Source organism: Ruegeria sp. HKCCD6119 (genome assembly GCF_013110585.1).
Lineage (GTDB): Bacteria > Pseudomonadota > Alphaproteobacteria > Rhodobacterales > Rhodobacteraceae > Ruegeria.
Genome location: NZ_WVQV01000003.1, coordinates 1 through 57671 on the forward strand (window position 1 = coordinate 1; position 57671 = coordinate 57671).

The window sequence follows — 57671 nt, forward strand, 5'->3', positions numbered from 1 at the left end:
AGCGTAACCGCCGCTTCCGCCGCGTCCCAGCGCCTCAGCAGCGCCGGTGAAGGGGTATTTACGGATTAGGCCTGAGACCTGCAACCCCCATTTTCAAAAAACTTTGCATTTCGCATCGATTTCTTGTGTTTGTTAATTAAAACAGTAAGTTACATTAACAAATCAAGATCTTCAGACCGCCTGGAACGTGCGGATATCCCAGGAAGGAACCCCAAAACTTGCCCTTGCGGGGGAATCGAGGGGTTCGGCAGACAGAAACGATCTGCAAAACCTTTCTGCACCTTGCGTACAGCCCGGATCTGACCATCAAGAAAAGGCTGGGTTACGCAAATACTGACTTTGGGTCACAGTTGTTTTTTTGCTCCATTAACGCACTCTCACCGGGAAGGTGGTAACCCTGCCCGACCAGTCAAAGAAACGAAAACGCCGCAAGAGGTGCGCAAGACAGCATGGATTTCGATTATATCATCGTAGGCGGCGGTTCGGCCGGATCGGTTCTGGCCAACCGCCTGAGCGAAGATCCATCCACAAGTGTTTGCCTGCTTGAAGCAGGTGGCGGTGGGAAAAGCCTTTTCGTCAGAATGCCTGCGGCTGTTGTTACCGCACTTCCGGGGCGTCCCAGAATCAACAACTGGGCCTTTGAAACGGTCCCGCAGCCCGGTCTGAAGGGGCGCAGAGGATATCAACCGCGCGGCAAGGCACTCGGCGGCTCGAGCGCGATCAACGCCATGTTGTATGTAAGAGGTCAGCGGCAGGACTATGATGGCTGGGCCGATCTGGGCTGCGACGGCTGGGACTGGGACAGTGTATTGCCTTACTTCAAACGGGCCGAGAACAATGAGCTTGGCGCCGACAGCGTGCATGGTGACAGCGGGCCGTTGCAGGTTTCACGGCAAAAAGAGCCTCGTCCAATCACCCATGCGTTCATTCAAGCCGCACAGCAGTTGCAACACCGCCATACCGAAGACTTCAACCGGGGCGACAACGAAGGCGTCGGTCTATATCAGGTTACCCAGTTTCACGACCCGGCAAAGAATGGGGAACGGTGTTCCGCGGCAGCTGGTTATCTTTTCCCGGTTTCCGGCCGACCGAACCTGACGGTCATCACGCATGCACATGCCAGAAGGCTGTGCTTTGAGGGCAAGCGCGCAACGGGCGTTGTATACCGGGTGAGAGGCAAGGGCGCAGACATCACAATTCGGGCGAAACGCGAAGTCCTGCTGTGCGCAGGGGCCTTGAAAACGCCGCAACTGCTTCAGGTTTCAGGTGTTGGCGCAAAAAGCGACCTTGATCCGCACGGAATCGCGGTTCACCACGAGCTGCCTGGCGTGGGACGAAACTTGCAGGATCATCTGGATTTCGCGTTGATCTTCAAAACCACAGACACCGACAATTTTGGTATCGGCCCGGCAGGGGCAGCGCGGTTGTTGCGACATATTCAACGGTGGAGCAAGACGGGCGTCTCGATGGCGGCTACGCCATTTGCCGAAGGCGCAGCGTTTCTGAAAACCACCCCCGATCTGGAGCGTCCCGACATTCAGCTGCATTTCACCATCGCTATGGTCGATGACCATGCCCGCAAACTGCATTACGGGTACGGGTATAGTTGCCATGTTTGCAAGCTGCGGCCGGAAAGTCGGGGGGCCGTAGGCCTGAACAGCGCAGACCCCACGGCGGCGCCCGCCATCGATCCGGCGTTTCTGTCGGACAAACGCGATCTGGAAACCATGATCAAAGGAGCGCGAATGGCGCGGGATATCCTCAACGCGCCGGCTTTGGCCAAGTACCGGCACAAAGAGCTTTTCGGCACTGATACCGCCCAGACCGATCAGGATTGGGAGGAGCACATCCGCGCCCGCGCCGACACGATCTATCACCCCGTGGGCACCTGCAAAATGGGCGCGGACGAAATGGCGGTCGTCGACCCCCAGCTTCGCGTGCGCGGGCTTGAAGGCCTGCGGGTCGTCGATGCCTCGGTGATGCCGACATTGGTGTCGGGCAATACAAACGCACCCACCATCATGATTGCCGAAAAAGCGGCGGACATGATCAAAGCGGCGGCGATGTAAAGACGTTACTTGCCTTTCATCAGGGCTTCCAGCCCGACACGGTAATTGGGATAGATCAGATCAATACCCAGTTCTTCCTTGATCCGGTCGTTTCGAACCCGCTTGTTTTCGTTGTAGAAACTGCGCGCCATCGGCGTCAGATCGGCGTCGTCGAACCGGACCGCAGGAGGCAGGGGCAAACCCTGCAACTCGGCTGCGTATCCTATGACATCCTGCGGCGGGACCGGTTCATCGTCACATACATTGTAGATGCTTCCCGGATTCGGCTTCATCATCGAGGCTTCGAGGATCTGCGCGATGTCTTCCACATGAATGCGCGAAAACACCTGCCCCGGTTTGATAATGCGCCGCAATCCACCACGCTTGAGCTTGGAAAACGGACCGCGCCCCGGCCCATAGATACCCGCCAGACGGAAGATATGAACAGGCAGGCCCGGAATGGCCGACCATTGCTCCTCGGCCAGCATACGCCATCTTCCGCGCTTGGCGGTCGGTGTGGGCGGCGTGTCCTCATCCACCCAGCCACCCTGATGGTCGCCATAGACGGCCGTTGTCGACAAGTAGCCCACCCAATCGAACTGACCGGACCGCTTGGCGATTTCATCGCCCAGCACCGCCAACACTGGATCACCCGCTTCATCTGGCGCCGTCGAGATCAGCAAATGGGTCACCCCATCAAGGTTCGGTGCCTCACCCGGCCAGATCAGCGACTCGGCGCCAGAGGCCCGGATTGCATCCGTCCCTTCACGGTCTCGCGTCGTGCCAAAAATTTTCCAGCCCTTCGGGGCAAGGTTTCGGGACAGGGCTTGGGCAGAATAGCCATGGCCGAATGAAAAGAGTGTCTTGGTCATGCCCCTTTGATGATCTGCGTCGTACCGGGATGCAAGCGCCGCATGGACGCACTTGAATCGAATCTTCGATTGCGCCTTTCTGTTGGCCATGAGCAAAAAGACACCTGACCTGCATTCGGCCTATGCGCTGAGTTCTCCGGACGAGAACAGGCAGCTCTATGCGGAATGGGCAGGAGATTATGATGACGGTTTCGCCGCGCGCGAAGATTATCAGCTTCACACCCACACGGCGCGGGCATTTGTCGGCGCGGGTGGTCAGGGGCCCGTTCTGGATGTCGGAGCAGGAACCGGCCTGTGCGGCGCGGTGCTGTCGGCGCTTGGCGTCGGACCCATTGATGCAACCGACATCAGCGCAGAGATGCTGGATCAGGCGATGCGCAAGGATATTTACCGGGACGCGATCGAGGCTGATCTGACACAGGGCATCCCCGTTCCGCGCCACAGCTATTCCGGCATAGTTTCATCCGGCACGTTCACACATGGTCATTTGGGCCCCGAGGTGTTGCCCGCGCTGTTACGCGTGGCCCGGCACGGGGCGCAGTTTGCCCTTTCGATCAATGCGCGCCATTTCAAGGAACTGGGTTTTGCTGACGCTTTCCGTGAATTGGAACAGGATCAGATTCGCAACCTGACCCTGCCCGAAGTCCGCATATACGGAGATCTCGCGGCTGGCCCCAACAAGGATGACACCGCTTTGATCGCTTTGTTTGAACGGGTTTGAATCCGGTTATTCGGATACAATCAGGCCACCCGCCTCGACCATGCGCATCGCTTTGCCTCAGGTCGCGTAGTCCGAACTTTCAGAATCAAGGATCGCTTTGATCTCACGCAGGTGCGCTTCGGCCTGATCGGGATAGTCGTCCAGCTCTTGCGCTGTTTTTTCGGCAATCCCATCCGACAAGACGCGCAGAGGCAGCCCGGTCTGCAAGGCACGAATGTAGGTTTCAGCCGCGCGTTCGAAATAATACAGCCTGTTGAAGGTATCCGCAGGGTCGCTGCCGATGACCAGAACACCGTGATTGCCCATGATCATGACCTTCTTCCTGGGATCGGACAGCATCCCGGCGCAGCGCTCACCCTCGCTTTCAAAGGCCAGACCTCCAAATTCTTCATCTACCACGTAACGGTTGTAAAAGGTCGCCGTGTTCTGATCGATCGGCGGCAATGAACTGTCGGCCAAAGAGGCCAGAACAGTCGCAAAGATCGAATGCACATGCATGACGCAACGCGCATGCGGGCAGTGGCGGTGGATTGAACCGTGCAGCCCCCAGGCCGTCGGGTCCGGCGCGCCAGATTGTTCCATCACGTTCGGGTCATTGGCATCCAGCAACAATAGATCCGAGGCACGAATGCGCGCAAAGTGCACCTGATTGGGGTTCATCAGAAATTGCGTGCCGTCATCGTTGACCGCCAGGCTGAAATGGTTGGCAACCGCCTCATGCATGTTCAGCCGGGCAGTCCAGCGGAAGGTGGCGGCCATATCCACGCGCTCGGACCAATGGTCGATATTGGGACGAAGACTGGTGAGGCTCATGCTTGGCTCCTTTCGCGGCTGGTCGTGGCCAAACCTGCATGGGGCCTGGCAGTTTGACCAACGAAAAAAACGCAACTATCCCATTAGCTGAACTTATGCCGAGGTTATGTAGATGCAGAACTCGCTTCCTCCGCTGGGCTGGTTGCGCACTTTCGAAGCCGCCGCGCGCCATCTCTCGTTTACCGGCGCGGCACGAGACCTGAACATGACGCAAAGCGCCGTCAGCCAGCAGATTAAATCTCTGGAAGGGCATCTGGGGCAGCCACTGTTTCTGCGCCGCCCCAAAGCTCTGGAACTGACCGAGGCCGGAATCACCTATCTGCCAGTTGTGCGAGAGGCATTCCGGACACTGATGCGCGGAACCCGGGCGGTTACCGGTGCGCAACCAAACGCGGTTCAAGTGCAATGCAACATCAGCTTTGCCGTCAACTGGCTGGCCCCGCGCCTGCCGGCATTTCGGGCGGAACATCCACATGTTCAATTGAACGTCTTCACCGAGCTTTGGGAACCGCGCGAAATGGCTGAAGGCGCAGCGGTCGAGATTCGGTTCTCGCTTCGTCCGTCCGACACGGTCCGAACCGAAATTCTGCGCACCGAACACTATTATCCGGTCTGCGCACCAGACTATCCGGTATGCTTGGAAAACCTCCAGGAACAGCCACTTTTCGACTGCTCCAACTTGCTGTCCAACTGGCCAAGCTGGGCGGAAGATCAGGGTCTGAATTGGGAAAATCCGACGATAACCTACGCGACGACCTATCTGGTTTGCCTGTCAGCGGTCATGGCTGGCGGTGGCCTTTGCCTGGCACATGACACGATCGCCAGTCATCTGATCAAGCGCGGTCAGCTGGTCGCGCCGTTCAAGCACCGTGCGCGAATGCCCGAGTCCTACTATCTGCTGCTGTCCCCGCAGGCCGAGGACACACCCGGCGCCGTGGCCTTTGCCAACTGGGTGCGGCGTGAGATCGGGTCTGAGGTGTAATGGGAAACGCACGCGCCAGAACCAAAAGACGTGCCCAACATGTATGAGGAATCCCCAACATCGAAGAACCGGGGTTGCACCCGCTGACGCATTCGTGAAAGTTGAGCCATGGAATACACACCTTTCCCAAGCTGGCCCGATGTCGCCCCCAAATTGATCGCAGTTGCAGCCGGACGCGAGGCGGCGGACATGGTCATTCAGGGCGGAACCTGGGTGAACGTACACAGCCGCGAATTGCTGCCGGATCATTCTGTGGCGATTGTTGCCGGGCGCATAGCATTCGTCGGACCGGATGCCTCGCATTGCGTGGGGCCGGATACGGAAATCATCGAAGCACAAGGGCGCTACATTCTGCCCGGCTTGTGTGATGCGCATATGCATATCGAATCCGGGATGCTCACCCCAGCCGAATTCGCCCGTGCCGTCATCCCGCATGGAACGACCAGCATGTTCACCGATCCTCATGAGATCGCTAATGTGCTGGGTCTGGACGGCGTGCGCATGATGCATGACGAAGCCATGATGCAACCGGTCAATATTTTCACTCAGATGCCATCCTGCGCGCCTTCCGCACCGGGGTTGGAGACGACGGGCTATGAGATCACGCCCGAAGACGTGGCCGAGGCGATGAACTGGCCGGGTATCATCGGGCTGGGCGAGATGATGAATTTCCCGGGCGTGATCCATGGTGATCCCAAGATGCTGGCCGAGATTGCAGCCACTCAACGGGCCGGGAAAACGGTCGGAGGGCACTATGCTTCTCCTGATTTAGGGCCTGATTTTGCGGCTTACGTGGCGGGTGGCCCGGCGGATGATCACGAAGGCACATGCGAGGCCGACGCCATTGCACGGGTTCGGCAGGGGATGCGCTCGATGATGCGTCTGGGATCGGCCTGGTATGATGTGGAAAGCCAGATTACGGCCGTGACAGAAAAAGGGCTGGATCCGCGCAACTTCATTCTTTGTACAGATGACTGTCATTCCGGCACATTGGTGAATGACGGGCATATGAACCGCGTCGTGCGCCATGCCATTGCTTGCGGATGCGACCCCCTGGTCGCGCTGCAAATGGCCACGATCAACACGGCAACGCATTTTGGGCTGGAACGCGAGATCGGTTCCGTTACTCCGGGGCGGCGGGCGGATATCATCCTCAGCTCGGATCTAGCCGAACTGCCGGTTGAGATGGTGATAGCCCGCGGGCAGGTTGTCGCGGAAAACGGTGCAATCAAAGTGGATTGTTCACATCTGAACTGGCCCGAAAAATCGCGCCATACCGTTCATCTGGGGCATGCGCTGACGTCGGCCGATTTTGAGATCAAGGCACCGGAAGGGGCCAACAAAGTTCAGGCCAACGTCATCGGCGTGGTGGAAAACCAGGCCCCGACCAAGGCGTTGAAGGCCGAATTGCCGATCATAGGCGGGCTGGTCGAGGGCGAAGGCAAGGTGTGCCAGATCGCGCTGGTCGAGCGGCACCGGGCCACCGGGGGCGTCACCAACGCTTTTGTTTCGGGCTTTGGCTATCAGGGAAAAATGGCCATGGCCTCGACCGTGGCGCATGACAGTCATCACATGATCGTCGTCGGTACGAACCGCGATCAGATGGCGCTGGCCGCCAACCGTCTGGCCGAAGTGGGCGGTGGCATCACCTTGTTCCGGGACGGGCAGGAACTGGCGCTGGTCGAACTGCCGATCGCAGGCCTGATGTCCGACAGTCCCGCCGCCGAAGTCGCGGCCAAGGCCGACAGGATGGTGCAGGCGATGCAGGACTGCGGCTGTCATCTGAACAACGCGTACATGCAGCATTCATTGCTGGCGCTGGTCGTGATTCCCGAGCTTCGAATATCGGATCTCGGGTTGGTCGACGTACGCACGTTCGAAAAAATAGAACTTCTGGAACCATTGGCATGACGACACTCCTGACACCACAAGCACCCGCGCCAGAACAGTTTACCGATCCCGCCGCCGCTGTCGCCCGGTTGGAAGAGCTGTACGTGCAGGCGACCAATTTCCTGTGCGACAGCTTTGCGGACGCCATGGAAAATGGGGCACCTGCCGCACGATTCAGAGCCTATTATCCGGAAATTCGCATCAGAACCTCGACCTATTCCCAAGTCGACAGCCGCCTGAGCTTTGGCCATGTGTCTGAACCTGGTGTTCATGCCACGACGGTGACGCGCCCGGATCTGTTCAGATCCTACCTGACCCAACAGATTGCCCTGTTAATCAAGAACCATGGTCAGCCTGTGACAATTGCGGCGTCGGACACACCGATTCCGGTGCATTTTGCCGTGGCAAACAATCCCGATCTGGTCGTGCCTCATCAGGGCGCAGCCGACTTCACCCTGCGCGATGTGTTTGATGTTCCGGACCTGACAACCACCAATGATGACATCGTCAATGGCGTGCATGTCCATGAGGATGCTGTTGGGCCCTTGTCCCTTTTCACCGCCCAGCGCGTGGATTATTCGCTTGCCAGATTGGCGCACTACACCGCCACCGATGCAGGTCACTTTCAGAATCACGTGTTGTTTACGAACTACCAGTTCTATGTCTCGGAATTCGAAAACTACGCTCGAGAACAATTGGCGGACCCTGCCAGCGGCTATACCAGCTTTGTTTCAACCGGCAATGCCGAAATCACGGACCCCAAAGCACCTATCGAACAACCGTTGAAACTGCCGCAAATGCCGACCTATCACCTGAAGCGCAAAGATGGTTCGGGGATTACTTTGGTGAACATCGGTGTTGGCCCATCCAATGCAAAAACCGCCACCGACCATATCGCCGTTCTGCGCCCGCACGCGTGGCTGATGGTTGGCCATTGCGCCGGGTTGCGCAATACGCAGGCATTGGGCGATTTCGTTCTGGCCCACGCCTATCTGCGCGAAGACAAGGTTCTGGATGACGATCTGCCCGTCTGGGTGCCGATCCCGCCTCTGGCCGAAGTTCAGGTGGCGCTGGAACACGCCGTGGCCGAGGTGACGGAACTGGAAGGGTATGAGCTTAAACGGATCATGCGGACGGGCACTGTGGCCTCGGTCGACAACCGAAACTGGGAATTGCGCGATCAGTCCGGCCCGGTCCAGCGACTCAGCCAATCCCGGGCAATCGCGCTGGATATGGAAAGTGCCACCATTGCCGCGAACGGCTATCGGTTCCGCGTTCCGTATGGCACTTTGCTGTGCGTGTCGGACAAACCCCTGCACGGAGAATTGAAGCTGCCGGGCATGGCGTCTTCGTTCTATACCACTCAGGTCAGCCGACATCTGGCCATCGGCATCAAAGCGATGGAGCATCTGCGCGGCATGCCGTTGGAGCGTTTGCACAGCCGGAAACTGCGCTCCTTCGACGAAACGGCCTTCCTCTGACGCAAAAAAGCAACGTTTTCCCCATATTTTTAGGGGTTTCAGCGCTACTATTCGTTGTGTTTGGCCACAATATCCCGTTACAGTTACGCGGTGAGGCCCTATAGATCGGGCACGTTAAGGAGACCAAGAAATGGCAAAGCCTATGACAAAGACTCAGCTGGTTGCTGCTCTCGCTGAGGAAATGGGAACCGACAAGAAATCCGCAAACTCTGCGCTGGAGGCCATCACCGGCCTGATTACCCGCGAAGTTTCGGCCGGTGGCGCAGTGACCCTGCCCGGCGTCGGCAAAATCTACTGCCGCGAGCGGCCCGAGCGTCAGGTCCGCAACCCGGCCACTGGTGAAACCTTCACCAAGGAAGCCGACAAGGTTGTGAAAATGACCATCGCCAAGGCACTGAAAGACAGCGTAAACGGCTGATTTCAACTTTTTAGCCAACGATAAAGGGCCGCCTTTGGGGGGCTCTTTTTTCTATCGTCTTGAATATTCTGTGCCTGCGGGTTTTGAACCCGTTTCGCACAACATATTTCGGCCCGGTATTCGCCACCAAGGTGAGAATGCGCCTTCAAGGGCAGCCATTGACCTGAACCTGGGTCAGAGAACTGGCAAAATCTTGCCATGGTGTTTGCGGGCCTCTTTTCAAGACTTGTCTGATCACCTTACAACTTCGTCAGTCTTCGAACCGGCAATGAAATATCTTGCAAAACAGCGTCTGTAAAAAGAAAACAACTTGGCCGCGCTTGTCCGGCAGCGCCCGTTCCGCGATTGCGGTGGGTCTTATCACTCTTGTCTCTGCCTGCGCGCAAAACACCACCAATGCGAATCTCGACCCTGAACGCCAGTTGATGGCGCTGCAAGAGGTCTCGAAAAAGCGGGCCAGAGGTCAAAGAGTATGGTGCGTGCCCTACGCCCGAGACCTCAGCGGTATTGAAATTCGCGGCAATGCGAAAGACTGGTGGGGACGGGCGCAGCAAGTGTTTGAGCGCGGCAAGGAACCGGTTGTTGGTGCGGTTATGTCGTTTCGGGCGACCCGAGGAATGCCCCTGGGCCATGTGGCTGTCGTATCCGATATCGTCACCGACCGGGAAGTCATCGTGAATCATGCCAACTGGCACCGAAACAAGGTGTCGTTGAAGATGGGCGTCAGGGACGTCTCCAAAAACAATGACTGGACGTTGGTTCGGGTTGAAAGCCAACCGGGCCACTACGGCAATCCCTACCCGGTAAACGGGTTCATCTATCCGGCGGTTGACGAATAGCCTTGCCCAACTTCATTTCACGGGCGAGTTGATCGCAGCGCGGGCAACATTCCTTTTGATCGTACCGTAAAGGCAGCCGCCGCCCGGGTTGGGATGTCGCGCGGTTGAAAAGCCCGCAGATTGTCCAAAGCTGCGATATTGTCGGTAAAAATAGAAACGGGCACCAGAGGTGCCCGTTTCTGTTCCGTGTCTCTGGTCCGGTCAGTGGACCGTTTCAACCTTGTGGAAGTCCAGATCACGATCTTCTGGCATCGAGTCGATGCTCAATACCTCTTGGCGTTTGGTGATCAGGATATAGACGACGCAAGCCAGATACAGTCCAACCACGACTGCTCCAATCCACTGGATTTGCAGCCATTGGCTTTGGAACAACAGGGTCAGGACAAACAGCAGTGCGACGTTGCCCGCCACGTAGATCGCCTTTCCGAACCGCTCGACGGTCAGGTTCAGGTTGTCTGTGTACAGACGGATCAGCGAGTCCAATGAGTTGATCACGAACGTCACACCCACGATCACCATCGCAATGTTGGTGATGCCAGCGGTACTGATGTCGTTCAGGTGGTAATAGTAAAGAACGGTGAACCAGATCCCCAGCGGGATCGACGGGAAGATCAACAGCGCCGCCAGCAACTGCCACGTGGTCAGGCCACCCACAAAGCGCGACGTAAACTGTCCGATCATGATCGACCATGCAAACCACCAGAACAGGTAGAACGCGTGATAGTCGGTCAATGGCAGGACGAACTTGTGCAGGTTGGCGAAATAGGCGCCGATATTTCTGCCGGTTTCCACAAACCCGGTCACGCCCATACCTGCGGCTGCCCACATGCCCAGAATCAGGGCAAGGAACAAAAAGGTCGAACCGACGGACAGGATGCGAACGTATTTCAGATCGGTCGAGGAATAGGCCGCCGCCAGAATGACGACAAACACGATGATGTAGAAGGTGGTAACGACGGATTCACCATCGCCGACCTCGGGCAGATAGCCGGGCAGGTAGATCAGGAACAGGCTGGCGGTGAAGGCACAGGTGCCAATGATCACCACGTTGTTGATCAGCTTGACCAGCGGGATCTCAAAGAACTTCACGCGGGGTTCGATCACGCAGAAGTAGAAGGCCGTCAGGAAATAGAAGGCCCAGATCAGAAAACCCCAGAATCCGAACTCGATCGCCAGCGGGTTGGCAAAGGCATAGGCCGGGTCATCGGCGTATCCTCCGAATTCGGTCAGTGGAAACATGATCAGGCCGACATCCAGGCCGGATGTGAACAGAATCGCGATGAACGTGAACAGATGAACCGGTGTCACGCCGACACAGCGCAGGTTCCACCATTTCACGACGAAGAAAGCGACCAGCCCCAATGCCAGCAGGACGCCGAACGATAGAATGTACTCCAGAAGCACCGACAAACCTCCCTTGATATGTCAGGTCCTGCCGCCGATATCTTTAATTGGCTGGTCAATCAATATAAACATGCACAAGACTTTTCTTGCATCACGCATGTGTCTTTTTTGACGCGCACCGCTTGCGACCGATCCCAAAATCAGGAACAGTCCGCGCAAAGTGACAGGGGGTCTCCATGGATCTGCGCGCCATAACCATGGGGCTGACATTTGCCCTGATCTGGTCATCTGCCTTTACCTCGGCGCGTATTATCGTGGCGGATGCGTCCCCCCTGTTTTCGCTGGCCTTGAGGTTTCTGATCTCTGGTGTTCTGGGGGTCATGATTGCCCGCGCGATGGGGCAAAGCTGGCACCTGACCCGAAACCAGTGGCGCGCAACGATATTGTTCGGGATCTGCCAAAATGCCCTGTATTTGGGTCTAAATTTTTATGCGATGCAAACGGTCGAGGCTTCGGTCGCGGCCATAATCGCATCCACCATGCCCTTGTTGGTGGCGCTGGCGGGGTGGTTGATTTTCGGCGAAAAGCTGCGGCCACTGGGTGTTTTGGGTCTGTTCGCCGGTTTCGCCGGAGTCGCCCTTATCATGAGCAGCCGGATCAGCGCGGGCGTTGATATGTTCGGCGTCGCGCTTTGCGGTGTGGGTGCTCTTGCCTTGACCTTCGCAACGTTGGCCGTTCGCGGTGCAACATCCGGCGGGAATTTCATGATGGTCGTTGGCCTGCAGATGCTGGTTGGTTCAGCCGCGCTGTTTGCGGCTGCTCCGGTCTTTGAAACCATTTACATCCACCCGACGTTGCCACTGGCGCTGGCCTTTACCTACACAACCCTTTTCCCCGGTTTGCTGGCGACATTGATCTGGTTCCTGCTGTTGGACCGGATCGGAGCCGTACGAGCCGCCACCTTCCACTTTTTGAACCCCGTGTTCGGGGTCACCATCGCGGCGATCCTGCTGGGTGAGAAACTCGGCGCCATGGATGCGGTTGGCGTCACCGTTACAACCCTTGGCATTCTTGCGGTTCAGCTTTCACGCCAACCCGTTCAAGGCAGCAAAGCCTCGACCTGAGACAGCAGTTTGCGGGAATCGGGTTTGACATTTGACCCGAAGGTCGCTGCGACCTCACCCTCAGAATTGATCAGGATCTTGTTGAAGTTCCACTTGGGCGTGAACCCGGTCTGCGCGGCAACGGCCTTGTAGAACGGGTGAGCGTCAGCCCCTTTGACCGGAGTGATATCCGTCATCGGCAGGGTCAGCCCATAGTTCATCTCGCAGAACTGTTTCACCTCTTCCGCGGACCCAAGTTCCTGATTGAACGAATCCGACGGAACCGCAAGAACGACCAGCCCTTTGCCGGAATAGTCCTCATGCACCCTTTGCAGAGCCTTGTATTGCCCGGTAAACCCACACTGGGACGCGGTGTTGACCACCAGGATGGGTTGGCCGCGCCACTCTTCGATGGCCAATGTGCCTCCGTCGATCGAGTCGAACTCACCGGTCAGCGGCGCCGCCTGAACGGCGCGGCCCAGCAAGATCAGGGCAGTCAAAAGCAGCAATCTCATCATGTCTTGTCCTCCCTTTTATTCAGATACGCGTGACTTTGCTGTTCAGATCACTTGCACGACTGCGAGAGCGGTTTGAAATATCGCTTTGCTTTCCACCCCGCAGCCCCCAGATAATGGCGCAAACACTACTTCAGCCGGAGGATCCATGACTCGCTATACCAAAGACCCCACGGCCATTGCTGCGCTTTCGCCCGAAGAGTTTCACGTCACCCAGCGCAGTGGTACGGAACGTCCGGGCACCGGGAAATACCTGAACAACAAGGAACCCGGCATTTATGTGGATATCGTATCGGGTGAACCGCTGTTTGCCTCGACCCACAAATACGAATCCGGATGTGGCTGGCCCAGTTTCACCAAGCCGATCGTGCACGAACATGTCGAAGAGTTCCGCGATACCACGCATGGCATGATCCGGACCGAGGTTCGTTCGAAACACGGCGACAGCCATCTGGGGCATGTCTTCCCGGACGGTCCGCGTGAACATGGCGGTTTGCGGTACTGCATCAACTCTGCCTCGCTTCGGTTCATTCATCGGGATGAGATGGAAGCCGAAGGTTATGGCGAATACCTGATTCATGTGGAGGATATCTGATGACCGAGCAACGCGCTGTACTGGCCGGGGGCTGCTTCTGGGGGATGCAGGACCTTATCCGCAAACTGCCGGGCGTGTCGCGTACGCGTGTCGGCTATACCGGCGGTGACGTGCCCAACGCGACCTATCGCAATCACGGCACCCACGCGGAAGGGATCGAGATCTGGTTCGATCCGTCTCGGATCAGCTATCGCGACCTGCTGGAATTCTTCTTTCAGATCCATGACCCGACCACGGTCAACCGTCAGGGCAACGATATCGGCATGAGCTATCGATCCGCGATCTACTACGTGGATGACACCCAGAAACAGGTGGCCTTGGACACCATCGCCGACGTAAATGCCAGCGGCTTGTGGCCCGGAAAAGTCGTGACCGAGGTCGAACCTGTCGGAGACTTCTGGGAAGCCGAGCCAGAGCATCAGGATTATCTGGAGCGGATTCCGAACGGCTATACCTGCCACTTCCCGCGTCAGGATTGGGTCCTGCCCAAACGCTCAAGCGCAGCAGAATAAAGCACCACCTGACCGGCCCCTCTGAAGCTTTCAGGGGGGCTAGCCTGCGGCCACCCTCGGGCGCCCGCTTGCCTCGACCGTGATCAGGGCCTCGACAAAAACGTCCTTTGCCTCGACTCGCGCGGTTTTGATGTCACGATCCACGATCACGCGAATGTCTTCTGCGCCGGCTTCTCGTACTGCGCCCTCTGCTTCGGACATCAAAACCTTTTCCAACAGGGCCAAGGCGTCCTCTGACGCGGCGAAGTCCTTCGGGCCATCCTCCAGATGCACACGATATCGCCCTTCCGCCGGGGATGTGACCGTGCCCGAGCGACGCAGGGTCAGCCGCCCCACGACAGCACCAATCGCATTGGCCACGCCCGCATGTTCCGGCAAGATCATTCGGCAGTGCAGCCGTTCACCCACCGCAGGGTAATAGCTGGGGGCCGACGCCCCAAGGCCAACCACATCCACATTCAAAGCAGCGCTCAGCGACAGCAACCCACGGTGTTGTGCCAACCCGCGCTGTGTCAGCACATGACACGCCAAGTCTTGCGAAGGCAGACCAAAACCAACCTGCTCTTCGTCAAAAGCAGCCTCTAACAAGGTCAAACTGGTCTGTTCCGTCAATTGATCCACGATCATCTGTGCCAACGCTTCGGGAGAGTTTGCCAACATATCCCCTGACCCGACCCGTTTGCGTGCCATCAGTTCCAATGCCTTGCGCGCCGCATCGACATCCCAGGCACGAACCCGCCCCAACACGTGGCTGGCATCAGATGGCGTAACCCCAGACACCTGGATGATTCCGCGATCGACCAGGCGCATCAGCGCCCCGTTCTCCATCCGCGACCGCAGCAAGGCGCTCAGGGGCAGAACGCGATCTCCCAGCCTCTCCAGCAGGCTTTCTTCCCGCGCACCGACTCCTTCGGCATGGATGCCGGGCACGCGGCGGGCAAAACGCGTATCATGCTCGCCCACAGTCGTGGCCCGCAATTGTTCATCCAGTACTGAATGCACAACGTCGGGCGCTTCTGACGCGATCAGCGAAACGGGCAACACGCGACGCGGGCCCAGGAACACACCGCCCCGCAACCCTTCGGCCACAACATGCACCTGGCTGTCACCGCCCAGACCGTGGGTTCGCATCGCCACGGCTTCGACCATGGTGCGAAACCCACCTACCTGCGCCCCGGCCGGATCGATCGCGGGCTTTCCGTCCCGGATAAGCGCCACATCAGTGGTCGTTCCCCCGATGTCCGAGACCAGCGCATTGTCCGCTCCGGTAAGCCATCGCGCCCCGACGATAGAAGCCGCAGGCCCGCTCAGAATAGTCTCGATCGGCCGTTCCCGGGCCTGTTCCGCGCTCATCAGGGCGCCATCGCCACGCACCACCATCATCGGCGCCGAAATTCCCAGCGCATGCAGTTGATCCTGTGCACGCCCGATCAATCGGTCGATCATCCCGATCAGCCGCGCATTCAGCACAGCCGTCACCGCGCGTTTCGGACCATTGAGCTTGGCGGACAAGTGATGCGAACAGGTCACCGGCGCCCCGGTCCTTTCCGAGATTATGCGCGCCGCTTCCAACTCATGCACCGGGTTGCGGGTGGCGAACTGAGCAGCAACCGCAAAGCCGGAAATTCCCTTATGCGAATCCAAAAAGGCCTCAAGCGCTGCGACATCCAAAGCGGCAGCTTGCCCACCGGAATGGGTATGCCCACCGGCAATCACCAGGGCCGGATCGCCCTTCAGCGCCTCTTTCAGCCCGTGTTTTTCAAGATCACTGTCCTTGAACCCGATATAGATCAACGCGACACGGCCACCCTGCCCCTCGACCAGAGCATTCGTGGCCAGCGTCGTCGACAATGACGCCATCGAGATCTGATCCGGTGTGACCTGCGCCTCTGCCAACACAGACGAGATCGCCTTGCCCACACCAATCGCCAGATCCGCGCGAGTGGTCAGCGACTTGGCCGAGGCGATGACCTCTTTCTCATCCCTGATCAACACCGCGTCGGTATAGGTCCCGCCCGTATCTACCCCCAAAGACAACGTCATCGGGTCCTCCTGTCTGTTCGCTGTGGATGGGTTTAGCGGTTATGCACGACACGTCCAGCCTGTTTGCGGCAATTATGACAGTTGTTCCACCGCCCAGCGCGCCGCCTCTGCCACGGTCTCATCCGGGTCCTCCAACAGACGCTGAGCCACTGTTTTCAGTTTTGGCTGTCCCGAGTTTCCAATGGCATACAGAACATTGCGCACGAACCGGTCCCGGCCGATACGTTTGATCGGCGAGCCCGAAAACTTTGCGCGAAAAGCGGCATCGTCCAGCGCCGCCAGTTCTTCCAAGCCGGGCGCTTTCAGATCGTCACGGGCGGCATAGCGCATATCGCTCGCTGCGACGGCAAACTTGTTCCATGGACAGGCCGCCAGACAATCGTCGCAGCCATAGATCCGATTGCCCAACTTACCGCGCAGCTCATGGTCCACCGGGCCCTTATGTTCAATGGTCAGATATGAAATGCACCGCCGTGCATCCAGTTGATACGGGGCCGGAAACGCATCGGTCGGGCAGCTGTCCAGACAGGCGCGGCACGACCCGCAATGATCGATCTCTGAATTGTCTGTCGGCAGGTCCAGAGTAGTGAAAACAGACCCTATAAAGGCCCAATTTCCCCATTCGCGGCTTACAAGATTGGTGTGCTTGCCCTGCCACCCCAATCCGGCGGCATATCCCAGCGCCTTCTCGGGAACTGGCGCGGTATCGACAAATACTTTCACCTCGCCTCCGGCTTCGGCAATCAGCCATCGCGCCAACCGCTTCAGCCGCTTCTTGACAAGATCATGATAGTCCTTGTTCTGCGCATAGACGGAAATTGCACCACGATCCGGGTGATTCAAGATCTCCGTCGGGTCATGTTCCGGCGTATAGCTTTCGGCCAACATGACCACCGATTGCGCCGCGGGCCAAAGGGCGGCAGGATCGCCACGCCAATGCGTGCGCTCGGCCATCCATCCCATTTGCCCGTGGTACCCGGCGTCCAGATAGGCCCGCAAGCGTTTCGGCACCTGTGGAACATCCCAAGGGCGGCACACGCGACAGGCAACAAACCCCTCTGCCTGGGCTTGTTGCACAAGCTTTTCCTTAAGATCCGATCCGCTCTTCATCTGGCCAAAAATATCCTCGGGGGGAATCGCGCCCATGGCGCGATGGGGGGCAGACAGCCCCCCTTGCGCACCCTATCAGAAATCCAGATCAGCGTAATGGGGCGGCGGTCGGAACCCTGGCACCTGATCCGCCAGTATTGACCGAAATGCCGGTCGAGACTTGATCTTGGCATACCAGTCCTTGACCACCTGGCTGCGGTTCCAGTCCACGTCCGAGATGTAATCCAGCGAAGACAGATGTGCCGCGGCCGCAAAATCCGCCAATGTCATCTGATCCCCCGCCAACCAACGGCGGTGATCCAGCAGCCACGCCATGTAATCCAGATGGTATTTGATCGCCTTGGCACCCTGTTTGACATTCTTGCTGTCCGGATACCCCTGTCCTGTCACCTTTTTGTTCACTCGCTCATACAACAGCTTCGATGTCACCTCGTGGTGAAATTTGTCGTCGAACCACCCGACAAGGCGTCTTACTTCGAATCTGGCTTCGGGGGTTTTCGGCATCAAAGGTGGCTCTGGGCGGGTTTCTTCGATGTATTCGCAGATAGCCGCGCTTTCCGACATGATCTGCCCGTCCAGACGCAATACGGGCACTTTTCCCGCCGGGTTGCGCCGCAGAAAATCAGGATCCTGTTCCCAGTATCGCTCTTCTACCAGCTCAACCTCGATCTTCTTCTCCGCCAGCGACAGACGGACCTTACGACAATACGGAGAGAGGGGAACGTGAAACAGACGCGCCATGAACTTCCATTCGAACCAGTGAATACCCGACAGATTTAGCCTTGGCAGATAGCGGGTTTCAATCCTCGAAACAATCTGAGCGACCATCTGCGCGGATGGTGGCCGCCCCATCGAGGATCGAAGCCGCCCGTCTGCGGGTGCGCGCAGTCGGATCCGTGACCGATCGGTTGCGCGGGGACGGCAGGATTGCCGCAATCCGCGCCGCTTGAACCGAAGTCAGCTTTGCCGCGCTGGTGTTGAAATAGCGTTGCGCCGCAGCTTCGACCCCGAATACGCCATTTCCGGTTTCGGCGACATTCAGATACACCTCAAGAATACGCTGTTTGCTCCAGAATATTTCAACCACCGGCGTGATCGAGGTTTCCAAAGCCTTGCGCACCCAGCTGCGACCCTGCCAGAGGAACACATTCTTCACCACCTGTTGCGTGATGGTCGAGGCACCACGATTGCCGCCATCCTCAAGCGCATCGCGGATGGCTTCGACGTCAAAGCCCCAATGCAGGCAGAAATTTGCGTCCTCGGCTGCAACAACTGATCTTGCCATGATCGGTGCCATGTCTTCGATCGGAACCCATTCGCGTTCAACCTTTCCCAGCCGGCGCCATTCCGACCAGATGGTGTGGGTGACAGGAGGGTTCACCACCGAATAAATCAGGACCAGAGCAACCACGAGGCCCAGAACCGCCATGACCGCTCGCGTTGCCCAGCGGCGAATCTGCCGCGCCACTGGTTCCTTCTTTCTGGATGCCTTGCGTTTTTTTCCGCCGGATTTGCGGGCTGCTTTCTTCGCCATGTCTCAGCTATACGACGCAAGGTTCCGGTTTGAAACGGCCTAAATCGCGAAAGCGCGCGCCTCGCGCGGATGAACGATCGGGCGCGCGGTTTTCAGCGACATCGGATCAAGCACGGTCAACTCGGGAAACAAGTGCAGCACTTCGCTTTGTGTTTCGCGATCCGAAGCCGACAACGCGTGCCCGGGATAATAGCTTTCGCTTTTCGCTCCGTTGGCGAAAACGATCTCATGCTGTTTGAACAACAGATGGAAATATTCAACCTCACCGCCCTCGACCCGTGTCACGGTGTCATCGTTGACCAAAGTATGCGCCGGAACCAGCGCTTCGGTATGGCCGAACAGATAGGACGCCTGCCAGTCTTCGATCAGCATCCGGTGCTGCGGTGAAACCAGCAAGGGGCGATCCAGACCGAACACCCCGGCATCGAAACGGATTGGAGCCAGTTTGCCTTCGGCTGCGACGGTTGTACACCCAACCCAGATCAAGGGTTGTGGTCCGTGATCCACCGTGATGACCAGATCACCAACCTTCAAATCCTCAACCGCGCGCTCACCTTCCGGTGTGGCGATCATGGTCCCGGCCGTAAAGCACGGCGGCCCAAGGTTACCGACATTCAGCGGGCCTGACGTGTTAACAAAAGTGGTCGACACCAGCGTTCCGGGCTGCAGCACCTGGCCGTCTGTGGGGGTGAAAGCCCGAGACCCATCGGCCAGGTAGAAAGTGGTTCCTGTATAGGTCACGTTCCCAACGCCTGACACGTTGATCGTTACAGTATCGCCTGGCCAGGAATTTGTAACGTCTTGCCCGTTGACCGTGTCACCACTGGGTGCGTCAATAAGATTGTCATCATTCGCATCAGTCAGGGTGAAATTGCTGACCGCGACGGCCGTCCCCGCTGGTGGCGGGCTTGCAGGATCAAAGGTGAAGAACTGATCGCGATATGTCGTTGGCATCCTGTTGCCCCTACTCTGTCACCATTAGAAACCGAAACAGGCCATGGCTAACACTACAAGGTGAAAAAAGCATGGCGAAATTCGGGAGAGCAGGCAAGAATTCCACTGAAACCTCACAATAATCAGGGCCCCGCGTGCTGTAAATGGCACGCGGGGCCAGTATTTTGATGGAATTTAGGCTTACTCGGCCGGAACTGCCGTGACTTCTTCGCTCAGCGGGTGGCTGAGTTTGTTGAGCATTTCTTTGGGACAAACCTGTAGGAAGTTGCCCTTTTCCACGTCCCAATGCTGGAGAATATCCGCGGCCTTGCGGCTGTAGGTCTCCTCGGCGTGACGCGTGATCAGGGCTTTCAATTGATCCACCCAATGGTCCACGGTGACCGGGCAGGTCACAAGCGTTTCCTTGTTCATCAACGCTTCGGCCTTGCCTTCGGGATCATACAGATATGCCATGCCACCGGTCATCCCGGCACCGAAATTGGCCCCGATGTCACCAAGTATCACGGCCACGCCGCCGGTCATGTACTCACACCCGTTCGAGCCACATCCTTCAACCACAACTTTGGCACCCGAGTTGCGCACGGCAAATCGTTCACCCGCGCGGCCAGCCGCGAACAGATGGCCGTCAGTTGCACCGTAGAGAACCGTGTTGCCGATGATCGTGTTGTCGTCCGCCTTCAGCGGGCTGACCTGCGGCGGGCGCACAACGATCGTGCCGCCAGACAGGCCCTTGCCAACATAGTCATTGGCATCCCCCGACACTTCCAGCTTCAGACCCGGAGCCGCGAATGCCCCCAAGGACTGACCGGCCGAACCCTGAAGTTTCACGTGCAGGTGGTCATCCTGGAACGTGTTCCGCATGCCAAAATTCTGCACAATGTGGCTGGAAATGCGGGTTCCGACGGTGCGGTGCGTGTTCTGGATGGCATATGACAACTGCATCTTCTCGCCATCCTTCAGGAACCGCGCCGCATCGCGCACGATCTCGGCATCCAGCGTGTCGGGCACGGCGTTCCGATCCTTGTCGCGATTGTACACGATGTTATGCGCACCATCGACGGTGATCAGCAGCGGGTTGAGATCCAGATCGTCCAAATGCGCCGAACCCCGGCTAACCTGCGCCAGCAGATCGGCCCGACCGATGATTTCATCCACGGAACGCGCGCCAAGGCTGGCCAGCAGCTCGCGCACTTCCTGCGCGTAGAAGGTGATCAGGTTCACCACCTTGTCGGCGTTGCCGGTGAACTTGGCGCGCAGGGATTCGTCCTGCGTACAGACACCAACCGGGCAGGTGTTCGACTGGCACTGACGAACCATGATACAGCCCATCGCGATCAGGGCGGCGGTGCCGATGCCGTATTCCTCGGCCCCCATCATCGCCGCCATGACGATGTCGCGCCCGGTACGCAGGCCGCCATCAGTGCGCAGAGTCACCCGGTCGCGCAGGTTGTTCATCGCCAGAACCTGATGCGCCTCGGTCAGACCCATCTCCCATGGCAGACCAGCATATTTGATCGAGGTCGCGGGTGAGGCACCCGTACCGCCATTGTGCCCCGAGATCAGGATGATATCGGCCTTCGCCTTGGCCACACCGGCAGCGATCGTGCCAACGCCGGAAGACGCCACCAGTTTCACCGTCACCTTGCAGCGCGGGTTGATCTGTTTCAGGTCATAGATCAGCTGAGCCAGATCCTCGATCGAGTAGATGTCATGATGCGGCGGCGGCGAGATCAGCGTAACGCCCTTGGTCGAGTGCCGCAGACGCGCGATCAGGTCAGTGACCTTCATGCCCGGCAGCTGACCGCCCTCGCCCGGTTTCGCCCCTTGGGCAACCTTGATTTCCAGCTCTTCGCACTGGTTCAGATATTCGGCGGTCACACCAAACCGGCCCGAGGCCACCTGCTTGATTTTGGCCGAGGGGTTGTCACCATTCGGCTCCGGCACGAAATGCGCCGGGTCTTCACCCCCTTCACCACTGTCGGATTTCGCACCGATCCGGTTCATCGCCACGTTCAGCGTCTTGTGCGCCTCAGGCGACAGCGCGCCCAGCGACATGCCCGGCGTGACAAAGCGCTTGCGGATCGAGGTGATCGATTCAACCTCTTCGATCGGCACCGGTTTACCCAATGGTTTGAAATCCATCAGGTCGCGCAGATGGATCGGCGGGTTCGATTGCATCTTGGCAGAATACTGTTTCCACAGCTCATAGGACGCCTTGTTGCACGCCATCTGCATCATATGCATCGAGGTCGCTTCCCACGCGTGGGTTTCACCCGATTTCCGTGCCTTGTAGAAACCACCGATCGGCAACACGTCCAGACCACTGTTCCAGCCCTTGGCGTGGATTTCTTCGGCCTTTGCCTGGATACCCTTGACGCCGATGCCGGAAATACGGCTGGTCATACCCGGGAAATACTCGGCCACCATCGCGCGGCTCAGGCCAACAGCCTCGAAATTCAGACCGCCGCGATAGGACGAGATCACCGAGATCCCCATCTTGGCCATGATCTTCAACAGGCCCTGGTCGATGGCTTCGCGATAGCGCGCGACATTTTCGGTCAGGGTACCGTCCAGCAGCCCACGATCGATACGATCGGCCAGCGAGTCTTCGGCCAGATAGGCGTTCACAACGGTCGCGCCACAGCCGATCAGAACCGCAAAGTAATGCGGATCGACACATTCAGCCGAGCGTACGTTCAAGGAACAGAACGTCCGCAGGCCCTGACGGGTCAGGTGTGAGTGCACTGCGCTGGTGGCAAGGATCATCGGCATTGCCACCCGATCTTCACCCGAGTTCATGTCGGTCAGCACCAGATGCCCGGCGCCAGACCGTACCGCCTCTTCAGCTTCGGCTCTGACACGTGCCAAAGCAGCGCTCAGCGCACCTTGACCGGGCTCAAAGCTGCAATCGATCTCGGCCAGCGGAGCGTTGAGGTGCCCAACCAGTTCATTCCATTGTGCGTTTCCGACAAAGGGGCTTTCCAGAACGATGATCTCGGTCTGGCTGCTGTCCTCATCCAGCACGTTCTTCAGGTTCCCGAACCGGGTTTTCAAGGACATGACGCGGTATTCGCGCAAACTGTCGATCGGCGGGTTGGTGACCTGACTGAAATTCTGCCGGAAGAAATGGCTGAGCGGGCGGTATTGCTTGGACAGAACCGCCGAGGGCGTATCGTCACCCATGGACGCCAGCGCCTCTTTGCCGTCTTCGGCCATGGGCGCAAGAATCTGCTCCAGCTCTTCGACCGAATAGCCTGCCGCGATCTGGCGTTTGCGCAGATCTTCGCCCGAGAATATCGGCTTTTCGGTCACACCTGCCAGCGCCTCGTCCAGATCGTTGATCTTGCCGACCCACTCGCCAAACGGCAATGCGCTCGCCAGCTTGTTCTTGATCTGGGTGTCGCGATACAGCTTGCCCTTTTTCATGTCGACAGCCAGCATCTGACCGGGGCCCAGCGCGCCTTTTTCGGTCACTGTGGACTCATCAATCGGCACCATACCGGCCTCGGATCCCGCAATGACCAGACCATCGCCAGTCACGACGTAACGCATCGGACGCAGGCCGTTGCGGTCCAGTCCAGCACAGACCCAGCGGCCATCCGTCATGGCCAGCGCGGCGGGGCCGTCCCACGGCTCCATCACCGAGTTGCAGTAGGAATACATGTCGCGCCACGCCTGCGGCAGTTCCACCGCCTGTTTCGACCAGCTTTCCGGAACCAGCATGGTTTTCGCCATGGGCGCCGAGCGGCCCGCGCGCACCAGAACTTCGAAAACCGAGTCCAATGCGGCCGAATCCGACGATCCTCCGGCGATGATCGGCTTGATATCCTCGGCATAATCCCCAAACGTCGAGGACGCCATGCGGATCTCGTGGCTTTTCATCCAGTTGATGTTGCCTTTCAGCGTGTTGATCTCGCCGTTATGGGCCAACATGCGGAACGGCTGCGCCAGCCACCATTGCGGGAAAGTGTTGGTGGAATAGCGCTGGTGGTAGATTGCGAAGGCGGATTCAAACCGTTCGTCCATCAGGTCGGGATAGAAGACGGCAACCTGCTCGGCCAACATCATGCCCTTGTAGATGATCGAACGGCACGACAGCGACGCCAGGTACAGCCCGGAAATACCCGCAGCCGAGGCGGCCTTTTCAATACGGCGACGAATGACATAGAGCTCGCGCTCGAAGGTCTCTTCGTCCACACCTTTGGAATTCGAGATCAGGATCTGCTCGATCTCGGGCCGGGTGGCGTTGGCTTTTTCACCCAGACAGGTGACATCGACCGGCACGTGACGCCAGCCATAGATGTAATAGCCCATGCGCAGAACTTCGCTTTCCACGATGGTCCGGCACTGTTCCTGTGCGCCAAAGTCGGTGCGCGGCAGGAAAACCTGACCAACAGCGATCAGTTCGTCCAATTTGGGCTCGTGGCCTGTGCGCCTGATCTGATCGTAGAAAAACGAGACCGGAATCTGCACGTGAATGCCCGCGCCATCACCGGTCTTGCCGTCAGCATCAACCGCGCCGCGGTGCCAGATCGCCTTGAGCGCGTCGATACCGGCGTCCACAACCTTGCGCGACGCTTTCCCATCCACGGACACAACAAGACCCACACCGCAGGAAGAATGCTCTTCTTCCTCGGAATAGAGACCATTTTCAGCCATCCATTTGCGCTTGGCTTCTTCGGCCCGCACCCAATCGGCATCATATTTGGTCATTGGCTGTCTCCTTCGTCAGAGGGGGCGTACATGGCTTCGACCTCGGCTTTGGTCATCTGCCGGCGTTCGCCTGCGAACGCGTAGCCCTGGGGCTTTTTGTCGATGTAAAGTTCAAGTTTCAGCGGGTTGCCTGCGGCGTTGTCAAACAGACCTGCCGCCATTTGCGTCTGGCCGTGCATCTCGCCCGGGAGCGTGATCCGATACCAAAGCGCCGAGCCGCAATCGGCGCAAAAGGCGCGCTCGGCCCAGTCAGAGGAAGTGAAAGTTTTGACCGGTCCAAGCGCGGCATAGCCTTCTTCGGCCTGAAACGTCACCAGCATGGAACTGGTCCAGCGCCGGCACTGGTCGCAATGGCAGGCCCCCAGCGCATCCCGCGCCGGAGTTGCCGTCACCGTAACTGCGCCACACATGCATTGGCCTTGCAATTCAGGCATTTCGAAGCCTCCTGATCGCCGGGATTATTCGGCCGCAACGGCAGATTTAGCATTGAAGCGTTCGATGATCGCATCAGCGCAGTCACGACCGTCCCGGATCGCCCAGACCACCAGCGAGGCACCGCGCACGATGTCACCGATTGCATAGACTCCGTCCATTTCGGTCTCGCCGGTTTGGAACGCCGCCTTGATCGTACCCCAGCGGGTGACTGGCAGATCAGGTTGTCCGAACAGCGTCGGCAGGTCTTCAGGTTCGAATCCAAGCGCCTTGATCACAAGATCGGCGTCTTCGACATAGTCCGCGCCTTCAATCACTTCGGGGGCCTGACGACCGGATGCGTCTGGCTGTCCCAAGCGCATCTTCTGAACGATAACACCTTTGACCGTGTCTTCACCCGTGAACCCTTTGGGTGCGCTGAGCCATTCGAAGATCACGCCTTCTTCTTCGGCATTCTGCGTTTCACGCTGTGACCCCGGCATGTTGGCCCGGTCCCGGCGATACAGACATTTGACAGAAGTCGCGCCCTGACGGATCGAAGTACGCACGCAATCCATCGCAGTGTCACCGCCGCCAATCACGACGACTTTTTTGCCGTCGGCGTTCAAGCGACCGTTGTCGAATTCTTCGACCTCGTCGCCAAAGCTTTTCCGGTTCGAGGCTGTCAGGAAGTCGATCGCCTTTTCGATCCCGGCCAGACCGCTGCCCGGCATTGCCAGGTCGCGCGACTTGTAGACACCGGTCGCAATGATAACGGCATCATGCTTGGCCCGGATTTCTTCGAACTTGGCCGCATCCACGTCGCAATTCAGAACAAACTCGACCCCACCATCAGCCAACAGGTCATTGCGGCGCTGAACAACGTCTTTTTCCAGTTTGAACCCCGGAATGCCATACATCAGCAGGCCACCGGCCCGGTCATAGCGGTCGTATACCGTGACCTGGATACCAGCCTGGCGCAGCATGTCCGCAGCGGCCAATCCACCAGGGCCTGCACCAATGATACCTACGCTTTCAGCGCGTTCGGCCGATGGAGCAACCGGCTGGACCCAGCCTTTTTCCCATGCGGTATCCGTTATGTATTTCTCGATCGAACCAATCGTGACCGTTCCATGGCCCGACTGTTCGATCACGCAGTTGCCCTCGCACAGGCGGTCCTGCGGACAGATGCGCCCGCAGATCTCAGGGAAAGTATTGGTGGCCTGACTTACCTGATAGGCTTCTTCCAGGCGTCCGGTCGCAGTCAGGCGCAACCAGTCGGGAATATTGTTGTGCAACGGGCAATGCGACTGGCAGTAAGGAACACCGCATTGGCTGCACCGACTCGCCTGCTCGGCTGCTTTTTCAGCGGCGAACTCGGAATAGATCTCGTCAAAGTCGTCCTTGCGGTCATTGGCGGCACGCTTTTCCGGCATGACGCGGTCGATCTGCACAAATTTCAGCATCGGTTGCTTGGCCACGGGTCAGACTCCATGAATTGGCTAGGTTCCGTTTCTTTACGGGATGCGCTTTTGGATGAAAAGTCAATTATACTGACCTAAATTGAAAAAATGCAGCGTGCCTTCAAGAAAAGTGGAAAATAATTGGAAATTTTAGATCCGATTCGGACCTATATGCGCGCTTTCCTTTTTTTCATCGCCCTTATACCCATAACCCACAAAGAACACGTGGCAGCAGCACGGCAGGGCAGATGAGTTTGTTTCACCTGATTCTCGTAGCAATCATTCAGGGAATCACTGAGTTTTTGCCCATATCCTCATCTGGTCACCTGATCCTGCTGCCCAACCTGTCGGGGTTGCAGGACCAGGGTCAAGCCATTGATGTCGCGGTGCATGTGGGAACCCTGGGCGCCGTGGTGCTGTATTTCCGGTCGGATGTAAAACAGGCCCTTTCCGGTGTGCCGCGCGCGTTGACCGGGCGGGGCGACACACCGCAGGCCCGGCTTGCTCTGGGCCTGATCGTTGCAACTGTTCCTACCGTGATCGCGGGCCTCATTCTGCATGTCACCGGGTTGAGCCAGGCCATGCGCTCGATCACGGTCATCGGATGGACAATGCTGGGTTTCGGTCTGCTGCTGTACTGGGTGGATCAGAAGGCTCCTGAAACCAAAGGGGCCGAAAACTGGGGAATACGCGACGCGCTCATCATGGGTCTGTGGCAGGTTCTTGCCCTGATCCCAGGCACGTCCCGTTCCGGGATAACCATAACCGGCGCGCGGCAATTGGGATATACCCGTGAAGACGGCGCGCGGATCGCGATGTTGATGTCGATCCCGACAATCCTGGCGTCGGGCACACTGCTGGCACTGGATGTGGTGCGCGACGCCGATATGCAACTGGCCCGGGATGGGGCCGTTGCAGCGCTGTTTGCCTTTCTTTCGGCCCTGCTGGCGCTCAGCCTGATGATGCGGCTTCTGCGCAGCATCAGTTTCACACCCTACGTCATCTACCGCGTCATTCTAGGCGTGATACTTTTGATCATGGCCTACAGCTGATCAGATACGCAGGTTTTTGGCCGAGTTCTGAATGTCGTCATACTGACCCGAGGGGCGGAATTTCCACAGGTATTCCGGCAACACCGATTCCAGCGTGGTCGGCACGATCCCAAGGTCTGCAAAAGACTTTGCGCCCTCGGCGACAACATTGTCGTAACGCAGGTTCTTAAGCTGATCGCGCGTCAGAATGTTGTTGGGGAACAGCTGGAAGCTGACAAATTTAACGATATCCAGCACACCCGCCATAATCCGCGCGGCAAAGAACGGCAGGCCGATGATGACGCGGCGACGGTGAATCACTTCAAGCATCTGCTGCATCAAGGCACGAAAGGTCTTAACCTCGGGGCCACCAAGCTCGTAAATACCCGGCTCTGCCTGCCCCAGAACGCCTTTGACGGCAGCTTGCGCCACATCGTCTACGTAAACCGGCTGGAATTTTGTGTCGGCCCCGACCAGAGGCAGGAACGGTCCCATGCGGGTCATTCCGGCGAAACGGTTGAAGAACTGGTCTTCGGTGCCAAAGATCACCGAAGGACGCAGAATCACGGCGTCTGGCATATGTTTCAACACGCTCGCTTCACCATGTGCTTTGGTCCGGGAATACGCGCTGGCTGAATTCGCATCCGCACCGATGGCCGAGATATGAACCATCCGCTTGATGCCCTGCTCGGCCGCCAAACGCGCGATGCGTTCAGCTCCTTCGGCCTGCACGGTATCAAACCCGTTCTTGCCAAGTTCGTTCAGCACACCCACGCAGTTCACAACCGCATCGGCGCTCTGCATCGCCAGCGCCACCGAGGCGTCATCCCGAATATTGCACAGCACCGGTTCGACCTGACCCACGGCACCATAGGGTTTGACGAACATGGCCTCGTTCGGACGACGTACAGCCACCCGGACACGCCACCCCTCTTTCGCCATGCGCCGCGCGATGTAGCGACCGACAAATCCCGATCCGCCAAAAATCGTCACCAGTTTCGACATGAGAGGGCTCCTGCTGAGAAATTGCGCCCTAGAACTAGCGCCCGCAGGCCAGTCAAACAAGGCGCTAATTCGCCGCGACGGTGTTGAAAACCATGCGCGAAAAACACCGGCCGGGAACCGAACTCAAAAAACTTTAAAAAATCTCACCGAATCTGGTTGACGCCCCCCGCGACTAGGCTTAAACGCCCCTCCACGACACCTGCCCAGGTGGCGGAATTGGTAGACGCGCTAGCTTCAGGTGCTAGTGTCCGTATGGACGTGGAGGTTCGAGTCCTCTCCTGGGCACCATCTCTTCCGAACATAGTTGGCCGTAAACGCTCAATTTCATTGAGTGTTTTACCGATTCTCGGTTATCGCCCGGAACGTGGTGGAACGCTCGATACCCGCAGAAAACACGACATGTGAGGGTTTGGTTGGGGCTTTACCTCAAAAACACGAGCTTGATGCCCCCAATGGCGCTTTCCGATCTTTAGATTCGAACGGCATGGCGAAGTCCAAAGCCATTCAAATTGGCTGATGCTGGCGGCTTGTTCGCATTGGCGAAACCAAGTGGCTCAGGACTATGGGAATGGAATTATCGTCATCTGGGGATTTGTCGAACGCATGGCAACGTCCTGCCGCACCAGCGGCCGGTTTACCGGTCAGGAGGCCTGGGCGAATGCCTGCAACGCGGGACAACGCCGAAGATTGTTTTCTCGGCAATTGCTTTTGCGCACGCGTTGAACGCTGCAACCCGGGATCTGACTGCTTTGTCCGGATCGAAAACCTGTGTGAATTGCTTGGCGTTCAAATCCGTTTGAGCGTGATGACCGATTGAGCAAACCTGGATTTGTCAGCTATGACGTCAACAACTTTGAAGTCCGGGGCCCAGTTCTCCTCGATATAGGAAACGGGCACGATCGCATCGCCGTAAGTCTTGTTGCCATCGGTACCTTCCATGAAGACCAGTTCGCCGCTGTCATAACGCGCGGCAAACTCGGGCACCCTGTCTGCGGACTCTGCGAGTAGCTTGTGCCAAGCGTTCGAACCTCTTCGTTTTCCAAGTTGGAAGTGACGAAGCAAACCTATTCTGTTTCCAAGTATTCTCGGGCCCAATATTTCGCGTCCGCGATTTTCAATGTATCTCAGGAACCGCCTCGGCTGGACCGTGATCACCAGTACAGCGCCGGGTTTGGTAACGCGCGCCAGCTCGTTACGCCAATGCAAATGAACATCCTCTGGCAGATGCGTGAAAACTGAATACGCCATTGCAGACGAAATCTTGCCGTCGGGCAGCGAAAACGCGCCCAATGGCGAAATTTGCATGAACTCGCCTGGCAGATCTCTTTTCCGGCACTCATCAATGATGTTGGCATTTACATCCGCCGCGAATACTGATCGACTTGGATAATCTTTAGAAAACAGGCGAATATACCGTCCCCAACCACATCCGAAATCCAAAAAGCAATCGTTCTTGCTCGGGTTTTCGCCGTGCGTTGAAAACATCTGTTTTGCGTGCACGTAAAAACCATACGCTTCTCTGATTGCACTGGAAAGCGCGCTTCCGACATATTCGACTTGAATATCATTTGGAGGAAAGTCGGGCAGAACGCTTGCAAGCTCGCCTCCTTTGTTTTCAGCTTTAGCCAGCCATAGCTGAAGCCAATCGGCATCGGTCAGTTCGTTGAAGCTTTCATGCAAGTCTCTCATACCGGCTGCCCCGCATCTGGAATGATGCCCTTTGAATACGATACGAAATGCGCGATTACAATTGATTGAGTTTCCGGCCTTCAATCGACGGGCCAGGTCTTGCCAAGGCTCTTGGCGCGAGCGGGTGCACGTTGAATGCCTGAGCCGAAAGATCAACCGCTTTGTGGTCAGCACGACGGTGCGGGACTTCAGTGGATAGAGTTCTGTGTTGGCCAAAAGTGGCGCCACAGCACCTCCGTCATGGGCTCGAAGCATTCATCTGACGGTTTTGGCAGGTTGATCCGGTTCGAAGAACGGTGAAACCGGACAAACCCACCTTTGCTGAGGCGTCAATGCCAGCCCATCATTTGCGCGCAGATTCAGCAGCTTGGTCGCCGCTGACGGGCTGAGAAGATAAGGAACGCATCACATCTGCCGTTATCTGTCGGGTTAATTGCTCAAGCAGAACGCGCATATTGCCGCCCATGAACCCGGCCGCGTTCGACGATCCTGTCAGCCTCCGGAAGCTTCCCGATCAATTTGTTTATGTCCTTAACGCTGCAATACTTCTGCATCGAAAAGCTCATCGATAACGGTTGGCGAAACCGAACGCCGAGAATCCGGCGGACTCCAAGGCCGCACCCGGCCCAACATCCAGTATGGGTCTGCTGTATCGGTACCCTTCCTTCAGGGTATCATTGTGGTTCTGAAAAAAACGGCCCTTGGGTTCAATCATCAGGTACGACTTCAGCATGTCTGCGTTGTCTTCAACGCGTATGGTGTCCGTCAACGAGCGGTGCCTGTGCACAAAGGCCCGGAACTGCTCATCCGTCACCATGCCGGCCGTGGTTGTCATTGGCAGCGCCCGGAGGATCTTCCACTTGTGGGGTGACAGTCGCGCAATGACTCGAGTCAAGTCCGCCTCGTGATTCTGAGAACTCACAACCGTATTGATCTTCAGCTTCAGGTCAGGGTTGTTTGAGCGTGCCGTTGCGACGCTGTCCCTCAAAGCCTCTGGATCCAACTGCCGAGAGCGACGATCTTCGCGGCCGATCGCCTTGTTCGTGCGCATGTCAGCTGCATCCAGGCTTACTCCAAGCCAATCGAGATGCGGCGCCAGGGCAGACATGGTTTCTGAATCAAGCCTGCTGCCGTTGGTAATGATCGAAACATCAAACCCGATCTGGGCGGCCAGCTCAACGGCACGGATCAAGTCAGCGCGACACAACAATGGCTCACCCCCTGCAAAATTGAGACGGACACGCCGCCAAGTCAAAGTGTCCTTCAAAGGGTTCTTCAAATTTGCAGGATCAAAAAAAGCCCAGAGCGATCTCAGCAAATTGGCTGTGTTTTCCGGCTGGCGGATCACGTCGCGCACTGAAGGCGGTCGTTCCCACTTGGTATAGCAATACACGCACCGGTAGTTGCAAGTTTCGTTGACGTGCCAATTGATGACCATTTGGTCGATGCTGTGTTTCAGGGAAGTTTCCACGTTAGGTTCTCCATGTTCATTACATGATTCGAACCTGCCATCGGCGCGCTTCAAAATATCTGACATGAAGCGTGCAAACCAATTTTCCGGAATTGCACTACTAAATAATAACATTTATTGCCAAATATTTACGCTGATTACGGGGGTTCTCTTGGCACTTGTACCTCCACCAGAAGCCATCTTTGTCGAACTGTCCCGGTCTTTCTTTGGCTCAGTAATGGGCAAGCGCGAAAAGACGCGCCTTCTTCGGCGAGAGCTTTCGATGAAGCAGATCGAAAAAGAGAGTCGTAGAAGTTGTAGGGAGCTCTTTGTTGCTCTTGAGTTTGATGAGAGCGCGGTCCGGGATGCCGAACAAAATATCTGGGAAGTGGTAATGTCCTTTTGGCGGATCGAGCAGGAGCTTTGGGCATTCGATGCGCCGATCCAACATATTGTCTGGGAGCTTTTGATTCACCTGTACGTGCCGGGCGCTGCCCGACGGGCCGCATTCTGGATGATCGACGACCGTTCGGATGACGGTTTGCCGGACGGGCGGTTTTGGTTTTTGCCGGAACCGGATCCCGCAGACCCATCAAGGCTTCGGCTTCCGGTTCAACAGGTTCTGGATTGGGCCTTCGATCTGATCGGTCTGTCAGTTGAGGGCTACGCTGTTCGTTTGGCGGAAGATCATATCGAAAATGAAATCTGCAACCCGGACAAAGACCCCAAAGCAAAAATCGCGCGGGGCCCTTTATCGCTGGCAACAAGGCATGGCTCTTCCTGACCAAGACAGTATCACACGCACATTTCCCGACAGGTTGACTAAGTCCGGGGATACAGGATCAAACTTGGGATCCCGACTACCGTTTTCCGGATGCTGGGAATACGACACGGGCCAAGATCTGGAATACAACTACCAGTCGGCCCGGAATTTCATTCAGGCCCGGAATCTTACCATCCCACGGTTGCGTTTTGACCTGGACATTTCAGAAGACGCCCTGAGCCGCGCCCTGAATGGGCATCCGCCGGAGGACGAAAAGGCAAGATTTACCTTTCTTGTAAGTCGGCGCTTCGCGCGGCGCAGCATGAAGACCATTCGCCAAATGTTGTTGTTCGCGCGCGCGATGCAGGACGGTTACCTGCGCCTTCTCAAACTGCTTTGCCCGGATGTTCAGCCCACATGCGCCGATCCCCGTGAAAACCGCATTCTGGAACTGACCCACATCTTCAAGCTGGTCTACAACCTGACGCTGGAAGCCCATCGCAACACGGCTGGGGAGGGAATATGGGCTCAGGACCAACATTTCGAGGCCAAACTGAAGGCTTGCGTTCCTTGGATGGTGAGTGCGCTTGCGACAATCTTGCCCTCGAATTTCCAGTATCCGGATGCAACACGCGCAGGTATCTGTGAACGCCTGAGCCGACGCTTTTCCGAGATACAAGACGGTGATCGACTACAGGCTTACATCCCCGGTTCCGGGGATCGCGACGCGTTCAGAAAAATCTTTGAACGCGAAAACCAGTCATTAAAAAACGTCGTGACCGAATTTCAGGATCACCAGTGGCATTGTGAAAGACTGGATCGTCAGGCTGCCGTGGAAGAAATAGAAAGGGAAACGCGCCTTTGGTTTCTGAACAATCTTGCGCAGGATGCGAACGTTCCTGACGTGATCCGGGCCGCCTCGACGAACCGACTCGCGGCAATCGCAAAGGGAACTGCGCTGGAGGGCGTTTGGTTCCGGGACGCGCTTGAAGCGACTCGTCAGAAGGGCGACAAGGCACGCGTCGACAAACTGCTGAGTGAGACGAAAGAACTTGACCCTTCGGACCGCTGGCTTCCGGTTTGGCTTCACCAAAAAGCGCGGCACCACATCAATCTCAATGAATGGAACCAGGCAAAAACATGCTTGAAGGAAGCAATCGAACTGACGCGGATACAAAGCTTCGGCCCGACACGCGGCCTTCTCTCACTTGACCTGCTTGGGCTGGAGTTGACGGAGTCAGCATACAATCAGCGAAATCACGGCGGGTTGGTAAGAGATGTGATCATGTTCGGAGTCGTGGACGTCCCGCCAACGGACAAGTGGGTGGTTGTCACGGCGGAAACCCATTTTTGGGAAGAGGTGTATCAACCCTACGCAGGGACGACGCGGCGAAAGAGGGCGCGCAATCAGCGCAGCCAGAGGCGTTGACTACGAACAAATGCACGTACCGTCAGGATCTGGGCCGAAAACCGCGAAAGACCGGCGAAGAGGCACCAACACTGTCAATGGCACCGCTGTGGCGGATCATGTGTTTTGCCCAGAAATGCCTGACGGCCCGACGCCGTCACCAACATCCTGCCCCTTGGAATGCGGAGGATCAGGCCGGCTGCAAAAAAGGCGTTGCAGGGCTCAGGCCTGCTTTTGAACCTCGCCTTCGTCTGCCACCTCTGCCGACTCTGGTGTCACTTCGACCACATCATCCTCGTCCGCGGGCTCCATGACTTCTGGCTCTTCGGATTGATCTTCGAGCGCACCAACGATCAAAGGCAACATATGTACGCCGGTCGCGCTTGCGATTTCGGGTGTTCGTGGTGTCTGCCAGCTGAGCGTGTCGAAGCTGCCACAGTTCTGGCAGACCGGTCCCCATTCAGGTTGGATATCATGGCAATTGGTGCACACCCATTGCGGACCACGCGGCGCATTCAGCGCTTTGGCCAACCAGCCTTGCACAATGGCGTCCGAGGCCCCCTCGCCCCGTTCGATAGCGGCCATCAACGTATAGGCGCGCGCATCTCCCTGCGTTTCGACCACATCGCCCAGCGCACGGCGGGCTTCTGGGAAGTCCTCGGCCACGATGTTCAGTTCGGCCAATATCAGACGCGTTTCCATGTTTTCGGGGTGAATCCGGGTCAACGCGGTGAACCGCTTGATCCGTTGATCAGGGGTTTCATCCGGCACGATGTCGGCAAAGGCATGGGCCAGATCCGGATGCGGCTGAGCCTCCCATGCTTTTTTCAGAATCTTGGTTGCGGCCCGGGGTTTGCCTTTGGCGATATACGCGCGGGCCGCCATGGCAGCGGCTGGCACCAGATCAGGCGACAGGCGATTGGCTTCAATCGCGCGTTCCTGCTGTTCGACCGTCGCACCTTCGTCCAGAATTCCCTTGGCTTCGGACAAGGCCAAAACCGCGTCACGCCGTTTGAAGACATCGCGCGGCAAGTACCCGGCCTTCAACTTGGCCGTCAGAGTCGAACGTGCACCGGCCCAATCCTGCGCCTTGGTTTGCAGGTTCAGCAGCACGTCCTGCGTTTCTTCATGACGTGGTTTGATCGCCAGGGCCTTCTCGGCCAGTTTGCGGGCCGTTTCATCATCACCTTCGGCCAGCTTCTGCTTCATGATCCCGCGCACGCCAACGAAACGGGTGGCGCTGTTGGTCACCAGTTTTTTATAAGTGTCCGATGCCTTTTTCGTGTCCCCGGTCATCTCGGCGGCCTGTGCCACCAGCAGGTCGGTAAGCTCGGGCTTGTTCAGCAGTTTTTCGGCCTTGCTGGCTTTGGTCATCGCCACGCGCCCTTCGCCCGAGGCCAGCGCCAACAGACCATCAGCCAGCGCCTGGTATCCCTTTTGCTGGCGATTGCGGTCAAAATACCGGGACAAGGCAGTTTCGTCACCGTTCAGGAATTTCAGCGTTGCGATCAGCAGGCTGAGCAACTTGAAAAACAGCCAGACCGCAAAAACCAACACAGCCAGCGCGATCACTGACTGAAGCGGCCCGAGCGTGAATTCCGTGCCCGCGACGGTGATCTGAACCCCGCCACTGGTTTGCATCAGGAAGTGACCGCCCAACGCCAGCAGGCCGATAATCGCAACAAAAACGAGGATCTTAAACAGTGACCACAGCATGGCAGGTCCTTCAGTTCGAGTTCAGGCTGGAAGCCAGTGTATTCGCCGCATCGACGGCGGCGACCCGTGTTTTGGCCGCCTGTTCCCAATCGGACATTGCAGCCTGTGCCGCTTCGGGAAGTGATTTCAGTTCGCTCAAGGCTTTGGCCAGGTCTCCGTCCGCAAGCGCAGCCTGTGCCCGTGACAGGATAGCATCTGGTCCATCCCCTTCCTGTGGCGTGACCGAGCGTGCACCCGTTTGACGTTGCAGGAATGCGATCAGGCCGGTGCCCTTGTCGGCTTCACGGGCTTGGGCCAGCGCGGTTCGGGCCGTAGGCGCGAAACTATCGCGCAGAGAAGAGAGTGTTTCAACACCCTTCTCAGCCGGCCCGGACAGGGCATCCGGTACATCCACACCGCCTGCTTTCAGTTCTGCAACCAGATCGGAATAGGGTTGACCCGCATCCAGTTGCCCATGCAAGCGGGACAGAACAGCGGCATTGGCCGCAGCCTGCGCATCGGCTGTTGCTTTCGCCTCCAGCGCCTGAGCGTCGGAAACCATTTTTTCAACCTCGGCCCGTTGCGAGGCCAGAGAGTCCTGAAGCTTCTTCAGCTCAGCTTCGAAGGCGGCCATGGATTCGGGCGACACGCTGGATTCGATCGGGGTTTTCTCAAGCGTCGCAATGCGCTCTGACAATGGTCCGATCTGGCCTGACAGCGTATCCACTGTGGATTTGATCGCGCTCAGGTCACTTTCCACGGGTGTCAATTTGTCGGACAGCGCTTTGACCTGATCCGTCAAACCAGCAACATCCGGACTGTTTGCAAGCGCCTGAGACAGATTGGCAATCTGGTCGGACTGGTCTGCCAGTTTGGATTCCAACGCTGCCAAGGTATCCGAGCTGTCCGAGCCAGTTGACAACAACCCGCCATTGCCCAGCGCAAACCCGACGGCGGCAGCGATGGCACCGCCCAGCAAAGCGGGAACAAATCCGCCACGCTTTTCAACGACACGCTCGACCACTTTTTCTTCGACCGGGGCAGTATCTTCAGTCGACGCTTCGGCTTCGGCTTCGGCTTCGGCTTCGGCTTCGGCTTCGGCTTCGGCTTCGGCTTCGGAAAGTTCTTCTTCTACGGCCTCAGTCGGGTCAACAGGTGTATCTTCCTGTTGCAGTTCGGGTTCGACGACGTCATCTGCCTTGGGGGTTTCCACCGGCTTTTCTTCGGACTTTTTCTTACCAGCCACCGCAATATTCCCCTTATCGAATCCAAATTCAGATGAATAACAGCCCCAGTCAAGTTAATCGGGGACCGCGCCGCCCTCAACCCGCAACGCATGTTTCACAAGCTTTTTGACAGCCTTACGCATTTTCTTTGGTGTCGGCTTCTTTGCGATCTTCAGGCGCGCATAGTCCAACGAATAAAGGGGATCCGCCGTGGCCTGACTGATTGCGGCCAACCACAAAGGCGCGGATCCGGTCCAAATATCGGCAAAATGTCGCGCCGTTCTTGGCGAAAAAAGCGGTGTGATCACCGGCGAATCCAGATCTGCCACCCGGGTCGCTTCGGATGTTAGCGGCAACAGCAATTGCTGGTAGACCGGCAGTTCCCGCACCGTCAGGCCGGATTCGGTCAGTCGACCGGCAACATTGCCGCGCGTGTTCTCACCCCTCAAATGCAACAGCGGGCTTTTGGGCCTCCGCTTGAGCAGATGTCCCACCAGTTCTTCCGCCGTGGCCCCGACCATTTCGGCCTGCCAGCCGCAACCTTTTGCGGTACTGGTCGTTGTCGGTCCGACGCAGAAAGCGGGCAGGTTGCGGTCCACACCTTTCAAGGCCGCCGCGTTCACCGCATTGGCCGATGTGAAAATCAATCCCTGCACACCCTCGGTCTCAACGGCAACCGGCAGAGGTCGGATTTCCATGATCGGGGAATAGATGACCTGAACCCGAGTTCTGGTGCGGGTCGGCAACTGCGCAACGAACCTTTCAGAGGCGGCGCGCGGGCGGGTCATCAACAAATACAACGTGCGGCCCCTTGGCCCTTCAGGATTGTTTGCATCCGCGCAGGGTGATACCCCGCCGTAGGATCATGATGCAACGGATCAGGGTGATGGTGCAAACACTTACCGTACTGGGATTGGAAAGCAGCTGTGACGATACGGCCGCAGCCATCGTGCGCCAAACGACGGGCGCCGAAGCCGAAATCCTGTCATCCGTGGTACATGGCCAAACCGAACTGCACAGTCCTTTTGGCGGCGTCGTGCCTGAGATCGCAGCCCGGGCGCATGCGGAAAAGCTGGATGTCTGCGTTCTGCAAGCACTGGAGGCCGCGGGGCTTTCCCTGAAAGACATGGACGCCATTGCCGTCACCGCCGGGCCGGGTCTGATCGGAGGGGTCATGTCCGGCGTGATGTGCGCCAAGGGGATCAGCGCGGCAACCGGTCTGCCGCTGGTGGGTGTCAATCACCTTGCCGGTCATGCGCTGACACCGCGACTGACGGACAACATTGCCTTCCCCTACCTGATGCTTCTGGTGTCGGGCGGCCACTGCCAGTTCCTGATCGCCCATGGGCCCGAACATTTTACCCGCCTTGGCGGCACCATCGACGATGCGCCGGGCGAGGCCTTCGACAAAACCGCCCGCCTGCTGGGCCTGCCGCAACCTGGTGGCCCTTCCGTCGAAGCCGAGGCGCGCGCCGGTGATCCCAAACGATTCCGGTTTCCAAGGCCGCTTCTGGACCGGCCCGGTTGCGATCTGTCCTTTTCGGGATTGAAAACGGCTTTGATGCGGATGCGCGACCAGATCGTGAACGAAAAGGGTGGTTTGACGCGCCAGGACCGCGCAGATCTGTGCGCTGGATTCCAGCAGGCGGTTGTGGACACATTGGCCGAAAAGACCCGACGCGCAATCGATCTGTATCTGGAAAACTCTCCGTCTGAACCCGTGATTGCCGTCGCCGGAGGGGTTGCCGCCAACTCGGCCATTCGGTCCGCATTAGAGTCTGTTTGTGCTGAAAAAAACACCAGGTTCACCGCCCCCCCGTTGGCGTTGTGCACGGATAATGCTGCGATGATTGCCTATGCTGGCCTGGAACGCTTTCGTACCGGCGCACGGGACGGGCTGGATCTGACCGCCCGCCCTCGCTGGCCTCTGGATCAGCACAGCCCGGCCATGCTGGGCGGCGGCAAGAAAGGGGCCAAGGCATGAGCGTATCCGTTCTGGGATCCGGTGCGTTTGGTACTGCTCTGGCAATCTCGCTGGCAGGCAACGGGCCGGTGACACTGTGGTCAAGAAACGCCGATCAGGCGAAGCAGATGCGCGCGGCGCGCGAAAACGCAACCCGGCTGCCCAACATCGCCCTACCCGCGGACATCACCGTGACCGCGGACATCGCCGAGGCGCTCAGGGCTGACACGCTCTTGTTGGCTGTGCCAATGCAGAAATTGCGCAGCGCTTTGCAGGATCACGCCCCGGTCCTGCGTGGCAAGACTCTGGTGGCCTGCTGCAAGGGAATTGAACTGACCTCGGGGCTTGGACCTGTCGCGGTCATCAAAGAGGTTGTCCCGGATGCCCGCATCGCGTTGCTGACCGGGCCCAGTTTTGCAGATGACATTGCACACGGCCTGCCCACCGCGTTGACGCTGGCTTGCGAGGATACGGAACTTGGCAAGGCGCTTCAGGCCGAACTGACGACGGCGAACCTGCGCCTCTATCGCACCACAGACACGGTCGGCGCCGAACTTGGCGGCGCGCTGAAGAATGTCATGGCCATTGGCTGCGGTGCCGCCATCGGCGCAGGTCTGGGAGACAGCGCCCGGGCGGCCTTGATGACCCGCGGGTTTGCTGAGATGCAGCGCTTTGCCGCGATGCGCGGCGCGCGCCCAGACACCCTGATGGGTTTGTCCGGACTGGGGGATCTTGTGCTGACCTGCTCTTCCGAACTGTCCCGAAACTATCGTTTTGGCCTTAGTTTGGGTCTGAATCGACCCTTTGACAGCCAAACAACGGTCGAAGGCGTCGCCACCGCTCGTGCCATGTCGGACATTGCCGCCAAGGAAGGGCTGGATATGCCCATCAGCGCCACGGTGGCGGACCTGAGCCATGGCGCCTACAGTGTCACCGAGGCCATTCAAAACCTGCTAAATCGACCCCTCAAGGAGGAATAACATGCTGATCGCCCTCATCGCTCGTGACAAACCAGACGCGTTGCAAACCCGATTGGACAACCGCTCGGCCCACCTGGCCTATATCGAAGAAACCGGCGTCGTGTCACAGGCCGGACCGTTGCTGAACGGTGACGCCATGATCGGTTCATTGATAATCCTCGATGTGGAGGACCTGGCCGCAGCACAATCATGGGCCGACGGCGACCCTTACGCAAAGGCAGGATTGTTCCAATCGGTTGAGCTGATCCCGTGGAAAAAGGTGATCGGTTGATGGCCTATTGGTTGTTCAAGTCAGAACCGTCGACCTGGAGTTGGGATCAGCAAGTCGCAAAGGGCGACGCGGGCGAGGAATGGGACGGAGTGCGCAATTATCAGGCGCGCAATTTCATGCGTCAGATGAAAGTTGGGGACCGGGGGTTCTTCTACCATTCGCAAAAGGACAAGTCCGTTGTTGGCATTGTCGAAGTCTGTGCCGAGGCCCATCCCGACAGCACCACCGATGACGAACGGTGGGAGTGTGTCGACATCAAAGCCGTGCGGCCCTTTTCCAAACCCGTAACGCTGGACCAAATCAAGGCGGACGAGCGTCTGGCCAACATGGTGCTGGTGAAGAACTCTCGCTTGTCGGTGCAACCCGTGACTGAGGATGAATGGCGGGTGATTTGCATGCTGGGTGAAACCCAGGCTGATTGAACGGGAAAGTGGCACCGGGCGCAGAACTTCTCAAAGCTCTGGCAAGATGCTATCTTTCCTTGGGCTTTGCCGGGTGAGATCATGTCGGTCGCGGTTTTGTGCGATCGAAATTGCCGGGTGGTGTTCGAATAAAGATCGGTCTTTCTTGAAAGCAAAAACCCATGTCTGACGACGAAGGCGGCAATGGGATATTCGAAGACGCCGTTGCTGCGAAGAATTCAAAAAACTGGGAAGCGCGCCTGAAAGAGGCGCGTGAAAAGCGTGCCAGAGTGCTCAGCGGGGCGCAGGGTGAAGCGCAGGAAAAGCCCACCCTGAAACCTTCCGAGACAGAGCACCTGCCCCGGCCAGACGAAACCAAAATCGAAGAGATCGTATCAGACCGGGTCCGTTCCCTGCATTTGGAAGAACCAAAAACCAGGAAAAAACCCTTGGTCAGAGCAGGTATTCTTCTGGCCGCCTTGGTTTGCGGCGCGATCCTGCAATGGGCGGTCACACATATTGCCGGAACTTGGCGCTCCACCGGTGGAACGCCACCAGCCAGCCTGGATGCGGCGACTGAAACTCTTCCTGAAATCGAGGAGCTGCTTTCAGACAGAGCGCCCACCGTCAGAATCGCTGAGTCACCGGCCCCACGAGACACACAAGCAGCCGAGGACCTCGCCGATTCAGCGTCTTCCGAAGTCGCGCCCGTTTCCACCCCCGCACTCATCGAAGAGGCCGAGGGTGCGATCACAGGCGCATCTCTCGACCAGAGCGTCTCGGTTGAGGCGCTCGTGACGCTACCCGTTCCTGCCGAAGGCATTTCGGCTGCGGATGACCAAGACAGGGTGGAACCAAGACCCCCAACCCCAGAAGCGGAACCGGTCGTGTCTTTGTCCCCGCCAGCCATATTCATTCCGCCACAGCTCGAACCCATCTTGGCCACCGCTTCTTCTGCGGATATTCAAACCCTGTTTCCAGCTTCTGCCGAACCTCCGTGGCGCCACACCAACCGGTCGAACAAAGACAGCTTTTCGCAGACGTCCTTGATGGTTTTGGACCCTGTCCAGCAAGAGATCACTTTTTCTGCAGCCCCGTCTTATGCAGAGGTTAAACCGCTTTCGCCCTCACAATCCCCCATTGATCTGGAAGTCTCGCTTTTTGTTCCCTTGAGAGTGTCACAAGACGCCAGCAGCCGGGCTTTGGAACTGCTTACACAGGGCCGCGCGACGGTTGTGTCAACAGACCGCGTGGGTTTTCGGGTCAGAGAAACACAGGTTCGTTTCTACCATCCAAGCGACGCTGAAAACGCGGCGCTGGCAGCTGATGCTCTTGGCGGAATATTGAGGGACTTCACGAATTCGGGCAGCAAGACCCGTCCGGGGCGGATAGAAGTCTACTTGGCAGGCAGCGGTGGCGCGTCATCCAGGAATTCGGACCCAAGGCCCACGGCATTCGACAATTTCATTGCGCGTATTCTTGGCGAACTCAGATAAGAAACGAGGGAAGGCTCTGACGATACAGAACCTTCCCTACCCCCGCGTGCTCCCTACTCACCACACGCGTATGGAAATATTTGGTTCTGACCGTCCTGATCACAGGTTGAACTTAGCGCAACCGCACCCTTGGTTTCAAATGCCAAGTCTTTAAATTGAAACTCAAATTAAGTACGCCCGCCAAAATCTCGGCGGGCGCTTGGCAGATTTCGACCGGGTCAGCTGTAAACGGATTCTTTTCCGAAATGCTTGGTCAAAATATAATAGACAACGGCACGGTACTTGTTGCGCTCGGACATGCCATAGGTTTCCATGGCTTTGTTGATCCCTTCCATCAGCTCGGGGCCATCTGCCAGACCCAGCTTTTTGATCAGGAAGTTGTTCTTGACGGTTTCCAGTTCCGAGTCCTGGCTGGCCGCGACAGTTGCCGCATCTGCGTCATAGATCGCCGGACCACAACCGATGGTGACCTTGGTCAGCAGGTCCATATCGGGGTCCATCCCGCATTTGGTTTTCAGGTCTTCTGCGTATTTGGCGATCAGCTCGTCGCGCTTGCCCATATCCTAGTCTCCTTGATCCGTTTACCCGGCACCTTTTACCGATGATCGAAAGACTAGCCGCGTCGCAGGCTTTTCCAAAAGGAAAAAAATTTGCGATTTCTCCCCCTTGGTCGCAGCCTGCACGTTTCTTGCTGAAAAGCCTAGCGGCAATAGCCCCACCCCGGGCCTTGCAAGTGGAAATGATCCGCGTGCAAACGATTGAAATCGGGTCCAAGAACCACGCGAAACCAACCGCAGGCCCCGCGCCAGATCCGTCGAAAAAAGGCGCCTTCCGGTCCGGAGCCCTGCCAGTTTGACAACAAGGTCAGCGTCCGACCGTCAACGGTATCCACACCGACGATATCTATCGAATCCGCGCGGGCATGGCTGCTCCACCCACCGTTTTCACCCTGCGCGGTGCGCATGGGGCGGCAATTGTAACTGCCGATGTGGCGCAATCGGGAAACGTTGGACCCAAGCAGATCGCGTGCGGCGGGCTGCACGACGTGGTATTCCCACATGGTCAGGCGCAAAGCCGTGGCGCAACTGGTTTCAACATCTTCGATCCCTGATGTCACCAATTTGGTCAGACGACCCCGACCAGCGATGCCGCAATTCTGATCGACAACCAGGTCCGCCATCGCCTCAAACCGAACACCTGCGTCTTCCAGAGCGGCCCGGCACTGTGCTTCGCTCGCCAATGCGCGGTTCAGTTGGAGCTTGGTGACGGGTGTGATCGGGGCGGTTACCTTCAGATCACGCGACGGGTTCCAATGTGACGGTATCGGCGTTTCGAGATGCGCCAACACCCACCAGACACCACCGCCCAAAAGGATCACAACAACCGCCAGCCTGAAAAAGAAAGACGCCGCCAGGTACAAATACCGGCGGCGCCCAGATTTCTGCGTCATACCCAGACTGCGATCAGTAGCGGTAGTGTTCCGGCTTGTACGGACCTTCCGGTTTGACACCGATGTAAGCGGCCTGATCCGCATCCATCTGCGTCAGCTTCACGCCGATGCGATCCAGATGCAGGCGGGCCACTTTCTCATCCAGATGCTTGGGCAGGATGTAGACCTTGTTCTCGTACTGGTCACCCTTGGTGAACAGCTCGATCTGGGCCAGAACCTGGTTGGTGAACGAGGCCGACATCACGAAGGACGGGTGCCCGGTGGCGTTGCCCAGGTTCAGCAGACGGCCTTCGGACAACAGGATGATGCGGTTGCCCGAGGGCATCTCGATCATGTCCACCTGTTCCTTGATGTTGGTCCATTTGTGGTTTTTCAGGCTGGCCACCTGAATTTCGTTGTCGAAGTGGCCGATGTTGCCGACGATGGCCATGTCCTTCATCTCGCGCATATGCTCGATGCGGATCACGTCTTTGTTGCCGGTGGTTGTGATGAAGATATCCGCGGTGGCAACTTCGTCTTCCAGCAGGGTCACTTCGAACCCGTCCATCGCGGCTTGCAGGGCGCAGATCGGGTCGACTTCGGTGACTTTCACACGGGCACCAGCACCGCGCAACGACGCGGCCGAGCCTTTGCCCACATCACCGTAACCGCAGACCACTGCAACCTTGCCGGCCATCATCGTGTCGGTGGCGCGGCGGATACCGTCGACCAGCGATTCCTTGCAGCCGTATTTGTTGTCGAATTTCGACTTGGTGACGCTGTCATTCACGTTGATCGCCGGGAACGGCAGGTGGCCGTCTTTGACCAGCTGATACAGGCGGTTCACACCAGTGGTGGTTTCCTCGGAAACACCCTTGATCTGATCCCGCATCTTTGTGAACCAGCCCGGGCTTGCCGCCATACGCTTGGCGATCTGCTTCTTGATCACCTCTTCCTCTTCCGAACCCGGAACAGGGATGATGTCCTCACCCGCTTCGGCACGGGCACCCAGCAGGATGTACAGCGTCGCGTCGCCGCCATCATCCAGGATCATGTTCGGGCCTTCCTCGAACAGGAAGGATTTGTCCAGATAATCCCAGTGCTCTTCCAGTGTCTGGCCCTTGACGGCGAAGACGGGAATACCCGCCTCGGCAATCGCGGCGGCGGCGTGGTCCTGGGTCGAGAAGATGTTGCACGACGCCCAGCGCACATCCGCACCCAGCGCCACCAGCGTTTCTATCAGAACGCCCGTCTGGATGGTCATGTGCAACGACCCGACGATACGCGCCCCTTTCAACGGCTTGCTGTCGCCGTATTCCGCGCGCAGGGACATCAGGCCCGGCATCTCGGTTTCGGCTATGTCCAGCTCTTTGCGGCCAAAGCCAGCCAATGAAATGTCTTTAACGATATAGTCCCCGGCCATCAGGTGCTCCATTTTCCGGTAAATCACAGTCCCGGCTGCCCCTAGCATTCCTTGGGGCAGGTGGCAACTTTGAAGACTGTGATCGGAAACGATATGGCCAATATCAGCTTGGTGTGCCTTCAATTTCGATCTTTGGTATCGCTTCAAAAAAATCGGTGCCAACGGCAACAATACAGCTGATACCGTTCGCATTGGTTACCAAAACGGTATAACTTCCCGTTTCTTTCGAGGTCCAAACCTCCATCACCGATTGCGCGCCGCGTGTTTTTTGCAGGCCGCCAAAGGCCAATTCCTCGGCATAATTCTCCTGCAATCTGGATATGATGTGATCCCGTGCCGCACAATTCTGGGCAAAGGCAGGCGGCGCGGTGGCGGCCATTCCGAAGGTCAGTGCGATTGCGAATAAACGTTTGAACATAGGGTGCTCCTTTCGATACGTGTTTCAGTTCGAGAGGGGCACACTGGGAGGAGAATGCACCCCCCTCAGTCTTTAATGTCGGGATCATACCGCGCCGTTTCAAAGCACGAACGCTCAAGAAAATGTTGGCAGCGTGTGATCCAGACAGGTACATCATACCATAAAAACGCGAATTGAACGTGTCCAACTTCACAAGGCATGGCAGAATGGCAACACAACCCAGAGCGTGGCAAAGGATGCTGTCGGGTCGCAGGCTGGACCTGCTGGACCCGACACCGGTCGATATCGAGATTGAAGACATCGCACACGGCCTTGCCTTTGTCGCTCGTTGGAACGGTCAGACAAACGGCGATTTCGCTTATTCCGTGGCCGAACATTCCCTGCTGGTTGAAGAGATTTTTGGCCGTATTGCCCCAAAAACACCCATGAAATGGCGTTTGGCGGCCCTGTTACATGACGCGCCCGAATATGTGATCGGCGATATGATCTCGCCCGTGAAATCCGCCGTCGGCCCAGATTATGGCGCGTTGGACGACCGGCTGGCGGCAGCAATCCATATACGGTTTGGACTTCCGGCTGAGGTGCCGAAAACGGTGAAACGCCAGATCAAGAAGGCCGACAAGATCAGCGCCTGGATGGAGGCGACACAGATTGCCGGGTTTTCCGAGGCCGAAGCCACGAAATTCTTTGGTCGCCCGGAGAGGGGGATCATGGCGGGTTTACAGATCAGGCTGCGCCCCCCGGTCGAGGTGCGGCACGCCTTTACGGCGCGGCACGCAGAATTGATCGCTCAGATCTGAGAGGCGCTTTCCGAATGCGGTGAGTGGTACGGGGGAACTGGTGGAAGAAAGATGAAAACAAAGACCGGAACCCGAGTTTTGCTTGTCGTCAACGTCGTGCTGACTTTTGGTCTTGCGGCGGCGTTGGTCGAAACCGGGTGTGTCTCGAAGGCGCTCAGAAAAATCTCGGGCACATATGTCCCGGTCACGGAAACCGATCACTACAAGCTCATGGTCTGGCTGCACGAGCGGCCGATTTCTCAGGCGCTCGCCTCACCGGATATTCAGATCGCTTTCATCGGCGATTCCATAATCGAAGGGTGGTTGACCAGCAACGTCCTGCCCAACGCGCTGAACCTTGGGATCAGCCGCGACACCACCCCGGGCCTGATCGCAAGAGCAAAACCGGAACTGATTGCCCATGTCCCGACATGGTATCTGGGAACCGGGGTCAATGACGCTCTGACGGCCACACCGCCAGAGAAGATTGCAGGCTATGTCGCACAGTTGAAGGCCCTGTTCATGCCTGCTGACAGGTTGATCTGGCGTGCTGTGTTGCCCGTCACCGGTGCAAACTGGACCGCGGAACAAGAGGCGTTTCGAACGGCCTTCAATTCGGCTGCACAACAGGCCTGTCAGGATATGGCGAACTGCACGTTTCTGACCCCGCCGGACGGGTTCGCCGAAAAAACCGCCGACTGGACATCGGACGGGTTGCATCCCAACGCAATCGGATATCGTCAGCTGGCGCGGCAGCTCTGCGCAGAAATCTCTTGCTCACCCTGAAGCTACTGAATGGGTACGGTCAGCTCCGCTGCCCGCAGACCTGTCTGAAACTTAGGCAGGGTTTGTGTTCGCCCTGTTTCAGCCAAAGACGTAGAAGCACAGTTTGTTGCCATCCGGGTCACGCACATAGGCACCATAGAACCTGTCGGGCACTCGTTGACCAGGTTCGCCTTCGTCCACCGCACCCAGGCTGATTGCCTTGTCATACAGTTCCTTGACCTCATCCTTGGAGTCGGCTGCAAAGGCGACCATGTTGCCATTTCCGGCGGCGCAGACATTGCCGTCATAGGGCTCGCACACCGCCAGCATCGGCGCGTCGGGTTTGTTGCCGATGAACGCGATCCGGCCTGCGTCTATAACCACTTTCGCGCCCTTGTCCGCGAAAAGCTTGGTATAGAAGTCCTTGGCGCGCGCCATGTCCGAAACGCCAACGGTTACATATCCGATCATAAAGTGGTCCTGTTCTGACAAAAGATTCCAGATGTGCCGAACAGTCCTCGACAGGGTCCAAGGTTACAAGTCACTAAACCGTCATCGAGCGGCCGGCAGACCTAACGCGGGCTGCGTTTCGCCAGTATCCGCTGCAACGTCCGCCGATGCATATTCAACCGTCGCGCGGTTTCGGAGACATTCCGGTCACACAGCTCATAGACGCGCTGGATATGTTCCCAGCGCACACGGTCCGCGCTCATGGGGTTTTCCGGCGGCGGGGGCATCTCGTCACCCTTTGCCAGCAATGCGTTAGTGATGTCGGTAGCATCCGCAGGCTTTGACAAATAGTCGGTCGCACCGATCTTGACTGCCGCGACGGCGGTCGCGATCGCACCATATCCGGTCAGAACAACAACACGGCTGTCGGGGCGTTTTTCCCGCAATACCTCGACAACGTCCAATCCGTTGCCATCCTCCAACCGCAGATCGACGACGGCATAAGCCGGGGGCCGGGCGGTGGATATCGCGCGCCCTGCCGCGACGGATCCTGCTGTCTCAACCTCGAAGCCACGCTTTTCCATGGCCTTGGCCAAACGTCTCAGAAACGGCTCGTCATCATCAACCAAAAGCAGGGATTTGTCAGGGCCGATGTCAAGCTGAGAAGTGTCTGCCATATGTTAGGTCTTTCGCTATTTCATGCCTTTGGCTCGAACATGAGTAATAGCAGCGCGGGAACAAAGGTCAAACAACCTTGTTACGACGCGGCCTGTTCCAGGAAGCATGCAACCTTGTCCGCCATCTGTTCGGCCGTGTCTTCGCGCTTGAAGAACTCCAGAAATCCATTTTCGGGTGTAACCAGATACGTAAAGGTGGAATGGTCAACCAGATAGAATTCGTCGGCTTTGTCATGCGCTTTGTAATAGGTCTTGTAGGCCTTGCTGGCCGCCTTGACCTGTTCGGGCGAGCCGGTCAGGGCGATCGTCTTGCCCCCGAGATTGAAAGCATAGTCGGCCATGACTTCGGGCGTATCGCGATCCGGGTCAATCGAGATGAACAAAGGTGTCACCGACAGCCCGCGTTCAGCCAGAATATCGACAGCCTCGGCGTTGCGGGACATGTCGAACGGGCAAACGTCCGGGCAGAACGTGTATCCGAAGTAAACCAGCGTCGGTTCGGTAATCACATCTTTGTCCGTAACCGTCTCGCCTTTACCGTTCACCAGTTCAAATGGTCCACCAATTGCGGCGGCGCCCCCGGCGATCTGGCTGGACCGACATTGTGCGAACTTGTCATCGGACCCGCCACCCCGTGTCAGAATCCACATGGCCCCAAGTCCGATAGCCAGAACAAGAGTTGCGAGAATTGCGAGAAGGCGGGTCATTTCGATTATCCGGTCTCAGGGGGTTGTTGATCGTTCCGGCCGGGACACCTATCAAGATGACCAGCCAATGCAACAGGACATAAGCGACCGATGGCAGAATCCAATCAGACTTTTTGGCGCGGCCAGGAACGCAGCAGCTGGATTCGCCTGCGAACCCTGATCCTTTTGCGATGGGTGGCCATCATCGGCCAGCTCACCGCGATCACGGTGGCCCAGCGATACTACGACGTGCAGCTGGAACTGGGCCTGTGCTACCTGGCCATCGGAATCTCGGTCATGGGCAACCTGACCGCCATTTTGCTGTTTCCGCAAAACAAGCGCCTGACCGAGTTTGAAAACTTCCTGATGGTTCTGTTCGACCTGCTGCAATTGTCAATTCTGCTCTATTTGACCGGCGGGCTGAACAATCCGTTTGCGCTGCTTCTGCTGGGCCCGGTCACGATTTCAGCCAATGTCATGAGCACACGATCAACCCTGATTGTCGGCGCCGTCGCAATCGTTCTGACAACTGTGCTGGCGGAATTTCACCTTCCGTTGCGGACAAGTCTGGGGCTTGTTCTGGATATCCCCGATATCCTTCTGTTTGGAAACTGGGCCGCGATCATCATCGCCATCGTCTTCATCGGCGCCTATTCCCACCGCGTCAGTTCCGAAGTCCAATCCATGTCCGAAGCGCTGGCCGCCACGCATATGGCGCTGGCGCGCGAACAGAAGCTGACCGATCTGGGCGGCGTCGTCGCCGCTGCCGCGCATGAACTGGGCACGCCTCTGGCGACGATAAAACTGACCAGCGCGGAACTGATCGAAGAACTGGACGACCGCCCGGACCTGAAAGATGACGCCGCTTTGATCCGCGAGCAGGCAGACCGTTGCCGTGACATTCTGCGCGACATGGGGCGGGCGGGCAAAGATGATCTGCACCTGCGGCAGGCACCGCTTTCGACAGTGGTGAACGAAGCGGCCGAACCACATGTCGGTCGCGGCAAAGAGGTTCATTTCTCTGAAGGCCCCGCGCAGGACGGGGATGTTCAGCAGCCCTCGATCCTGCGCAAACCCGAGATCATTCACGGTTTGCGCAACCTGATTCAGAATGCCGTGGATTTCGCCCGCGCAAATGTCTGGGTCGAGGCCGAATGGACCGACAGCAGGATCACCGTCAGCATCATGGATGACGGGCGGGGATATCCGCCCCACATGATCGGACGCATCGGGGATCCGTTTATGCGCCGAAGACGGGCAGAATCCGATCAGAGAGCACGCCCGGAATACGAAGGGATGGGCCTGGGATTGTTCATCGCCAAAACCCTGCTGGAACGCAGCGGCGCCGAACTGGAATTCGCCAATGGTTCGGACCCCTACCAGCATCTGACCGACAATCCTGAACGGCGCGGGGCAATCGTCAAGGTGACCTGGCCACGCAAACTGATCGATGCACAGAAGGGTGACACCCCGGTCCCGTCGGGATCCAACACGCGCATCCAGGTGTGAATTAAGAGACCGTTAACCAATCCCACGCATAGTCTGTCCTTGTATCGTTCAGGCTTGGGGAATTTGATGGCCGATTGGATTATTCTGGCCGCGATCAGTCTTGTTTCGTGCTGTTTCGCCGTTCTGTGGCTGTTGCCACGCCGGGCTCAGCGCGACAAGGCTTTTGGTTTGTTTTCGAACACCTCGCTGTTTGATGCCGTATTCCTTTTCGATGGCAACCAACTGATCAGCCATTCTGATTTCGCACTGGCCGGGTTTGAGCATATTGAAAACTGGCTGGACCTGCGGCGCTTGTTGCAAAGGGATTTCCCCACCTTTCCCGAAACTTCCGACAAAGTGCGCGATCAGGGCAAAATCTTGGTATCGGCCATTGACTGCACGGTTGAACGAGAAGTCGTGTGTGAGTGGATCGACGGTATCGTCCGCGTTCGACTTTGCGAATGCGCCAGGACCTCCTCGGCCGGATCGGTTACCCCAGGCGAACCGACTCGTCTGGCAATGGATCTGGCCCCTTACCCTGTATGGTTGGCGGATAACGACAATCGGGTGCAATGGTGCAATGCCGCCTATGTCGCACTTGTTCAAAAGGCGCGTGATCAGGACGCCGATCTGACTGCGCCGCTTTTTGAAAGCCCGGAGGATGCCACGAGACCTACCGGAAAAACCCGCGTGTCGGTGGATGTTGCAGATACTGATCGCAAGCTTTGGTTCGATTTGACTCGGATCGAACACGAGAACGGTCATCTATGCTATGCCGTTGACGTCAACGCGATTGTCGAGGCGGAAACCGCCCAGCGCAAATTCGTGCAGACCATGACCAAGACCTTTGCCCAATTGTCCATTGGTCTCGCCATTTTTGACCGCAATCGGCAACTGGCCCTGTTCAACCCGGCCCTGATCGATCTGACCACGTTGCCGCCCGATTTCCTCAGTTGCCGCCCCAGCCTGAGCAGTTTCTTCGACCGCTTGCGGGATAAACACATGATGCCCGAACCGAAGAATTACCGCAGCTGGCGGCGTCAGATGAACGACCTTCTCGAAGCGGCTGAAGATGGAAACTACCACGAGACGTGGTCGTTGCCATCCGGATCGGTCTATTCCGTCAGCGGCCGCCCTCACCCGGACGGCGCAGTGGCGTTTCTATTCGAGGATATCACCGCCGAAATCACCCTGACGCGGCGCTTTCGATCAGAAATGGATCTGATGCAGTCCATCCTGGACAAACTGGCGGACGCGATTGCCGTCTTTGCAGATGACGGTACGCTGGCCTTCACCAACTATGCGTATCAAAAGCTGTGGGGAGACGCGCACGAGGTCGGGTTCCAAAGCGAAACGGTCACCGATGTCACGCGACGCTGGCAAGACCTTTGTATTGCGACGCCGGTTTTGGGTGAGGTACGGGATTTTGTCGAAATGCGGGAAAACCGCGCCGAATGGACAGCTGAAATCCAGATGAGAACCGGCATAACCGTGGATTGCACCGTCACACCGGTTCATAACGGCGCGACAATCGTGCGGTTTACGCAATCCGAGTTTCCCTCGAAATCCACCGCGATGGAACAGATCAGCGCCTGAACCGGGTTGCAGCCGGTCAGGCGCAAGGCCATTGTGGCGGCATGACACAGACCGCCCGATCTCTGACTTTCAAATCGCCCGAAGAAACCGCAGTTTTCGCACGCCAACTGGGAACATCACTGCGCCCGGGCGATGTTGTTCTGCTGGAGGGCCCGATCGGCAGCGGCAAGACGCATTTCGCGCGCAACCTCATTCAGTCATTGATGGCAGAACCCGAAGATGTGCCCTCGCCAACTTTCACTTTGGTCCAGGCTTACGACACGCCATCAGGGGAAATATGGCATTGCGACCTGTATCGTCTGAGCGCGGCCGAAGAAGTTGACGAACTGGGCCTGACGGACGCTTTCGATACGGCAATCTGCCTTGTGGAATGGCCGGACAAGCTGGGCCCGTTGGCGCCCCAAGGCGCGTTGACGTTGGCCTTTGAAACAGACCCTAACAATATCGATTACCGCTGTGTGACCCTGTCTTGGACTGCTCCGAAATGGGCGGAAAAACTGGAGAGAACTGTATGACCAACAGGACGGTCCTGGCCGAGGCCCTGATTGCACAAACACCCTGGGCCGGGGCAACACGTACGCCACTGGCAGGCGATGCCTCGAACCGGCAATACGAACGGCTGATTGATCCAACCAACGGGCGCACTGCGGTTTTGATGGACGCGCCACCTGAAAAAAGTGATAATGTTGAATCCTTTGTGCGGGTCGCCGAATACCTCCGATCGGTTGGTCTGAGCGCGCCGGAAATCTACGCCGAAGATGCCCAGTACGGTTTTCTGTTGCTGGAAGATCTGGGTGATGACCTTTTTGCGCGCGTCCTGAAAAAAGACCCGGGCAAAGAGCGCGAATTGTACCGCGCCGCCACCGACGTGCTGCTCCACCTGCATCGGGCGCCTTCTCTTGCCTTGCCGTCTTATGATCCGTCCCTGATGACGGAACTGGCGGCATTGGCTTTCACCAAGTATGCGGCCGGTATCCTGGGAATATGTGATGAAGACGCCCTGTCCCGGTTCGAGCACCGGTTCGCGGATATCCTGCATCGTGAAACATCCGGCTCGAAAGTGGTCATTCTCAGGGATTATCACGCAGAAAACCTGTTGTGGCTGCCGCAGCGCGAAGGCGTGAAGCGCGTCGGGTTGCTGGACTTTCAGTTGGCCATGCTGGGGCACCCGGCCTACGATCTGGTGTCTCTGCTACAGGATGTACGCCGAGATGTCTCGGCCGGGATCGAAATGCAAATGATCAACCACTATATCTCTGCTTCAGGTATGGACGACCATGAATTCCGCACGGCCTACAGTGTTTTGGGGGCCCAGAGAAACCTGCGTATCCTTGGCGTCTTCGCACGTCTGGCGACGGAATATGGCAAGCCTCACTATGTGGACATGATCCCGGCCGTCTGGGCACATCTGATGCGCGATCTGGATCACCCTGCCCTGGTTTCGGTGGCGTCCCTGCTGCACGAAGCTTTGCCCAGACCCACACCGGAAAACCTGGCCAAGTTGAGAACGCAATGACCGGATCGCCATTTGCCGTAATGCTGTTCGCAGCCGGGTTCGGCACCCGTATGGGCGCGCTGACCAAAGACCGACCCAAGCCATTGATCGAAGTGGCGGGGCGACCACTGATTGATCATGCGCTGGGTCTTGTCGAAGATCTTGATCCCGTCCGTACCGTTGCCAACCTGCATTATCACGCTGATCAACTCGCGGCGCATCTCGGCCCCAAGGGCGTTCTGCTGTCTCGGGAAGACCCTGAAATTCTGGAAACAGGTGGCGGATTGCGGGCAGCTTTGCCGATGCTGGGCACCGACCCCGTATTCACGTTGAACACGGACGCGATCTGGTCCGGACCAAACCCTTTGACCCTGTTGCAGCACGCCTGGGACCCGGGTCGTATGGATGCGCTGCTGATGTGTGTTCCAGTTGCGCGAACCGTTGGTCATATTGGATCGGGTGATTTCACGGCCGAAAAAGATGGACGGATCACGCGTGGTCCCGGTTTGGTGTATGGTGGGGCACAGATCCTCAAGACCGATGGATTGCATTCGTTCTCGCAAACGGCGTTTTCGCTCAACCTGCTTTGGAACCAGATGCTTGATCAGGGTCGGCTTTTTGCGGTCGAATACCCCGGACGCTGGTGTGACGTAGGCCGCCCCGAAGGTATCGCTCTGGCCGAGGGTTTGCTGGCTGATGTTTGAGTCTGGTACCCTGCCCCGAGTTTTTGCCGTGCCCCCCGGTACGGATTTCCCAAAAGCGTTGGTCGATGGCCTGCGGCAGCGCTGTTCGGGCCCGCCCGAAACTTTGGCGCGGATAGAGTTGGTTCTGAACACAAGACGGATGGAACGGCGTGTCCGCGATCTGTTCAATCAGGGGCCGCCGTGCCTTCTGCCCCGTCTCTCGTTGGTGACGGACCTGGGCGAAAGGGTTGATCTGGCGCAGATTCCACCAGCCATACCACCCCTGCGGCGGCGTCTTGAATTGACTCAGCTTGTGTCGAAGCTGCTGGAACAACAGCCGGATCTTGCCGCCCGATCCTCGGTCTTTGACCTGTCCGACAGTCTGGCCGCACTGATTGACGAAATGCAGGGCGAGGGCGTGTCGCCCGAGGCGATCCGGCAGCTGGATGTCAGCGACATGTCCGGACACTGGGCACGGGCACAGGCTTTTATCGGCATCGCGGATCATTTCATCGACACCGGCGGGCAGACGATGGATGCACAGGCCCGCCAGCGCCGCGTGGTCGAAAACCTGGTCGCGCGATGGCAGATTGCCCCCCCACAACACCCGGTCATTCTGGCGGGCTCTACCGGGTCCCGTGGCACCACGCTGATGTTGATGGAAGCCATCGCGCGCCTGCCACAAGGGGCACTGGTGCTGCCCGGATTTGATTTCGACCAGCCGGATCACGTTTGGCAGGGGTTGGATGATGCGTTGACGTCTGAAGATCACCCACAATACCGTTTCCGCAAGTTGATGCGCGCGCTGGAGCTTGCACCGGGTCAGATCACCCCATGGACGGATTTATCAGCCCCCTCACCCTCGCGTAACCGCTTGATATCACTAGCTTTACGTCCGGCGCCCGTCACTGACGCCTGGATGACCGAAGGCCCCGGACTGTCCGATATAAAAGGCGCAACCGACGGCCTGACGCTGGTCGAGGCTCAATCGCCTCGCGCCGAGGCATTGGCCATCGCCCTGCGCCTGCGGCAAGCGGCGGAAACAGGACAGACCGCCGCTCTGATCACGCCGGATCGCATGTTGACCCGCCAGGTCAGCGCCGCGCTGGATCGGTGGAACATCGTGCCGGACGACAGTGCGGGCCTGCCGCTACAACTTTCCCCGCCGGGACGTTTTCTGCGCCATGTGGCCAACCTGTTCACACGCCGTCTGGAAGGCGAGGCGCTGCTGACCCTTTTGAAGCACCCGCTATGTCATGATGGCGGTGATCGCGGAATTCATTTGCTGCACACGCGTGACCTGGAACTTGACTTGCGCCGTCACGGCCCGCCCTTTCCTGACAGTGCAAGCCTTGCGGCTTTTGCGGTGCGTAAAGAGGCCCAGGAAAGCTGGGTGAAATGGGTCGTGCAGCATTTCTGCGAACAGCAGATCACCAGTGAACTACACCTCGCAGACTGGGTGGAGCGTTTGATGACACTGGCCGAGGCGATTTCGGCCGGCAGCACGGGTGAAACGGGCACTCTGTGGGACAAAAACGCAGGCCAAAAGGCGCTGGAGGTGCTGAGTTCTCTCAGTGCAGAGGCGCAGCATGGCGGCCTGATGACGGCCCATGACTTTGCCGATCTGCTGGGTGCTCTGCTTGCGGGTGAAGAGGTTCGTGACCGGGATGCGCCGCATCCGCATATCATGATCTGGGGCACGCTCGAGGCACGGGTGCAGGGCGCCGACCTGCTGATCCTTGGCGGGTTGAATGAAGGAAGTTGGCCAGAGGCGCCAACGCCCGATCCCTGGTTGAACCGGCAGATGCGTGACAAAGCCGGCTTGTTGCTGCCCGAACGCCGGATCGGCCTGTCTGCGCATGACTTCCAGCAGGCCATCGGGGCACCCGAAGTATGGTTGACCCGCGCGATCCGCTCGGATGATGCCGAGACGGTTCCGTCGCGCTGGCTGAACCGACTGACCAACCTTTTGCAGGGTTTGCCGGGTCAGGGAGGCCCCGAAGCTCTGGCCAAAATGCGCGCTCACGGCGAAAAATGGTTGAACTGGTCCGAGGCACTGGAAGATGCGCCGCCGATCGACCCCGCACCGCGTCCTTCTCCGCGCCCACCGGCCGCCGCACGTCCGCGCCGTCTGTCTGTGACCGAGATAAAGAGGCTGATCCGCGATCCATACGCGATATACGCCAAACATGTGCTTCGGCTGAAACCGCTAGATCCGCTTGTACAGGCCCCCGATGCCTTGCTGAGAGGCATTGTGATTCACGAAATCCTCGAGCATTTCATCAAGGACAGCGTCCTCGACAGCGCTTTGCTGACGCGGGACAATTTCCTGAAACGGGCGCATGCTCTGTTGGATCAACACGTCGCCTGGCCGACGGCCCGTAAACTGTGGTTGGCCCGGCTTGAGCGGATCGCGGATGATTTCCTCGGGGCAGAGCTCGCGCGCCGGAAGGATGGTGGCCCCGTGGCGTTTGAGGCGGTGATGAAACTGGCGCTGCGCCCCCTGGATTTCACCATTGTCGGGCGCGCGGACAGAATCGATTGCAACAGCCGGGGCGCGTTGCGCATCATCGACTATAAAACCGGCGCACCACCGACGGAAAGCCAGCAATCCAAATTTGACAAGCAGTTGCTGATCGAGGCGGCCATGGCCGAGCAGGGCGGGATTGAGGGCCTTGACCCGACAAGCGTGGCCGAAGCCATCTTCATCGGTATGGGTGGCAGCTATAAGGAGGTTGCGGCGCCCCTGGCGAAAGAACCGACCGACAAGGTTCTTGCCGAACTGAAAGAGTTGATTTCCGCCTATTTAGAGCCTGATCAGGGGTTTTCGTCCCGGCGCATGCTGCACAAGGATACGGATATGGGTGATTATGATCACCTGGCGCGGTTCGGCGAATGGGACCGGACATCGGAAACATACCCCGAGGATCTGACATGAGCCCGCGCAACGACGCAACCGAACGGCAGGTACAGGCCGCGCGCCCCGATGCCTCGACCTGGCTGGCGGCCAACGCCGGGTCCGGCAAAACCCGGGTTCTGACCGACCGTGTGGCGCGTCTGCTGCTGGGCGGGGTCCAGCCTCAGCACATTCTGTGCCTGACCTACACCAAGGCCGCCGCCAGCGAGATGCAGAACAGGTTGTTCAAGCGCCTTGGCGAATGGGCCATGCTGGATGATACCCCCTTGTTGGAGGAGCTGACCGACCTGGGTGTACCCGGCGAAATCGGCTCGGACCGGTTGGCGCAAGCACGCACCCTGTTTGCCCGCGCCATCGAAACGCCGGGTGGTCTGAAAATCCAGACCATCCACTCGTTCTGCGCGTCATTGTTGCGACGCTTTCCGCTGGAGGCTGGCGTTAGCCCGCAGTTCACCGAAATGGAAGATCGCGCAGCAGCCTTGCTGCAAGAGGAAATTGTCGAGGATTTAGCCGCAGGCCCGCAGGCCGGGTTGATTGAAGATGTGGCCCGGTTCGTCACGGACACGGGGTTTGATAAACTGACCGCTGCGATCACGCAAAAACGCAGTCTTTTTGCGCAGCCGCTCGAATGGTCCGATCTGCTGCAACGCTTCGGTCTGCCCGCCGGTTTTGACGAAACAGCGCTGCTTGCCCGGGTTTTTCTTGGTGGCGAAGTCGAACTCATCCAGTCCATACTGCCCGCTTTGACCGAAAGCGGAGGCAACAATGCCAAGGCCGCTGCAAAACTGGCCGCATTCAACGAAGCCAGATTGATACATCTACCCATGTTGGAAAGCGTGTTTCTGACAGGGAAGGGCGCAAAGGAACCCTTCACGGCCAAACTCAACGCTTTTCCCACCAAACCCCTGCGCGAAGGTGTGTTGGCCGACCGGATGCCGCAGCTCGAGGCCTTCATGCTGCGGATCGAAGCCGCGCGTGAACAACGTCTGGCGCTGGTCGCGGCGCAGAAAACCGCGGTTCTGCACCGCTTTGCCGCAGCCTTCCTGCCGGAATATGAACGGCGCAAGCAATTGCGCGGCTGGCTGGATTTCGACGACCTGATCCTGCGCGCGCGGCAGGTGTTGAA

52 protein-coding genes and 1 tRNA gene (1 of these 53 running past the window's edge) are annotated in these 57671 nt (G+C 57.9%); 28 read left to right on the forward strand and 25 right to left on the reverse strand.

Annotation, left to right across the window (positions count from 1 at the left end; all coding sequences use genetic code 11):
• Nucleotides 1-449: 449 nt before the first annotated feature.
• On the forward strand, nucleotides 450-2069 hold the full coding sequence (locus tag GS611_RS09970) for a GMC family oxidoreductase (protein ID WP_171635243.1): 1620 nt from the start codon (nucleotides 450-452) through the stop codon (nucleotides 2067-2069).
• A 5-nt stretch (nucleotides 2070-2074) separates the two neighbouring features.
• Here GS611_RS09970 and GS611_RS09975 read toward each other — a convergent pair whose 3' ends face one another.
• On the reverse strand, nucleotides 2075-2920 hold the full coding sequence (locus tag GS611_RS09975; protein ID WP_171635245.1) for an SDR family oxidoreductase: 846 nt from the start codon (nucleotides 2918-2920) through the stop codon (nucleotides 2075-2077).
• An 88-nt stretch (nucleotides 2921-3008) separates the two neighbouring features.
• Between GS611_RS09975 and GS611_RS09980 the strand changes: the two genes are divergently transcribed.
• Nucleotides 3009-3641, forward strand: coding sequence for a class I SAM-dependent methyltransferase (locus GS611_RS09980; protein WP_171635247.1), 633 nt, complete (start codon nucleotides 3009-3011; stop codon nucleotides 3639-3641).
• Nucleotides 3642-3698: 57 nt separating this feature from the next.
• Here the strand turns inward: GS611_RS09980 and GS611_RS09985 are convergent, their stop codons facing one another.
• Nucleotides 3699-4454, reverse strand: a complete 756-nt coding sequence (locus tag GS611_RS09985; RefSeq protein WP_171635249.1) for a class II aldolase and adducin N-terminal domain-containing protein — start codon at nucleotides 4452-4454, stop codon at nucleotides 3699-3701.
• A gap of 112 nt (nucleotides 4455-4566) precedes the next feature.
• Between GS611_RS09985 and GS611_RS09990 the strand changes: the two genes are divergently transcribed.
• From GS611_RS09990 to GS611_RS21300, 5 genes are all read left to right on the forward strand, one after another.
• On the forward strand, nucleotides 4567-5436 hold the full coding sequence (locus tag GS611_RS09990; protein ID WP_171635251.1) for a LysR substrate-binding domain-containing protein: 870 nt from the start codon (nucleotides 4567-4569) through the stop codon (nucleotides 5434-5436).
• 108 nt (nucleotides 5437-5544) lie between these two features.
• Nucleotides 5545-7347: an adenine deaminase gene (ade, locus tag GS611_RS09995; RefSeq protein ID WP_171635252.1), complete on the forward strand. Its 1803-nt coding sequence runs from the start codon at nucleotides 5545-5547 to the stop codon at nucleotides 7345-7347.
• Nucleotides 7344-8807: an AMP nucleosidase gene (locus tag GS611_RS10000; protein ID WP_171635253.1), complete on the forward strand. Its 1464-nt coding sequence runs from the start codon at nucleotides 7344-7346 to the stop codon at nucleotides 8805-8807. The genes ade and GS611_RS10000 overlap by 4 nt, the downstream gene beginning before the upstream one ends.
• A gap of 130 nt (nucleotides 8808-8937) precedes the next feature.
• A complete protein-coding gene (locus GS611_RS10005; RefSeq protein ID WP_117871130.1) occupies nucleotides 8938-9225 on the forward strand; it encodes an HU family DNA-binding protein in 288 nt (95 codons plus the stop codon).
• A 479-nt stretch (nucleotides 9226-9704) separates the two neighbouring features.
• On the forward strand, nucleotides 9705-10064 hold the full coding sequence (locus GS611_RS21300; protein WP_348539561.1) for a CHAP domain-containing protein: 360 nt from the start codon (nucleotides 9705-9707) through the stop codon (nucleotides 10062-10064).
• A gap of 201 nt (nucleotides 10065-10265) precedes the next feature.
• Here GS611_RS21300 and GS611_RS10015 read toward each other — a convergent pair whose 3' ends face one another.
• A complete protein-coding gene (locus GS611_RS10015; RefSeq protein ID WP_171635777.1) occupies nucleotides 10266-11462 on the reverse strand; it encodes a BCCT family transporter in 1197 nt (398 codons plus the stop codon).
• A 182-nt stretch (nucleotides 11463-11644) separates the two neighbouring features.
• Here GS611_RS10015 and GS611_RS10020 point away from each other — a divergent pair, with 182 nt between their 5' ends.
• On the forward strand, nucleotides 11645-12532 hold the full coding sequence (locus GS611_RS10020; protein ID WP_171635254.1) for a DMT family transporter: 888 nt from the start codon (nucleotides 11645-11647) through the stop codon (nucleotides 12530-12532).
• On the opposite strand, the gene GS611_RS10025 is transcribed toward GS611_RS10020, so the two are convergent.
• Nucleotides 12508-13029, reverse strand: coding sequence for a glutathione peroxidase (locus GS611_RS10025; protein ID WP_171635255.1), 522 nt, complete (start codon nucleotides 13027-13029; stop codon nucleotides 12508-12510). The two genes, GS611_RS10020 and GS611_RS10025, sit on opposite strands and share 25 nt — an antisense overlap.
• A gap of 145 nt (nucleotides 13030-13174) precedes the next feature.
• Here GS611_RS10025 and msrB point away from each other — a divergent pair, with 145 nt between their 5' ends.
• Nucleotides 13175-13621 (forward strand): peptide-methionine (R)-S-oxide reductase MsrB, encoded by a 447-nt coding sequence (gene msrB, locus GS611_RS10030; protein ID WP_170345953.1) that lies wholly within the window; start codon nucleotides 13175-13177, stop codon nucleotides 13619-13621.
• Nucleotides 13621-14133, forward strand: coding sequence for a peptide-methionine (S)-S-oxide reductase MsrA (gene msrA, locus GS611_RS10035; protein ID WP_171635256.1), 513 nt, complete (start codon nucleotides 13621-13623; stop codon nucleotides 14131-14133). Before msrB ends, msrA begins: the two co-directional genes overlap by 1 nt.
• A 39-nt stretch (nucleotides 14134-14172) precedes the next feature.
• On the opposite strand, the gene GS611_RS10040 is transcribed toward msrA, so the two are convergent.
• The 8 genes from GS611_RS10040 to GS611_RS10075 all read right to left on the reverse strand — a co-directional run bounded on the left by GS611_RS10040 (nucleotide 14173) and on the right by GS611_RS10075 (nucleotide 26379).
• Nucleotides 14173-16176: a hydantoinase/oxoprolinase family protein gene (locus tag GS611_RS10040; protein ID WP_171635257.1), complete on the reverse strand. Its 2004-nt coding sequence runs from the start codon at nucleotides 16174-16176 to the stop codon at nucleotides 14173-14175.
• Nucleotides 16177-16248: 72 nt separating this feature from the next.
• A complete protein-coding gene (gene queG / locus GS611_RS10045; RefSeq protein ID WP_171635259.1) occupies nucleotides 16249-17286 on the reverse strand; it encodes a tRNA epoxyqueuosine(34) reductase QueG in 1038 nt (345 codons plus the stop codon).
• Nucleotides 17287-17361: 75 nt separating this feature from the next.
• Entirely contained in the window at nucleotides 17362-18027 is a 666-nt protein-coding gene (locus GS611_RS10050) for a glutathione S-transferase family protein (protein WP_171635778.1), read from the reverse strand.
• 58 nt (nucleotides 18028-18085) lie between these two features.
• Complete coding sequence (mtgA, locus tag GS611_RS10055; protein ID WP_171635262.1) at nucleotides 18086-18820, reverse strand: monofunctional biosynthetic peptidoglycan transglycosylase; 735 nt, start codon at nucleotides 18818-18820, stop codon at nucleotides 18086-18088.
• 39 nt (nucleotides 18821-18859) lie between these two features.
• Nucleotides 18860-19774: a Hint domain-containing protein gene (locus GS611_RS10060; protein ID WP_171635264.1), complete on the reverse strand. Its 915-nt coding sequence runs from the start codon at nucleotides 19772-19774 to the stop codon at nucleotides 18860-18862.
• 180 nt (nucleotides 19775-19954) lie between these two features.
• A complete protein-coding gene (gltB, locus tag GS611_RS10065; protein ID WP_171635267.1) occupies nucleotides 19955-24487 on the reverse strand; it encodes a glutamate synthase large subunit in 4533 nt (1510 codons plus the stop codon).
• Nucleotides 24484-24921 carry a GFA family protein gene (locus GS611_RS10070; RefSeq protein WP_152459664.1) on the reverse strand — a complete coding sequence of 146 codons (438 nt, stop codon included), beginning with the start codon at nucleotides 24919-24921 and terminating at the stop codon, nucleotides 24484-24486. The genes gltB and GS611_RS10070 overlap by 4 nt, the downstream gene beginning before the upstream one ends.
• 24 nt (nucleotides 24922-24945) lie before the next feature.
• Nucleotides 24946-26379 carry an FAD-dependent oxidoreductase gene (locus GS611_RS10075; protein WP_171635269.1) on the reverse strand — a complete coding sequence of 478 codons (1434 nt, stop codon included), beginning with the start codon at nucleotides 26377-26379 and terminating at the stop codon, nucleotides 24946-24948.
• A 230-nt stretch (nucleotides 26380-26609) separates the two neighbouring features.
• On the opposite strand from GS611_RS10075, the gene GS611_RS10080 reads away from it, so the two are divergent.
• Complete coding sequence (locus tag GS611_RS10080) at nucleotides 26610-27413, forward strand: undecaprenyl-diphosphate phosphatase (RefSeq protein ID WP_171635272.1); 804 nt, start codon at nucleotides 26610-26612, stop codon at nucleotides 27411-27413.
• Here GS611_RS10080 and GS611_RS10085 read toward each other — a convergent pair whose 3' ends face one another.
• The gene (locus tag GS611_RS10085; RefSeq protein ID WP_171635274.1) at nucleotides 27414-28397 is read right to left on the reverse strand and encodes a complex I NDUFA9 subunit family protein; all 984 of its coding nucleotides are present in this window, start codon (nucleotides 28395-28397) and stop codon (nucleotides 27414-27416) included.
• Between the two features lie 201 nt (nucleotides 28398-28598).
• Between GS611_RS10085 and GS611_RS10090 the strand changes: the two genes are divergently transcribed.
• A tRNA-Leu gene (locus GS611_RS10090) sits at nucleotides 28599-28685 on the forward strand.
• Nucleotides 28686-29183: 498 nt separating this feature from the next.
• On the opposite strand, the gene GS611_RS10095 is transcribed toward GS611_RS10090, so the two are convergent.
• Nucleotides 29184-30086, reverse strand: coding sequence for a class I SAM-dependent methyltransferase (locus GS611_RS10095; RefSeq protein WP_171635276.1), 903 nt, complete (start codon nucleotides 30084-30086; stop codon nucleotides 29184-29186).
• Between the two features lie 562 nt (nucleotides 30087-30648).
• Nucleotides 30649-31623, reverse strand: coding sequence for a viperin family antiviral radical SAM protein (locus GS611_RS10100; protein ID WP_171635278.1), 975 nt, complete (start codon nucleotides 31621-31623; stop codon nucleotides 30649-30651).
• Here GS611_RS10100 and GS611_RS10105 point away from each other — a divergent pair.
• A complete protein-coding gene (locus GS611_RS10105) occupies nucleotides 31622-32320 on the forward strand; it encodes a hypothetical protein (protein WP_171635280.1) in 699 nt (232 codons plus the stop codon). The genes GS611_RS10100 and GS611_RS10105 overlap by 2 nt on opposite strands.
• A 64-nt stretch (nucleotides 32321-32384) precedes the next feature.
• Nucleotides 32385-33728 carry a hypothetical protein gene (locus tag GS611_RS10110; RefSeq protein ID WP_171635282.1) on the forward strand — a complete coding sequence of 448 codons (1344 nt, stop codon included), beginning with the start codon at nucleotides 32385-32387 and terminating at the stop codon, nucleotides 33726-33728.
• A gap of 201 nt (nucleotides 33729-33929) precedes the next feature.
• On the opposite strand, the gene GS611_RS10115 is transcribed toward GS611_RS10110, so the two are convergent.
• The 3 genes from GS611_RS10115 to GS611_RS10125 are packed head-to-tail and all read right to left on the reverse strand — an operon-like array spanning nucleotide 33930 to nucleotide 37428.
• The gene (locus GS611_RS10115) at nucleotides 33930-35423 is read right to left on the reverse strand and encodes a heme biosynthesis protein HemY (RefSeq protein ID WP_171635285.1); all 1494 of its coding nucleotides are present in this window, start codon (nucleotides 35421-35423) and stop codon (nucleotides 33930-33932) included.
• A gap of 10 nt (nucleotides 35424-35433) precedes the next feature.
• On the reverse strand, nucleotides 35434-36648 hold the full coding sequence (locus tag GS611_RS10120; RefSeq protein ID WP_171635287.1) for a COG4223 family protein: 1215 nt from the start codon (nucleotides 36646-36648) through the stop codon (nucleotides 35434-35436).
• A gap of 54 nt (nucleotides 36649-36702) precedes the next feature.
• Nucleotides 36703-37428: a uroporphyrinogen-III synthase gene (locus GS611_RS10125; RefSeq protein WP_253284988.1), complete on the reverse strand. Its 726-nt coding sequence runs from the start codon at nucleotides 37426-37428 to the stop codon at nucleotides 36703-36705.
• Between the two features lie 86 nt (nucleotides 37429-37514).
• Between GS611_RS10125 and tsaD the strand changes: the two genes are divergently transcribed.
• From tsaD to GS611_RS10150, 5 genes are all read left to right on the forward strand, one after another.
• Entirely contained in the window at nucleotides 37515-38612 is a 1098-nt protein-coding gene (tsaD, locus tag GS611_RS10130) for a tRNA (adenosine(37)-N6)-threonylcarbamoyltransferase complex transferase subunit TsaD (RefSeq protein ID WP_171635290.1), read from the forward strand.
• Complete coding sequence (locus tag GS611_RS10135) at nucleotides 38609-39571, forward strand: NAD(P)H-dependent glycerol-3-phosphate dehydrogenase (RefSeq protein ID WP_171635292.1); 963 nt, start codon at nucleotides 38609-38611, stop codon at nucleotides 39569-39571. Before tsaD ends, GS611_RS10135 begins: the two co-directional genes overlap by 4 nt.
• A 1-nt stretch (nucleotide 39572) precedes the next feature.
• Nucleotides 39573-39842 (forward strand): YciI family protein, encoded by a 270-nt coding sequence (locus tag GS611_RS10140; protein WP_171116638.1) that lies wholly within the window; start codon nucleotides 39573-39575, stop codon nucleotides 39840-39842.
• Entirely contained in the window at nucleotides 39842-40264 is a 423-nt protein-coding gene (locus GS611_RS10145; protein WP_171635295.1) for an EVE domain-containing protein, read from the forward strand. The genes GS611_RS10140 and GS611_RS10145 overlap by 1 nt, the downstream gene beginning before the upstream one ends.
• 161 nt (nucleotides 40265-40425) lie before the next feature.
• Nucleotides 40426-41739, forward strand: a complete 1314-nt coding sequence (locus GS611_RS10150) for a hypothetical protein (protein ID WP_171635297.1) — start codon at nucleotides 40426-40428, stop codon at nucleotides 41737-41739.
• Nucleotides 41740-41957: 218 nt separating this feature from the next.
• On the opposite strand, the gene GS611_RS10155 is transcribed toward GS611_RS10150, so the two are convergent.
• The 4 genes from GS611_RS10155 to GS611_RS10170 all read right to left on the reverse strand — a co-directional run bounded on the left by GS611_RS10155 (nucleotide 41958) and on the right by GS611_RS10170 (nucleotide 45009).
• Nucleotides 41958-42299, reverse strand: coding sequence for a DUF2853 family protein (locus GS611_RS10155; RefSeq protein ID WP_171171577.1), 342 nt, complete (start codon nucleotides 42297-42299; stop codon nucleotides 41958-41960).
• 140 nt (nucleotides 42300-42439) lie between these two features.
• Entirely contained in the window at nucleotides 42440-43189 is a 750-nt protein-coding gene (locus tag GS611_RS10160; RefSeq protein WP_171635299.1) for an extensin family protein, read from the reverse strand.
• 13 nt (nucleotides 43190-43202) lie between these two features.
• Nucleotides 43203-44591 (reverse strand): adenosylhomocysteinase, encoded by a 1389-nt coding sequence (gene ahcY, locus GS611_RS10165; RefSeq protein ID WP_171233586.1) that lies wholly within the window; start codon nucleotides 44589-44591, stop codon nucleotides 43203-43205.
• Nucleotides 44592-44694: 103 nt separating this feature from the next.
• Nucleotides 44695-45009, reverse strand: a complete 315-nt coding sequence (locus tag GS611_RS10170) for a hypothetical protein (RefSeq protein ID WP_171635301.1) — start codon at nucleotides 45007-45009, stop codon at nucleotides 44695-44697.
• Between the two features lie 206 nt (nucleotides 45010-45215).
• Here GS611_RS10170 and GS611_RS10175 point away from each other — a divergent pair, with 206 nt between their 5' ends.
• Nucleotides 45216-45809 carry an HD domain-containing protein gene (locus GS611_RS10175; protein WP_171635303.1) on the forward strand — a complete coding sequence of 198 codons (594 nt, stop codon included), beginning with the start codon at nucleotides 45216-45218 and terminating at the stop codon, nucleotides 45807-45809.
• A 51-nt stretch (nucleotides 45810-45860) separates the two neighbouring features.
• Complete coding sequence (locus tag GS611_RS10180) at nucleotides 45861-46574, forward strand: GDSL-type esterase/lipase family protein (RefSeq protein ID WP_171635305.1); 714 nt, start codon at nucleotides 45861-45863, stop codon at nucleotides 46572-46574.
• A 78-nt stretch (nucleotides 46575-46652) separates the two neighbouring features.
• Here the strand turns inward: GS611_RS10180 and GS611_RS10185 are convergent, their stop codons facing one another.
• The 3 genes from GS611_RS10185 to GS611_RS10195 all read right to left on the reverse strand — a co-directional run bounded on the left by GS611_RS10185 (nucleotide 46653) and on the right by GS611_RS10195 (nucleotide 48387).
• A complete protein-coding gene (locus GS611_RS10185; protein ID WP_171635307.1) occupies nucleotides 46653-47024 on the reverse strand; it encodes a VOC family protein in 372 nt (123 codons plus the stop codon).
• Between the two features lie 101 nt (nucleotides 47025-47125).
• The gene (locus tag GS611_RS10190; RefSeq protein ID WP_152459641.1) at nucleotides 47126-47680 is read right to left on the reverse strand and encodes an ActR/PrrA/RegA family redox response regulator transcription factor; all 555 of its coding nucleotides are present in this window, start codon (nucleotides 47678-47680) and stop codon (nucleotides 47126-47128) included.
• An 80-nt stretch (nucleotides 47681-47760) separates the two neighbouring features.
• Nucleotides 47761-48387, reverse strand: coding sequence for an SCO family protein (locus GS611_RS10195; protein WP_171635309.1), 627 nt, complete (start codon nucleotides 48385-48387; stop codon nucleotides 47761-47763).
• Nucleotides 48388-48477: 90 nt separating this feature from the next.
• Here GS611_RS10195 and regB point away from each other — a divergent pair, with 90 nt between their 5' ends.
• From regB to addA, 7 genes are all read left to right on the forward strand, one after another.
• On the forward strand, nucleotides 48478-49875 hold the full coding sequence (gene regB / locus GS611_RS10200; protein WP_171635312.1) for a sensor histidine kinase RegB: 1398 nt from the start codon (nucleotides 48478-48480) through the stop codon (nucleotides 49873-49875).
• 66 nt (nucleotides 49876-49941) lie between these two features.
• Nucleotides 49942-51450 carry a PAS-domain containing protein gene (locus GS611_RS10205; protein ID WP_171635315.1) on the forward strand — a complete coding sequence of 503 codons (1509 nt, stop codon included), beginning with the start codon at nucleotides 49942-49944 and terminating at the stop codon, nucleotides 51448-51450.
• A 41-nt stretch (nucleotides 51451-51491) separates the two neighbouring features.
• Entirely contained in the window at nucleotides 51492-51965 is a 474-nt protein-coding gene (tsaE, locus tag GS611_RS10210) for a tRNA (adenosine(37)-N6)-threonylcarbamoyltransferase complex ATPase subunit type 1 TsaE (RefSeq protein WP_171635319.1), read from the forward strand.
• Complete coding sequence (locus GS611_RS10215) at nucleotides 51962-52966, forward strand: aminoglycoside phosphotransferase family protein (protein WP_171635321.1); 1005 nt, start codon at nucleotides 51962-51964, stop codon at nucleotides 52964-52966. The genes tsaE and GS611_RS10215 overlap by 4 nt, the downstream gene beginning before the upstream one ends.
• Complete coding sequence (locus GS611_RS10220; RefSeq protein ID WP_171635323.1) at nucleotides 52963-53649, forward strand: nucleotidyltransferase family protein; 687 nt, start codon at nucleotides 52963-52965, stop codon at nucleotides 53647-53649. Before GS611_RS10215 ends, GS611_RS10220 begins: the two co-directional genes overlap by 4 nt.
• The gene (gene addB / locus GS611_RS10225; RefSeq protein WP_171635326.1) at nucleotides 53642-56566 is read left to right on the forward strand and encodes a double-strand break repair protein AddB; all 2925 of its coding nucleotides are present in this window, start codon (nucleotides 53642-53644) and stop codon (nucleotides 56564-56566) included. Before GS611_RS10220 ends, addB begins: the two co-directional genes overlap by 8 nt.
• On the forward strand, nucleotides 56563-57671 hold the 5' portion of the coding sequence (gene addA / locus GS611_RS10230) for a double-strand break repair helicase AddA (protein WP_171635328.1). Its footprint extends 2248 nt past the window's final position; the window shows 1109 of its 3357 coding nt (coding positions 1-1109); it begins with the start codon at nucleotides 56563-56565; the stop codon falls past the right edge of the window. Before addB ends, addA begins: the two co-directional genes overlap by 4 nt.

What these genes read in the sequence shown, in the direction of transcription:
- GS611_RS10020 (WP_171635254.1), top strand. Translation starts at nt 11,645, where the DNA reads ATGGATCTGCGCGCCATAACCATGGGGCTGACATTTGCCCTGATCTGG.
- GS611_RS09970 (WP_171635243.1), top strand. Translation starts at nt 450, where the DNA reads ATGGATTTCGATTATATCATCGTAGGCGGCGGTTCGGCCGGATCGGTT.
- GS611_RS09990 (WP_171635251.1), top strand. Translation starts at nt 4,567, where the DNA reads ATGCAGAACTCGCTTCCTCCGCTGGGCTGGTTGCGCACTTTCGAAGCC.
- GS611_RS10060 (WP_171635264.1), bottom strand. Translation starts at nt 19,774, where the DNA reads ATGCCAACGACATATCGCGATCAGTTCTTCACCTTTGATCCTGCAAGC.
- GS611_RS09985 (WP_171635249.1), bottom strand. Translation starts at nt 4,454, where the DNA reads ATGAGCCTCACCAGTCTTCGTCCCAATATCGACCATTGGTCCGAGCGC.
- addB (WP_171635326.1), top strand. Translation starts at nt 53,642, where the DNA reads ATGTTTGAGTCTGGTACCCTGCCCCGAGTTTTTGCCGTGCCCCCCGGT.
- GS611_RS10095 (WP_171635276.1), bottom strand. Translation starts at nt 30,086, where the DNA reads ATGAGAGACTTGCATGAAAGCTTCAACGAACTGACCGATGCCGATTGG.
- GS611_RS10005 (WP_117871130.1), top strand. Translation starts at nt 8,938, where the DNA reads ATGGCAAAGCCTATGACAAAGACTCAGCTGGTTGCTGCTCTCGCTGAG.
- GS611_RS09980 (WP_171635247.1), top strand. Translation starts at nt 3,009, where the DNA reads ATGAGCAAAAAGACACCTGACCTGCATTCGGCCTATGCGCTGAGTTCT.
- GS611_RS09975 (WP_171635245.1), bottom strand. Translation starts at nt 2,920, where the DNA reads ATGACCAAGACACTCTTTTCATTCGGCCATGGCTATTCTGCCCAAGCC.
- GS611_RS10180 (WP_171635305.1), top strand. Translation starts at nt 45,861, where the DNA reads ATGAAAACAAAGACCGGAACCCGAGTTTTGCTTGTCGTCAACGTCGTG.
- GS611_RS10150 (WP_171635297.1), top strand. Translation starts at nt 40,426, where the DNA reads ATGTCTGACGACGAAGGCGGCAATGGGATATTCGAAGACGCCGTTGCT.
- GS611_RS10050 (WP_171635778.1), bottom strand. Translation starts at nt 18,027, where the DNA reads ATGGCGCGTCTGTTTCACGTTCCCCTCTCTCCGTATTGTCGTAAGGTC.
- GS611_RS10220 (WP_171635323.1), top strand. Translation starts at nt 52,963, where the DNA reads ATGACCGGATCGCCATTTGCCGTAATGCTGTTCGCAGCCGGGTTCGGC.
- GS611_RS10135 (WP_171635292.1), top strand. Translation starts at nt 38,609, where the DNA reads ATGAGCGTATCCGTTCTGGGATCCGGTGCGTTTGGTACTGCTCTGGCA.
- GS611_RS10160 (WP_171635299.1), bottom strand. Translation starts at nt 43,189, where the DNA reads ATGACGCAGAAATCTGGGCGCCGCCGGTATTTGTACCTGGCGGCGTCT.
- GS611_RS10185 (WP_171635307.1), bottom strand. Translation starts at nt 47,024, where the DNA reads ATGATCGGATATGTAACCGTTGGCGTTTCGGACATGGCGCGCGCCAAG.
- tsaD (WP_171635290.1), top strand. Translation starts at nt 37,515, where the DNA reads ATGGTGCAAACACTTACCGTACTGGGATTGGAAAGCAGCTGTGACGAT.
- GS611_RS10170 (WP_171635301.1), bottom strand. Translation starts at nt 45,009, where the DNA reads ATGTTCAAACGTTTATTCGCAATCGCACTGACCTTCGGAATGGCCGCC.
- GS611_RS10100 (WP_171635278.1), bottom strand. Translation starts at nt 31,623, where the DNA reads ATGTCAGATATTTTGAAGCGCGCCGATGGCAGGTTCGAATCATGTAAT.
- GS611_RS10155 (WP_171171577.1), bottom strand. Translation starts at nt 42,299, where the DNA reads ATGGGCAAGCGCGACGAGCTGATCGCCAAATACGCAGAAGACCTGAAA.
- GS611_RS10205 (WP_171635315.1), top strand. Translation starts at nt 49,942, where the DNA reads ATGGCCGATTGGATTATTCTGGCCGCGATCAGTCTTGTTTCGTGCTGT.
- gltB (WP_171635267.1), bottom strand. Translation starts at nt 24,487, where the DNA reads ATGACCAAATATGATGCCGATTGGGTGCGGGCCGAAGAAGCCAAGCGC.
- GS611_RS10215 (WP_171635321.1), top strand. Translation starts at nt 51,962, where the DNA reads ATGACCAACAGGACGGTCCTGGCCGAGGCCCTGATTGCACAAACACCC.
- msrB (WP_170345953.1), top strand. Translation starts at nt 13,175, where the DNA reads ATGACTCGCTATACCAAAGACCCCACGGCCATTGCTGCGCTTTCGCCC.
- GS611_RS10145 (WP_171635295.1), top strand. Translation starts at nt 39,842, where the DNA reads ATGGCCTATTGGTTGTTCAAGTCAGAACCGTCGACCTGGAGTTGGGAT.
- mtgA (WP_171635262.1), bottom strand. Translation starts at nt 18,820, where the DNA reads ATGGCGAAGAAAGCAGCCCGCAAATCCGGCGGAAAAAAACGCAAGGCA.
- GS611_RS10190 (WP_152459641.1), bottom strand. Translation starts at nt 47,680, where the DNA reads ATGGCAGACACTTCTCAGCTTGACATCGGCCCTGACAAATCCCTGCTT.
- GS611_RS10080 (WP_171635272.1), top strand. Translation starts at nt 26,610, where the DNA reads ATGAGTTTGTTTCACCTGATTCTCGTAGCAATCATTCAGGGAATCACT.
- GS611_RS10105 (WP_171635280.1), top strand. Translation starts at nt 31,622, where the DNA reads ATGAAGCGTGCAAACCAATTTTCCGGAATTGCACTACTAAATAATAAC.
- GS611_RS10070 (WP_152459664.1), bottom strand. Translation starts at nt 24,921, where the DNA reads ATGCCTGAATTGCAAGGCCAATGCATGTGTGGCGCAGTTACGGTGACG.
- GS611_RS10000 (WP_171635253.1), top strand. Translation starts at nt 7,344, where the DNA reads ATGACGACACTCCTGACACCACAAGCACCCGCGCCAGAACAGTTTACC.
- regB (WP_171635312.1), top strand. Translation starts at nt 48,478, where the DNA reads ATGGCAGAATCCAATCAGACTTTTTGGCGCGGCCAGGAACGCAGCAGC.
- tsaE (WP_171635319.1), top strand. Translation starts at nt 51,492, where the DNA reads ATGACACAGACCGCCCGATCTCTGACTTTCAAATCGCCCGAAGAAACC.
- msrA (WP_171635256.1), top strand. Translation starts at nt 13,621, where the DNA reads ATGACCGAGCAACGCGCTGTACTGGCCGGGGGCTGCTTCTGGGGGATG.
- GS611_RS10115 (WP_171635285.1), bottom strand. Translation starts at nt 35,423, where the DNA reads ATGCTGTGGTCACTGTTTAAGATCCTCGTTTTTGTTGCGATTATCGGC.
- queG (WP_171635259.1), bottom strand. Translation starts at nt 17,286, where the DNA reads ATGAAGAGCGGATCGGATCTTAAGGAAAAGCTTGTGCAACAAGCCCAG.
- GS611_RS10025 (WP_171635255.1), bottom strand. Translation starts at nt 13,029, where the DNA reads ATGATGAGATTGCTGCTTTTGACTGCCCTGATCTTGCTGGGCCGCGCC.
- ahcY (WP_171233586.1), bottom strand. Translation starts at nt 44,591, where the DNA reads ATGGCCGGGGACTATATCGTTAAAGACATTTCATTGGCTGGCTTTGGC.
- GS611_RS10140 (WP_171116638.1), top strand. Translation starts at nt 39,573, where the DNA reads ATGCTGATCGCCCTCATCGCTCGTGACAAACCAGACGCGTTGCAAACC.
- GS611_RS10040 (WP_171635257.1), bottom strand. Translation starts at nt 16,176, where the DNA reads ATGACGTTGTCTTTGGGGGTAGATACGGGCGGGACCTATACCGACGCG.
- GS611_RS10175 (WP_171635303.1), top strand. Translation starts at nt 45,216, where the DNA reads ATGGCAACACAACCCAGAGCGTGGCAAAGGATGCTGTCGGGTCGCAGG.
- GS611_RS10085 (WP_171635274.1), bottom strand. Translation starts at nt 28,397, where the DNA reads ATGTCGAAACTGGTGACGATTTTTGGCGGATCGGGATTTGTCGGTCGC.
- GS611_RS10195 (WP_171635309.1), bottom strand. Translation starts at nt 48,387, where the DNA reads ATGACCCGCCTTCTCGCAATTCTCGCAACTCTTGTTCTGGCTATCGGA.
- ade (WP_171635252.1), top strand. Translation starts at nt 5,545, where the DNA reads ATGGAATACACACCTTTCCCAAGCTGGCCCGATGTCGCCCCCAAATTG.